This is a genomic window from Thalassolituus sp. ST750PaO-4 (assembly GCF_020320405.1).
Lineage (GTDB): Bacteria > Pseudomonadota > Gammaproteobacteria > Pseudomonadales > Oceanobacteraceae > Venatoribacter > Venatoribacter alkanivorans.
The window spans coordinates 415,600-473,270 of sequence record NZ_JABVCB010000007.1 but is presented as its reverse complement, the minus strand read 5'-3'; the positions used below and the strand labels follow the sequence as shown (position 1 = coordinate 473,270).

Annotated in this window: 40 protein-coding genes, 3 tRNA genes and 2 riboswitches (1 of these 45 running past the window's edge); of the genes, 22 read left to right on the top strand and 21 right to left on the bottom strand. The window is 53.8% G+C overall.

Annotated elements, in window-relative coordinates:
* On the top strand, nucleotides 1–782 hold the final stretch of the coding sequence (locus tag HUF18_RS07955; RefSeq protein WP_225691771.1) for a hybrid sensor histidine kinase/response regulator. The gene continues 1,702 nt to the left of window position 1, outside the view; the window shows 782 of its 2,484 coding nt (coding positions 1,703–2,484); its start codon lies beyond the left edge, outside the window; the stop codon is at nucleotides 780–782.
* Here the strand turns inward: HUF18_RS07955 and HUF18_RS07950 are convergent, their stop codons facing one another.
* Entirely contained in the window at nucleotides 783–1,544 is a 762-nt protein-coding gene (locus HUF18_RS07950; protein ID WP_225691770.1) for a sulfite exporter TauE/SafE family protein, read from the bottom strand.
* 23 nt (nucleotides 1,545–1,567) lie between these two features.
* Here HUF18_RS07950 and HUF18_RS07945 point away from each other — a divergent pair, with 23 nt between their 5' ends.
* A complete protein-coding gene (locus HUF18_RS07945; protein WP_225691769.1) occupies nucleotides 1,568–1,807 on the top strand; it encodes a glutaredoxin family protein in 240 nt (79 codons plus the stop codon).
* A gap of 74 nt (nucleotides 1,808–1,881) precedes the next feature.
* On the opposite strand, the gene HUF18_RS07940 is transcribed toward HUF18_RS07945, so the two are convergent.
* Entirely contained in the window at nucleotides 1,882–2,511 is a 630-nt protein-coding gene (locus HUF18_RS07940) for a riboflavin synthase subunit alpha (RefSeq protein WP_225691768.1), read from the bottom strand.
* 228 nt (nucleotides 2,512–2,739) lie between these two features.
* Between HUF18_RS07940 and HUF18_RS07935 the strand changes: the two genes are divergently transcribed.
* The 4 genes from HUF18_RS07935 (at nucleotide 2,740) to HUF18_RS07920 (ending at nucleotide 9,017) form a co-directional block, all read left to right on the top strand.
* Nucleotides 2,740–3,888 carry a patatin-like phospholipase family protein gene (locus HUF18_RS07935; protein WP_225691767.1) on the top strand — a complete coding sequence of 383 codons (1,149 nt, stop codon included), beginning with the start codon at nucleotides 2,740–2,742 and terminating at the stop codon, nucleotides 3,886–3,888.
* Between the two features lie 2 nt (nucleotides 3,889–3,890).
* Entirely contained in the window at nucleotides 3,891–4,592 is a 702-nt protein-coding gene (gene cobB, locus HUF18_RS07930) for a Sir2 family NAD+-dependent deacetylase (RefSeq protein WP_225691766.1), read from the top strand.
* Nucleotides 4,593–4,842: 250 nt separating this feature from the next.
* Complete coding sequence (locus tag HUF18_RS07925; RefSeq protein ID WP_225691765.1) at nucleotides 4,843–5,946, top strand: efflux RND transporter periplasmic adaptor subunit; 1,104 nt, start codon at nucleotides 4,843–4,845, stop codon at nucleotides 5,944–5,946.
* Nucleotides 5,947–5,948: 2 nt separating this feature from the next.
* Nucleotides 5,949–9,017, top strand: a complete 3,069-nt coding sequence (locus HUF18_RS07920) for an efflux RND transporter permease subunit (protein ID WP_225691764.1) — start codon at nucleotides 5,949–5,951, stop codon at nucleotides 9,015–9,017.
* 73 nt (nucleotides 9,018–9,090) lie between these two features.
* On the opposite strand, the gene HUF18_RS07915 is transcribed toward HUF18_RS07920, so the two are convergent.
* The 3 genes from HUF18_RS07915 to rlmKL form a co-directional block, all read right to left on the bottom strand.
* Entirely contained in the window at nucleotides 9,091–9,396 is a 306-nt protein-coding gene (locus tag HUF18_RS07915; protein WP_225691763.1) for a TfoX/Sxy family protein, read from the bottom strand.
* Between the two features lie 98 nt (nucleotides 9,397–9,494).
* Nucleotides 9,495–10,673 carry an ammonium transporter gene (locus HUF18_RS07910; RefSeq protein ID WP_145469538.1) on the bottom strand — a complete coding sequence of 393 codons (1,179 nt, stop codon included), beginning with the start codon at nucleotides 10,671–10,673 and terminating at the stop codon, nucleotides 9,495–9,497.
* Nucleotides 10,674–10,984: 311 nt separating this feature from the next.
* Nucleotides 10,985–13,132, bottom strand: a complete 2,148-nt coding sequence (rlmKL, locus tag HUF18_RS07905) for a bifunctional 23S rRNA (guanine(2069)-N(7))-methyltransferase RlmK/23S rRNA (guanine(2445)-N(2))-methyltransferase RlmL (protein WP_225691762.1) — start codon at nucleotides 13,130–13,132, stop codon at nucleotides 10,985–10,987.
* A gap of 169 nt (nucleotides 13,133–13,301) precedes the next feature.
* On the opposite strand from rlmKL, the gene rmf reads away from it, so the two are divergent.
* Nucleotides 13,302–13,496, top strand: a complete 195-nt coding sequence (rmf, locus tag HUF18_RS07900) for a ribosome modulation factor (RefSeq protein WP_145469485.1) — start codon at nucleotides 13,302–13,304, stop codon at nucleotides 13,494–13,496.
* A 109-nt stretch (nucleotides 13,497–13,605) separates the two neighbouring features.
* Here rmf and HUF18_RS07895 read toward each other — a convergent pair whose 3' ends face one another.
* The 4 genes from HUF18_RS07895 to HUF18_RS07880 all read right to left on the bottom strand — a co-directional run bounded on the left by HUF18_RS07895 (nucleotide 13,606) and on the right by HUF18_RS07880 (nucleotide 21,001).
* Entirely contained in the window at nucleotides 13,606–14,637 is a 1,032-nt protein-coding gene (locus HUF18_RS07895; RefSeq protein WP_225691761.1) for a quinone-dependent dihydroorotate dehydrogenase, read from the bottom strand.
* A 106-nt stretch (nucleotides 14,638–14,743) separates the two neighbouring features.
* Entirely contained in the window at nucleotides 14,744–14,968 is a 225-nt protein-coding gene (locus HUF18_RS07890) for a DUF2835 domain-containing protein (RefSeq protein ID WP_145469483.1), read from the bottom strand.
* The gene (locus HUF18_RS07885; RefSeq protein ID WP_225691760.1) at nucleotides 14,968–16,023 is read right to left on the bottom strand and encodes a hypothetical protein; all 1,056 of its coding nucleotides are present in this window, start codon (nucleotides 16,021–16,023) and stop codon (nucleotides 14,968–14,970) included. The genes HUF18_RS07890 and HUF18_RS07885 overlap by 1 nt, the downstream gene beginning before the upstream one ends.
* Before the next feature lie 112 nt (nucleotides 16,024–16,135).
* The gene (locus HUF18_RS07880; protein WP_225691759.1) at nucleotides 16,136–21,001 is read right to left on the bottom strand and encodes an NAD-glutamate dehydrogenase; all 4,866 of its coding nucleotides are present in this window, start codon (nucleotides 20,999–21,001) and stop codon (nucleotides 16,136–16,138) included.
* 181 nt (nucleotides 21,002–21,182) lie between these two features.
* Between HUF18_RS07880 and HUF18_RS07875 the strand changes: the two genes are divergently transcribed.
* Genes HUF18_RS07875 through HUF18_RS07850 form a run of 6 tightly spaced genes read left to right on the top strand, consistent with a single transcriptional unit; the run spans nucleotide 21,183 to nucleotide 28,239 of the window.
* Nucleotides 21,183–22,142, top strand: a complete 960-nt coding sequence (locus HUF18_RS07875) for an AAA family ATPase (RefSeq protein ID WP_145469480.1) — start codon at nucleotides 21,183–21,185, stop codon at nucleotides 22,140–22,142.
* Complete coding sequence (locus tag HUF18_RS07870) at nucleotides 22,142–23,092, top strand: DUF58 domain-containing protein (protein WP_225691758.1); 951 nt, start codon at nucleotides 22,142–22,144, stop codon at nucleotides 23,090–23,092. Before HUF18_RS07875 ends, HUF18_RS07870 begins: the two co-directional genes overlap by 1 nt.
* Before the next feature lie 2 nt (nucleotides 23,093–23,094).
* Nucleotides 23,095–23,625, top strand: coding sequence for a DUF4381 domain-containing protein (locus tag HUF18_RS07865; protein WP_225691757.1), 531 nt, complete (start codon nucleotides 23,095–23,097; stop codon nucleotides 23,623–23,625).
* A complete protein-coding gene (locus tag HUF18_RS07860) occupies nucleotides 23,625–24,629 on the top strand; it encodes a vWA domain-containing protein (RefSeq protein ID WP_225691756.1) in 1,005 nt (334 codons plus the stop codon). Before HUF18_RS07865 ends, HUF18_RS07860 begins: the two co-directional genes overlap by 1 nt.
* Entirely contained in the window at nucleotides 24,629–26,488 is a 1,860-nt protein-coding gene (locus HUF18_RS07855; RefSeq protein WP_225691755.1) for a VWA domain-containing protein, read from the top strand. The genes HUF18_RS07860 and HUF18_RS07855 overlap by 1 nt, the downstream gene beginning before the upstream one ends.
* Nucleotides 26,482–28,239 carry a BatD family protein gene (locus HUF18_RS07850; RefSeq protein ID WP_225691754.1) on the top strand — a complete coding sequence of 586 codons (1,758 nt, stop codon included), beginning with the start codon at nucleotides 26,482–26,484 and terminating at the stop codon, nucleotides 28,237–28,239. Before HUF18_RS07855 ends, HUF18_RS07850 begins: the two co-directional genes overlap by 7 nt.
* A 48-nt stretch (nucleotides 28,240–28,287) precedes the next feature.
* Here the strand turns inward: HUF18_RS07850 and HUF18_RS07845 are convergent, their stop codons facing one another.
* The 6 genes from HUF18_RS07845 to HUF18_RS07820 form a co-directional block, all read right to left on the bottom strand.
* Complete coding sequence (locus tag HUF18_RS07845) at nucleotides 28,288–30,069, bottom strand: PAS domain S-box protein (RefSeq protein WP_145469474.1); 1,782 nt, start codon at nucleotides 30,067–30,069, stop codon at nucleotides 28,288–28,290.
* A gap of 137 nt (nucleotides 30,070–30,206) precedes the next feature.
* The gene (locus tag HUF18_RS07840; protein WP_225691753.1) at nucleotides 30,207–30,896 is read right to left on the bottom strand and encodes a transglycosylase SLT domain-containing protein; all 690 of its coding nucleotides are present in this window, start codon (nucleotides 30,894–30,896) and stop codon (nucleotides 30,207–30,209) included.
* 34 nt (nucleotides 30,897–30,930) lie between these two features.
* Nucleotides 30,931–33,036, bottom strand: coding sequence for an NAD-dependent DNA ligase LigA (ligA, locus tag HUF18_RS07835; protein WP_225691752.1), 2,106 nt, complete (start codon nucleotides 33,034–33,036; stop codon nucleotides 30,931–30,933).
* A 1-nt stretch (nucleotide 33,037) separates the two neighbouring features.
* Nucleotides 33,038–34,495, bottom strand: a complete 1,458-nt coding sequence (locus HUF18_RS07830) for a cell division protein ZipA C-terminal FtsZ-binding domain-containing protein (protein WP_225691751.1) — start codon at nucleotides 34,493–34,495, stop codon at nucleotides 33,038–33,040.
* A gap of 228 nt (nucleotides 34,496–34,723) precedes the next feature.
* Complete coding sequence (gene smc, locus HUF18_RS07825) at nucleotides 34,724–38,236, bottom strand: chromosome segregation protein SMC (RefSeq protein ID WP_225691750.1); 3,513 nt, start codon at nucleotides 38,234–38,236, stop codon at nucleotides 34,724–34,726.
* A 2-nt stretch (nucleotides 38,237–38,238) separates the two neighbouring features.
* A complete protein-coding gene (locus HUF18_RS07820) occupies nucleotides 38,239–38,898 on the bottom strand; it encodes a GntR family transcriptional regulator (RefSeq protein WP_145469470.1) in 660 nt (219 codons plus the stop codon).
* Nucleotides 38,899–39,178: 280 nt separating this feature from the next.
* Here HUF18_RS07820 and HUF18_RS07815 point away from each other — a divergent pair, with 280 nt between their 5' ends.
* Nucleotides 39,179–40,300, top strand: a complete 1,122-nt coding sequence (locus HUF18_RS07815; RefSeq protein ID WP_225691749.1) for an alkane 1-monooxygenase — start codon at nucleotides 39,179–39,181, stop codon at nucleotides 40,298–40,300.
* A gap of 27 nt (nucleotides 40,301–40,327) precedes the next feature.
* Here HUF18_RS07815 and HUF18_RS07810 read toward each other — a convergent pair whose 3' ends face one another.
* Nucleotides 40,328–41,185 carry a DMT family transporter gene (locus HUF18_RS07810; protein WP_255605907.1) on the bottom strand — a complete coding sequence of 286 codons (858 nt, stop codon included), beginning with the start codon at nucleotides 41,183–41,185 and terminating at the stop codon, nucleotides 40,328–40,330.
* A gap of 365 nt (nucleotides 41,186–41,550) precedes the next feature.
* Between HUF18_RS07810 and HUF18_RS07805 the strand changes: the two genes are divergently transcribed.
* Together HUF18_RS07805 and HUF18_RS07800 are read left to right on the top strand one after the other, a co-directional pair.
* Nucleotides 41,551–42,393 carry a formate/nitrite transporter family protein gene (locus HUF18_RS07805; RefSeq protein WP_225691748.1) on the top strand — a complete coding sequence of 281 codons (843 nt, stop codon included), beginning with the start codon at nucleotides 41,551–41,553 and terminating at the stop codon, nucleotides 42,391–42,393.
* 109 nt (nucleotides 42,394–42,502) lie between these two features.
* Nucleotides 42,503–44,248, top strand: a complete 1,746-nt coding sequence (locus HUF18_RS07800; RefSeq protein ID WP_225691747.1) for a bifunctional protein-serine/threonine kinase/phosphatase — start codon at nucleotides 42,503–42,505, stop codon at nucleotides 44,246–44,248.
* A gap of 12 nt (nucleotides 44,249–44,260) precedes the next feature.
* On the opposite strand, the gene HUF18_RS07795 is transcribed toward HUF18_RS07800, so the two are convergent.
* From HUF18_RS07795 to fadB, 3 genes are all read right to left on the bottom strand, one after another.
* The gene (locus HUF18_RS07795; protein ID WP_225691746.1) at nucleotides 44,261–44,881 is read right to left on the bottom strand and encodes a trimeric intracellular cation channel family protein; all 621 of its coding nucleotides are present in this window, start codon (nucleotides 44,879–44,881) and stop codon (nucleotides 44,261–44,263) included.
* A 22-nt stretch (nucleotides 44,882–44,903) separates the two neighbouring features.
* Nucleotides 44,904–45,012, bottom strand: a riboswitch (glycine riboswitch).
* Nucleotides 45,013–45,126: riboswitch (glycine riboswitch) on the bottom strand.
* 445 nt (nucleotides 45,127–45,571) lie between these two features.
* Nucleotides 45,572–46,747 (bottom strand): acetyl-CoA C-acyltransferase FadA, encoded by a 1,176-nt coding sequence (gene fadA / locus HUF18_RS07790; protein WP_145469464.1) that lies wholly within the window; start codon nucleotides 46,745–46,747, stop codon nucleotides 45,572–45,574.
* Nucleotides 46,748–46,771: 24 nt separating this feature from the next.
* Complete coding sequence (fadB, locus tag HUF18_RS07785) at nucleotides 46,772–48,919, bottom strand: fatty acid oxidation complex subunit alpha FadB (RefSeq protein ID WP_145469537.1); 2,148 nt, start codon at nucleotides 48,917–48,919, stop codon at nucleotides 46,772–46,774.
* 489 nt (nucleotides 48,920–49,408) lie between these two features.
* Between fadB and HUF18_RS07780 the strand changes: the two genes are divergently transcribed.
* Complete coding sequence (locus HUF18_RS07780; RefSeq protein ID WP_145469463.1) at nucleotides 49,409–50,200, top strand: hypothetical protein; 792 nt, start codon at nucleotides 49,409–49,411, stop codon at nucleotides 50,198–50,200.
* Nucleotides 50,201–50,283: 83 nt separating this feature from the next.
* Here the strand turns inward: HUF18_RS07780 and HUF18_RS07775 are convergent, their stop codons facing one another.
* The gene (locus HUF18_RS07775) at nucleotides 50,284–50,754 is read right to left on the bottom strand and encodes a hypothetical protein (RefSeq protein ID WP_225691745.1); all 471 of its coding nucleotides are present in this window, start codon (nucleotides 50,752–50,754) and stop codon (nucleotides 50,284–50,286) included.
* Nucleotides 50,751–52,655, bottom strand: coding sequence for an ATP-binding cassette domain-containing protein (locus HUF18_RS07770; RefSeq protein ID WP_225691744.1), 1,905 nt, complete (start codon nucleotides 52,653–52,655; stop codon nucleotides 50,751–50,753). Before HUF18_RS07770 ends, HUF18_RS07775 begins: the two co-directional genes overlap by 4 nt.
* Before the next feature lie 223 nt (nucleotides 52,656–52,878).
* Between HUF18_RS07770 and HUF18_RS07765 the strand changes: the two genes are divergently transcribed.
* The 5 genes from HUF18_RS07765 to HUF18_RS07745 all read left to right on the top strand — a co-directional run bounded on the left by HUF18_RS07765 (nucleotide 52,879) and on the right by HUF18_RS07745 (nucleotide 57,650).
* A complete protein-coding gene (locus tag HUF18_RS07765; protein WP_225691743.1) occupies nucleotides 52,879–54,018 on the top strand; it encodes an efflux RND transporter periplasmic adaptor subunit in 1,140 nt (379 codons plus the stop codon).
* Between the two features lie 3 nt (nucleotides 54,019–54,021).
* The gene (locus HUF18_RS07760) at nucleotides 54,022–57,171 is read left to right on the top strand and encodes an efflux RND transporter permease subunit (protein WP_225691742.1); all 3,150 of its coding nucleotides are present in this window, start codon (nucleotides 54,022–54,024) and stop codon (nucleotides 57,169–57,171) included.
* Between the two features lie 149 nt (nucleotides 57,172–57,320).
* Nucleotides 57,321–57,396 (top strand) — tRNA-Val (locus tag HUF18_RS07755).
* Nucleotides 57,397–57,438: 42 nt separating this feature from the next.
* Nucleotides 57,439–57,515, top strand: a tRNA-Asp gene (locus HUF18_RS07750).
* Nucleotides 57,516–57,574: 59 nt separating this feature from the next.
* Nucleotides 57,575–57,650: transfer RNA gene (locus HUF18_RS07745), tRNA-Val, on the top strand.
* Nucleotides 57,651–57,671: the final 21 nt, after the last annotated feature.

Sequence of the window (57,671 nt, the reverse complement as noted above, 5' to 3'; positions counted from 1 at the left end):
GTGTTGAAGTCGGCGTCAGCCAACACGATCAAAACACCAGCCTCGATGTCCATATCAGTGACACCGGTATCGGTATGACCGAAGCCGAGCTGAGCCGCGTACAGGACTATTTCTGTCAGGGAGATGCTTCCGATCAGCGTCGTTTTCAGGGACTGGGCATTGGCCTGTCACTGGTACGAGCCGTTTGTCATTGCATGAAAGGCAGTCTGAATATCAACAGTGCAAAACACCGTGGCACTCAGGTTCACCTGCACCTGCCGGTACAGGCGCTGGGCAGCAGTGAAGTCCGTCTGGTTAAAAACCGGGTAGAAGCCGTTGATACAACGCCTATCGAGAATATCCGCGGCCGTGCTCTGGTTGTTGAAGACAACACCATCAATCAGCGCGTTCTGAATTCAATGTTAAGCCGTCTGCAACTGAAAGTGGATGTTGCTGATAACGGTGAAAAGGCACTGGAGCTGCTGAAAGCCGAGCGTTCCTATCGTTACGATCTGATCTTTATGGATTGCCAGATGCCGGTCATGGATGGTTTTGAAGCAACCCGGATTCTGCGCGCCAGCCACCTCAGCGAGCGCCATTCTCCGGTTATCGCGGTCACAGCCAACGCCATGTCCGGCGATCAGCAACGCTGCCTTGATGCCGGAATGAACGATTACCTGAGTAAGCCCATCAGTCTTGATCAGATCCGTCTGGTTGTGCAGAAATGGTTACCCGCCGATGCTGGCCGGGATGAAACAACAGGGCTGAACACCACAACCAAAGCACAGAAACCCGGCTGCTGATCAGAGCGGGCCAAGCAACAGCTTCAGCCCCACAATCAGGGTGACCAGTTCATAAAGGCGTTTAATGGTCAGGTTACCCGCCTGAATCGACGTATGAGCCCCCAGATATCCGCCCACCAGTGAGCCGGCGACCAGTGCCGGTATCCAGCTCCACTGCACCTCGGCCATGGCACTCATAGTCAGAGCCCCGCTGCCGTTCCAGCCTAACCCGACCGCAACCAGTGTCTGCGCCACCGCGGTTTTGTAATCCAGTCCAAACCAGTACACCAGCCACAGGGTGACAAACAAACCACTGCCGGCCGATAACGCCCCATTGGCAAAACCGATCAGTAACAGCACCAGTGCACCAACCGCAAAACCGGCCTTACTGCGGTTACGCCCGTCTTTATGCAAACCCAGCTGCGGCTTAAACCAGGAGTACAGCGCCAGTGACAGAGTCAGTAAGCCCAGGGCAATCTCAGCCTGACGTGCCGGCACGTCCAGAATAAACAAGGTACCAGCAATCACGCCGGGCACACCAGCCACGACGATCAGCAGCAAAATCCGGCGATCGAGATGATGCTCACGCAAATGACGGGCGGTCGCACCAACGCCCAGCGCAACCGTCGCCACTTTGTGCGTTGCCAGCGCCAGCGGGAATGGCAGCCCCATAAAAATCAGTATTGGCAGCTGAATCAGTCCGGCACCACCACCGGCCAGCGCGGAAAACCAATTCGCTACAATTGCGATCAGAAAAAGTGCGGTTTGTTCGATATAATCCATGCAGAGTTCATCTGGGGAAACTTATGAAATACGCTTTGTACTACTACGACGCCTGTCCATTCTGCCAACGTGTGCTGCGTGCACTGCCCGGCGTAAAGGTCGAGGTCGAAAAACGCAATGTGCTGACCAATCAGGAATTCCGTAAACAACAATATGCGGCAACCGGCCGGACCACCGTGCCCTGCCTGCTGATTTCTGATAACGGCAAAGATACCTGGATGTTCGAATCGGCCGATATTATCCGCTTTTTACAAAGCCGCTGAGTCCACCTCAGCGATCAGCCAAGCCGGCCGCTGACGATAACGACGCGGCCGGTTATTGTCACAGAACCACTCCCTTAACGGGACAACAGAGCACTCATCTGTGGATCAGCCAACAGGCGACGTACGGTTTCCACCACCGCCTGAGTCTGGGCGTCCACCTCCACATTAATGCGGTCACCCACCTGTACCATGCCGAAGGTTGTTACATCACGGGTTTCAGGAATCAGGTGCACACAAAAACGATCGTCTGTTACTTCAGCAATGGTCAGGCTGCAGCCATTCAGCGCGACATAACCTTTATCCAGCAGGAAAGGCGAAAGATGCGCCGGGCGCTCCATCCATACCACCCGGTTATTGGCGGAATCATCAACTGCCAGCACGGTTACCTGATCCATGATATGGCCGGATAGCACGTGGCCACCGATCTCGTCACCAAAGCGCGCTGCCCGCTCAATATTCACCACACTGCCCGGCTGCAGATCCCCCAGGTTGGTGACCTTAAGTGTCTGCCCAATAGCATCAAAACTGACCCGCCCCTGCTCCAGGGTACGCACGGTCAGACAGGTACCATTGATGGCAACGGATGCACCAATTTGCAGCCCGGTCATAAGTTTTTCCGGGAATTCAAAAGTGAATGTGGCAAAATCTTCTTTGCGCTCCAGTCCCGCCACAGGCAATCTGGTTTGCACAATACCGGTGAACATCAGTCTCTCCAGCCAACTCAGAAAAACGCATTATGCACTATACTCGCTGCAGAAGAAGGCATGAAATCACGGAGAGAGCCGGTGATAACACTGCACGGCGGAAAGTCGCACGTCAGAGGCCGGTTTACCGGTGACTCTCGTCGGCAAAGCGTTTTCCGAAAGCTACGCACCAGAAAAACCGGCGCAGACAAATAATTCAGAGACCCCCAGAGACAGCAGGACACGGATTTGGACGTTAAAAAAACAGGATTAATTCTCTCCGGCGGCGGCGCCCGGGCGGCTTATCAGGTGGGCGTGTTAAAAGCGATTCACAAAATTCTGCCTAAAGGTCATTACAACCCCTTCGATATTATTTCCGGTACTTCCGCTGGCGCGATTAATGGCGTCGCCCTGGCAAGCTATGCCGAAAATTATCGCATGGGAATCAAACACCTTGAGCGTATCTGGATGCATTTCAGCTGCGACCAGATCTACCGCACCGACTTCTGGGGAGTATCGGCCTCACTTGCCCGCCTAACCCGCAGCCTGCTGATTGGCCGGGGCTATAAAAACGATACCGTCTCTCTGCTTAATAACCAGCCTCTGCGTGAACTGCTGAACGAAGTCGTGAAGTTCGACAATATTCAGGGGGCTATCGACAGCGGTGCATTGCACGCCATTGCCGTCAACTGCTCGGGCCTGGAAAGCGGCGAGTCCGTGAGTTTTTTTCAGGGCCACTACAGCATCAATAACTGGCAGCGTCAGCGCCGTGTTGGCATCCGCAGCCGCATCACCCTGGATCACCTGATGGCCTCTTCGGCCATTCCGATGATTTTCCCGTCGGTCAAAATTCACCGCGAATATTTTGCCGATGGCGCCGTACGTCAGCTGGCGCCACTCAGCCCGGCGCTGCATCTGGGGGCAGAAAAAATCATGGTGATCGGTGTCAGCGGTATCGCTCACAAACGCAAAGAGCGCCCACAAAGCAGTTCTTATCCATCGCCGGCCAAAATTATGGGGCATATGCTCAATGCCGCCTTCCTTGACAGTATGGAAACCGATGTTGAACGCTTACGTCGCATTAACCGTACCGTCGAAAAAATTCCGGAATCGGTACGGAAAAAGGAAGGCATGGAGCTGAAGGCCATCGAGCTTCTGGAGATTAATCCCAGCCAATCGATTGATGAGATTGCCGGCCAGCACGCAAACGAAATACCACGCGCATTAAAACTTGCCCTTGGCGGCAGTGGTAATGCCAGCCAGAACGGCTCCGGTATTCTCAGTTATCTGCTGTTTTCCCGTGGTTTCTGTAAGAGCCTGATTGACCTTGGCTTTCAGGATGCCTGTGCACGGGAAGACGAAATCCGTGCGTTTTTTGCCGACCACTTCCACGACTGACCATGAAGACATCCGAATTCCAGCGCATCGTTGTTCTGACCGGTGCCGGCATCTCCGCCGAGTCCGGTATCCGCACCTTCCGTGATGCTGACGGACTGTGGGAAAACCACCGTCTGGAGGACGTTGCCACACCCGAAGCCTTTGCCCGCAATCCACAGCTGGTGCAGCGTTTTTATAACGACCGCCGGCGTCAGCTGAGCGAGGTTCAGCCAAACCCTGCTCATCTGGCTCTGGCCGACTTCGAACAGCGCTTTACTGGCGAATTTCTGCTGGTTACTCAAAATGTTGACGATCTGCATGAGCGGGCCGGCAGCCGTAACCTGCGGCATATGCACGGCGAACTGAACAAAGCCCGCTGTCTGCTGAGCGGCAGGATCATCGAACATAAAGGCGATATCAGTGCCGATATTCTCTGTCCCTGCTGCCAGCGGCCTACTCTGCGACCGCATATTGTGTGGTTTGGTGAAATGCCACTGTATATGGATGAGATCTGCGCCACGCTGGAGCAGTGTGACCTGTTTCTGAGTATCGGAACCTCAGGCCATGTTTATCCGGCAGCCGGATTTGTCGACATCGCCCGCCGGGCCGGTGCCCACACCGTAGAGATCAATCTGGAGCCTTCGAATACCGAAGATGCCTTTGCCGAGCACCTGTACGGCCAGGCCGGCCGGACACTCCCCTCTTTCCTGCAGCGGCTGCTGTAGTATCTGCCGGCAATTAATCCTCTTTTTAAAACAAAGAGACCTAAAGGCGCTTATATTTATTGGTAAATAATGAAGATTGTCCTGAATTCAGGATTATCGGTTGCAGATTTCATATCTGCTGACAAAACACAAACTAGCCTAAAATCCTCCCCAAGACTGGCCAAACCGTAATGAAAGGCCATGCTTATCAATAAGATATCCCGGCATTCATTCCGCCCGGCTCCCGCCAGCCCGCTAACAGGAATTGCGCATGATCCATGTATCCCGCCCTTTGTGGCTGCTGCCCGCTGCAGCATTAACACTACTGCTTACCAGTGGCTGCTCTGAGCAACAGGCCAGTGCAACCGCTACCGTGGTTCATCCGGCTAAAGTTTTCCAGATCAGCCCGGCCAGCCAGACAATGCTGCGACGCTTTCCGGCTCAGGTACAGGCCGCCGAACGTGCTGCACTGGCATTCCGGGTCAGTGGTGAACTGCTGACACTGCCGGCTCAGGCCGGTAAAGAAGTGCGTCAGGGAGACGTATTAGCGCGCCTTGACCCGGCCGATTACCAGCTGCGTGTTGATGACCGTAAAGCCCGCTATGAGCTGGCGGAGTCACAGTTTCAGCGGGTGAAAGACCTGTTTGAATTGGGGCAGATTTCCCAGTCACAGTTTGATCAGGCCAAAGCCGAACTGGATATCAGTAAAGCGGCGCTGGCCAGCGCCCGCACAGACCTGTCTTACACCACCTTAAAGGCACCGTTTTCCGGCGTTATTGCTGAAGTCTATGCCGATAATCATCAGCCGGTGGCCGCCGGTAAAACCCTGGTTATGCTGCAAGCCAAGGATCAGCTTGAAGTTCGCTTACAGATTCCGGAAAACCTGATGGCGCATATCGCCAAAAAAGAAAACACCAACTATCAGCCGGATGTTGAGTTTGAGGCCCTGCCAGGCAAGCGTTTCCGCGCCAGCTATAAAGAGCATACGGCTCAGGCTGATCCGGCGACCGGCAGCTTTACCATCACGCTGACCCTGCCCCGTCCGCCTTCGCTGAATTTACTGCCAGGGATGAGTGCCAGCGTGCATGTGGATCTGAGCCAGGTACTGAGCCAGAGCAGCCAGAACCTGATTGTCCCACCCCAGGCAGTCTTTCAGGGCGAACAGCAGGCCGATGGCAGTTCGCAGGCGATGGTGTGGATAGTAACCGCTGATATGACCCTGCAAACACGCGCTGTAAAAATCGGCCAGCTGTCAACCGCAGGGCTGGAAATCACTCAGGGATTACAGCCAGGCGATACCATTCTCGCCGCTGGTGTTCATCAGGCCCATGAAGGGATGCGTATCCGCCCCTGGATTCAGGAACGGGGTCTTTAAGCATGAGTCAGCCACAGAACTCGGCCACCTACTTTATTAAGCACAGCACGACCAGCTGGATGATGCTGGCCATTTTGCTCGTCGGCGGAGCCATCAGCTATTTAGGGCTGGGCCGTCTTGAAGATCCGCAGTTCACCATTAAAGAAGCCATGGTGATTACCTACTACCCCGGCGCCAGCGCGCTACAGGTGGAGGAAGAAGTTACCGCACCACTGGAAAGCGCCATTCAGGCACTGCCCTATATCAAGCATGTTGATTCTATTTCCAAAGCTGGTTTTTCCCAGGTTCATCTGGTGATTAAACCCACCTATAAATCCCATCAGCTGGCGCAGATCTGGGATGAATTACGCCGTAAAGTGCATGATAAAACCCCGTCCCTGCCACCCGGTGCCAATGCTCCGATTGTGATGGATGATTTTGGCGATGTGTACGGTGTGTTGCTGGCATTGTCGGGTAACGATTACAGCTACGAAGAACTGAATGATTATGCCGATTATCTCAAGCGTGAATTATCGACGCTTAATGGCATCGCCAAGGTCACCATATCCGGCACTCAGCAGGAACAGGTATTTATTGATATTTCCCGTGAGCGCATGACCAACCTCGGCATTCCGCTGTCGCGTCTGTATCAGCTATTACAGACGCAGAATACCGTACAGGATGCCGGCCATATCCGTATCGGCGACGAATATATCCGCATTCATCCAACCGGAGAATTCCGCTCCGTTCAGGAACTCGGCGACTTGCTGGTCAGCCAGGCAGGCTCCGATAAACTGATTTATTTACGCGACATTGCCAATATTTCTGAAGGTATTGCCGAAGTTCCTGACCACCTTACAAATTACAACCGTATGCCATCGCTGCGTATTGGTATCGCGTTTAACAGCGGTGTTAACGTTGTTGCTGTCGGAGAACAATTACGGCAGAAAATGGCAGCACTGGATGCCAACCGTCCATTAGGAATTGAACTGCACACACTGTATGACCAACCAGCCGAAGTGGATGCTTCGTCCACCGGCTTCGTACTTAACCTGCTGGCCTCCATCCTGATTGTGATTGTTGTATTGCTGCTGTTTATGGGCATGCGCGCCGGTATTATCATCGGCATTATTCTGTTGCTGACCATTCTGGGTACCTTTATTGCCATGAAGGTCATGGATATTCAGCTGCACCGGATTTCGCTGGGGGCGTTAATTATTGCTCTCGGTATGCTGGTCGATAATGCACTGGTCGTTACCGAAGGCATTATGGTGGGTATTAAAAAAGGCCTGTCACGAACCCGCGCCGCTTACGACATTGTGCAGCAAACCCAGTGGCCACTATTAGGTGCCACTGTAATTGCCGTTACCGCCTTTGCACCTATCGGTTTATCACCGGATTCAACCGGTGAGTTTGTTGGTTCATTATTTTATGTGCTGCTGATTTCCCTGTTGTTCAGCTGGATTACCGCCATTACCCTGACGCCTTTTCTCTGTCATCTGCTGTTTAATAAAGAAGAGCATCCGGATGCGGAAAGCGATCCTTACCACGGTTTTCTGTACGATATTTATCGTACAACCCTGAGCCTGATGTTAGCGCGCCGCGGAGCGACGATGGGCGTGATGCTGGCTGCCATGTTTATTGCGATCTACGGCTACAGTTTTGTAAAACAAAGCTTCTTTCCGCCATCCAACACACCGATGTTCCTGATTGATATCTGGCTGCCCGAAGGCTCCGATATCCGCGCAACACAACAGCAGGCTCTGGCACTGGAAAATTATTTTCAGCAAAAAGAAGAAGTGGAATTTACCTCCTCCACGGTCGGTCAGGGTGAACTGCGTTTTATGCTGACCTACGCACCGGAGCGGCAGTACCGTGCCTATGCTCAGGTTATGGTACGTACTGCCGAGCGGGAACAGATTCCGGCATTAATTGACGATGCCCGTCGCTGGACACAAAAAGAAATGCCGGATGCCTTTGTGAAATTCAAACGCCTGCAAATTGGCCCTGGCAGTGCGGCTAAAATTGAGGCCCGTTTTGCCGGGCCAGACCAGGAACAGCTGCGTATTCTGGCCGAGCAGGCCAAACAGATTATGCGTGCAGACCCTGACACCGATAATATCCGTCACGACTGGCGCGAACGCGAGAAAGTGATTCGCCCGGTATTTAATGAAGAAAATGCCCGCCGCGCCGGTATTTCCAAACAGGATATGGACGATCTGCTGCAGCTCAGTTTTTCCGGGAAAAGTATTGGTATGTACCGTGAAGGCACCACCTTAAAGCCCATTATTATGCGCCCACCTGCGTATGAACGGCTTGATATCGATGGCCTCACCGACCTGCAGATCTGGAGTCCGGTATTCAGCCGTTATATTCCGATCGGTCAGGTGGTTGAGCACTTTGATGTGGTGTTTGAAGATCCGATCATTGCCCGCCGAGATCGCAAGCGTACCATCCGTGTCTTTGCCGATCCGGATCTGGACGCTGACATCACCGCCGATGGTTTATTTAAGCGCCTGAAGCCACAGATCGAAGCCATCCCCCTGCCACCCGACTACGAGCTGAGCTGGGGTGGCGAATATGAATCGTCCAGCGAAGCTAAGCAAAGTCTGTTTGCCTCACTGCCGCTGGGCTATCTGCTGATGTTTATTATTACCGTGCTGCTGTTTAACGAAATGCGCAGTGCGCTGGTAATCTGGGCCTGTGTTCCACTGGCGATTATTGGCGTCAGCGCCGGCATGCTGTTACTGGGCGCTGAATTCGGCTTTATGGCGCTGCTCGGTTTTCTCAGCTTGTCGGGCATGATTATTAAAAACGGAATTGTGCTGGTTGATCAGATCCGGCTCGAACTGAGCGAAGGCCGGGAACCATACGATGCGGTTTTTCATGCCTCGGTCAGCCGTCTGCGGCCGGTAACCATGGCAGCACTGACCACCATCCTTGGCATGTTACCGCTGTTGTTTGATCCGTTCTTCAGCGCTATGGCCGTGGTTATCAGCTTTGGCCTTGGTTTTGCCACTGTACTGACGCTGGGTGTAGTACCGGTGTTGTACGCCATGAGTCATGGCATTAAGGCTCCCGTTAAAAGCTGATGAATCAACCGACATAAAAAAACCTCCGTATGGAGGTTTTTTTATGGGTACTACACCGTGAGATACGATGGAATCACTCACTGTCAGCCTGAAACATACGCTCCATTTCAGAGATTCCTTCTAATTCCATCAATAACTGTTCCCGCTCACTCTGAGCAACCGCCAGCCAGCTGCGGTTACTCAGGCCACCGACGAGAGCATAAAGAAAATTCAGACTGGGCTTGGCCCGCCCCTCAGCGGCAGCCAACTGCTGTAAGCGGTAAAAAGCCATCACCGCGCCACAGCTACGTAATTGCTCAACATCGGTGATACCAACCAGTGCCAGTGACTGCTCACTTTTTTCACCCAGGCCGGGTAAATCCCTGATGCGTTCTGCCATATCAACCTCTCTGACTCCGGAGTCTGCCGGTATTTAAACAAAAAAGCCGCAGATTTCCCTGCGGCTTTTTTGTTGTGAGAAGCAATGAAAAGAAGTGATCAGTCTTCGCTGGTCGATACAATTTTGTGGATCGACAGGTCAGCACCATTAAACTCTTCTTCTTCATCCAGACGGATGCCGGAGATGGCTTTAACAATACCGTAGACCACAAAACCGCCAATCATTGCCACCAGAATACCGGCAACCGTTCCCAGCAGCTGTGACATAAAGCTTACGCCACCCAGACCACCAAGCGCTTCTGCACCGAAAATACCGGCGGCAATACCGCCCCAGGCACCGCACAGACCATGCAGTGGCCATACACCCAATACGTCATCGAATTTAGGGAATTTATTCTGCGCCAGGGTGAATACGAAGACGAACAACGCACCGGCAACACCACCAACAATCAATGCACCAATCGGATGCATCAGGTCAGAACCGGCACACACCGCCACCAGACCCGCCAGCGGACCGTTGTGAATAAAGCCCGGGTCTTTTTTGCCGACAATCATGGCAACCACAGTACCGCCAACCATCGCCATCAGGCTGTTAACCGCTACCAGACCGGAAATTCCATCCAGAGTCTGGGCAGACATCACGTTAAAGCCGAACCAGCCCACAGCCAGAATCCACGCACCCAGGGCCAGGAACGGAATATTGGACGGTGCAAAAGCCACCACACGGCCATCACGGTAGCGGCCACGACGGGAACCCAGCAACACAACCGCGGCAAAGGCTATCCAGCCACCGACGGCGTGAACCACCACGGAGCCGGCAAAGTCGTGAAACGGAGCACCAAAGCTGTTTTCCAGCCAGCCCTGGAAGCCGTAGTTACCGTTCCAGATCATGCCTTCAAAGAACGGATATACGAAAGCTACCGTCAGGGCAGAAGCAATCAGAATCGGGTAGAACTTTGCACGTTCGGCAATACCACCGGACACAATGGCCGGAATCGCCGCAGCAAAGGTCAGCAGGAAGAAGAACTTCACCAGGTCGTAACCATTATTCGCTACCAGTTCGCTGGCGCCGCTGAAGAAGTTCGCCCCATAGGCAATCTGATAACCGATGAAAAAGTACGCCAGTGTCGACACACCAAAGTCGGTGATGATTTTTACCAGAGCATTGACCTGGTTTTTATGGCGCACGGTACCGACTTCCAGAAAGGCGAAGCCGGCGTGCATTGCCAGTACCATAATGGCACCGAGCAGAATAAACATGGTGTTGGCGCTTTGCATCAAAGTCTCAACGGCGCTGTTGATGCTGTTAACGTCAATAGTTTCCACGTTGTGTCCTCACTTTAATTCGCTGGGTTCTTGCTGATAAAAACGGCTCACTCAGATCAGTTGATCAACAACCGGAGTTGTGATGCTTCATGAGAGTGCCGGCTGGAAAAATGGACACCAGAGTGGTGCGCAACAATCCAATAAGTCAGGGTTTTAGCAGGTTCCGTACCAACTTTGTCAGGATTGCCTGACAAAGCCGGAACAAAGTGTGAGGATTGCGCACGCATTCAGCACTCACGCGCCCTGAATGCGTGCATACAACGTCAGGCAGGATATGTTATGTGGAAACAATGGTGAATATTCGGACGACGCCCGTAATCAAACGGCACCGATTTTGCGCTCACATCTTTTATTGTGAACTCTTTTAGTGCATCCATATCCAGATCAAAGCGTCGCAGGTTATTGGAGAAAATCAGCAGTCCACCCGGATTCAGACAGCGCATGGCCTGTTCAACCAACATCACATGATCGCGCTGAATATCCAGCACCCCTTCCATCCGCTTGGAATTAGAAAACGTCGGCGGGTCCATAAAGATCAGGTCATAGCGCTCATTACAATCACGCAGCCACTGTATACAGTCGGCCTGAATAAATTCGTGCTGTTCCGGTTTGATACCATTCAGCAGGAAGTTCTCTTTGCCCCAGTTAAGGTAGGTGCGTGACATATCAACGCTGGTGCAATGCGCTCCGGCCACCGCCGCGTGCACACTGGCCGTGGCGGTATAACAGAACAGATTCAGGAAGCGCTTGCCAGAAGCAAGCCCGGCAATCTGCAGGCGGGTCGGACGGTGATCGAGGAACAGACCGGTATCGAGGTAATCTTTCAGATTCACCAGCACCTGCACATTACCTTCACGTACAGGCATAAAACGCTGTTCGGTGTTCTGCTTTTCGTACTGGCGCTTGCCGGCCTGACGTTCACGGCGCTTGAGGACGATCTGCTGCGCCGGAATACCGGTCACCTCAGGCAGAACGGCCAGCACATCCAGCAGACGGCGTTCTGCTTTGGCTTCGTCGATGGACTTCGGCGGCACATATTCCTGCACATGCAGCCAGTCGCCATACAGATCAACCGCCACTGCGTATTCCGGCAGATCGGCATCGTACAGGCGATAACATTCAACATTTTCGCGCCTGGCCCACTTCTGCAGTGGTTTCATATTCTTTTTCAGACGGTTGGCAAAGGCTTCAACCGGACCACGGATCATACTGCCCTGTGGCTGTGCTGAGCGCTCGTCGGCAGCACCGAATACCAGCAGGCGGGTCGCTATCTGCCCGTTCATCAGGCGGTATTGCTTATCCAGCGGACGACGGATGCTCTTGGCCAGATCGGTATTACCGGTAAACACCGCCAGCTGCCATTGCGGCAGGCGCATGGTGGCATCGTGGAATTGCTGATACAGCGGCGCCAGCTGTGGCAACTCACTCAGGCGCTCACCATAAGGCGGGTTACAGACCACCAGACCGCCCTCTTCAATCACTTCGTTCTGCACCCGCAGCTGCTCAACCGCACGGCGTTCCAGGTGAATCTTACCGGCCAGCGGAGAGCGGCTCAGGTTCTGATGGGCGGCCGCCAGCTGATCGGCATCAATATCAAAACCGTAGAGGCGGCTGTGCATGGCGTTAAGCCCCGCGGTACGGCGCAGACGCGCCTGCTCAACCTCGGCCAGCCACAGTGACCGGGTATGGCCCAGCCAGCCTTCAAAGCCCCACTTCTGGCGGTTCAGACCCGGTGCGATGTCGGCGGCCATCATCCCCGCTTCAATCAGCAGGGTGCCGGAACCACACATTGGGTCAATAAGATGCTTACCTTCTGCCGCCAGTGCAGGCCAGCCGGCACGGATCAGAACCGCAGCCGCCAGGTTTTCTTTTAATGGCGCCTTACCAGGCTGCAGACGGTAACCACGACGGTGCAGACTGTCGCCACTGAAGTTGTAATACAGATTAAGTTTGCCTTTGCGCAGCTGCGCTTCAATACGGACATCGCCGTCTTTATCCACCGACGGGCGGGCGCCGGTGTCCTCACGGAAGCGGTCAACAATGGCGTCTTTGATCTTTTGCGCGCCAAACTGCGTATTGTTGAGGTAATCAGTACGGCCGTGAAAATCGATGCGGAAGGTCGCTCCCACCGCAAAAATGGCTGGCCATTCGACAGAACGGGCCGCTTCGTACATTTCGTCGACATTGTCTACCTGACTTTCATTCAAAGGCAGCAGCAGGCGGCTCGCCAGACGGCTCCATAAACAAAAGCGATAGGCCAGCGTCAGGTCGCCGCGCCAGATCACACCAAGGTGTGTTTCACGTTCAACTTCACCGCCCAAGTGCCTGATTTCATCCGCCAACAGGGATTCGATACCTTTCGGACAAGCCGCCAGCCAGGTCATGGTTGTTGCTGTTGTTTCATTTTGCATGATGAGAAAACCCGTTTCGTCAAATAGCCTGTGGCTGTAAGAATAGTGACGCTTAGAAGTAATAAATAATTAACATTCCTCACCAGCCTGAGGTACAACAGGGGTTCGGTCAGTGATTCAACCAGTTGTTCTGGCCGTCGAGCAAATAACTTTAGCGAGGAAGCTTTCTATGAAAAAACAGAAACGCGACATGCAGGAAAGAGCTTTTGCACGTGGTTATCGCGCTGGCGTTGAGCGCCGTTCAAAAGATCTTGCACCCATAGGACCACAACGAGACTCCTGGCTTGCAGGTTGGCGTTCCGGTCGTGCCGACCACTGGGATGGTTACACCGGCGTTTCTGGCATTCATAAAATGGCCGTATGACGTTCTCCAGGGCTTAATGCCCGTTGTGCACGCTTCCTCTTCAGGGAAGCAAAGCCCTGCTACAAGCAGGGCTTTTTTTTGCTTAAACGCCGTACCTGCCCGGGCAAACTCAGCCCTGTGTACGTAAATCGGCCAGTGCATCCACCGCTTCGCGGATCAGCTCCGGCCCACGATAAATAAAACCAGAGTAAATCTGCACCAGCGACGCACCGGCTTTGACCTTTTCTGCAGCACCTTCACCGTCGAGAATGCCGCCCACACCAATCACCGGCAGTTTACCGGCCAGCGCCTGACACAGGTGCTCAACGGTCTCGGTTGCCAGATCTTCCAGTGGCGCGCCACTCAGGCCACCGGCTTCATTACCGTAACGCAGACCCTGCACACCTTCACGCGACAGTGTGGTATTGGTGGCGATCACACCATCGATGCCGCTGTTAACAAAGGTTTCAGCCACCAGCGCCACGTCGTCTTCTTCCATATCCGGTGCAATTTTGACGAACACCGGCTTGTAACCGAATTCTTTGGCCAGCTCCAGCTGACGGGCTTTAATCGGCTCCAGCAGCTGTTTCAGCGAATCGCCGAACTGCAGGGTACGCAGCCCCGGAGTATTCGGCGAGGAAATATTCACGGTGATATAGGTCGCATGCTGATACACCTTATCGAGGCAGATCAGGTAGTCAGAAGTCGCGTCTTCGACGGCTGTATCGAAGTTTTTACCGATATTAATCCCCAGCACACCACGGTATTTTGCCGCTTTTACCCGCTCAACCAGATGATCAACGCCTTTGTTGTTGAAGCCCATACGGTTGATGATGGCCTGACGTTCAGGAATACGGAACAGGCGCGGCTTAGGATTACCCGGCTGCGGACGCGGAGTGACGGTACCGATTTCGATAAAACCAAAACCCAGACGGGCAAAAGCATCGATATAATCGCCGTTTTTATCCAGACCCGCGGCTAAACCGACCGGATTAGGGAATTCAATACCGGCAACGGTAGTTGGCAAAGATGCAACCTGAGGCGCCAGAAACTGCAAGAGTCCAAGGCGTTCGCTGGCCCCCATCATATCCAGTCCCAGTTCGTGGGAGGTTTCACCATTCAGACGAAACATCAGAGCGCGACTCAGAGCATACCAATCCATAACAGACCTCAGTTGACAAAGCGGGTGGCAAAACGGCCGGCATTATATGCCAGTCCGTCCGCGCTGTAGACGACTGAGCGCAAAAAAACGCGCTATACCGTGAAAGTCAGGCTCCCAGGCGCACAATACGCTGAAACTTGCCCTGATCATCGAATTCAATGGCAAAACGGCCATAGATACCTTCATGCTGCACAACCTGCTGCAGCACGCTGGCAGGAAAACGGACATTCCGTCCGTCCAGCGCCCGTGCCACGACCTGTTTTACCTGGCCGCGATAAAAGCGCTGATATTCCTGAGCGGAGATGGCCAGATCCAGTACGATGCGCTGCATTATGGCTCCTGTCGCTGATTATCGTGGAAAGAGTCTGCCAATGGCGGCTGTGGCTGCTGCCGCCAAAGATCAAGCTGCAGGCGTAATTCCCGGATACGCTCTACCACGCCCTGTGGCAGACGGACTTCCTGCATAAAGGCACGTTGCGCCAGAATCACTTCCGGCTGCAGATAATCAGGCAATACCTGCAAACCGGCATGGTTCAGCACCCGATCCTGCCAGCGGCCATATTTATTTTGCGGTAACGATTGCGGGGTACAAAGCGGCTGATAATGCAGTACCTGCTCAAGCATGCTGAGGTTACGGAAAGCGGAGCAATTAACGCTTTCATTCCAGGCTGTGTCGATATAACCGCTGAAATGAAATGTATCAACCAGTCTCCAGCGCTGCTGTTCACAGCGGATATAAGGCGTAACCTCACGCCCGGATAACGGGTCAGGATGCTGCGCCAGAATACGGTTCCAGAAACGCAGGCCATTCAGATTGGCCGCCAGATCAGCAAAGGAAAACACCCCCGTGGTCTGAGCGCCAAAGTACAGAGATTCTGACCACTCGCCAAACAGCATGCCCTCTTCAACCGAATCCTGCAGCCGGTCGGTAACTTCAAAATAGCTGTAGCCTTCGGTAAAAAAGTGGCCAAGTTTATCGCTGCCAATTTCCACATCGCCAACACGGATAACGGCGGCAACGCGTTCACTCAGCACCAGTGATGGGGATTGCTGCCAGATAAAATTACGGTATACCGAATCGCGGAAAGCTACACGGCGCCGGCTGATCTGCGGGTGTTCTTCGGCAAAAGTTTCAAGCTGGCCAATCACCGGCCGCGCCAGCTCCCAGCTCAGCGCGTCGTACAGACGCTCTTCTTCACAGACAGGATACTGCAACGCCGGACGGGAACGCAGCTGGGGTGGTTTGGTCACCGGCCGGTTGGCCATAGTTACGGCGAGTTGCAGGCGGCGGTTAACCTCAGCTTCAAGCAAGGGGGCTGCATCAGACAGCAGAACAGCAGAATGCCCGCTGAACTGGTCAACCTCAGCCGCCTGCAGAGGCAGCACTGAAAAAACGCTGCTAACAAAAAAAACAAAGCGCAGATAACGGACGCCTGACAACAGTTTCACCATAACCTGAAAATAACTGCAGAATCATAAAGCTTTCTGCCGCCACTCACTACTCACACTCAGGTACAGCTTCCTCACCGTCAATACAGGGGCGCTGGTGACGGCTGGCCTGTGCCAGGTCCAGCAACTCCCGCAGCGCAACCGATAACATGGTAAATTCCAGCGAATCAGCAGCTTTCAGCTCATTCAGCATGTTCGCCCAGCGAGCGACCAGAGAGGCATACTCCTCTTCCCATTGAGCAATCGATTCAGCAAGGGTTATACCATCTTCCTGTGTCCCGAGAATGCCAACGGTCAACGCTCTCTGCTGCCAGTCAAGATCGTCGCGCAGCGTTTCCCGTGCCAGTGCTTCCCAATGGCTGTTCGATGGCAACGCATTCACCTGCTGAATAAACCAGTTCAGGGATAAATGCTCGCCCATTTCAAAATAAGCTTCAGCAACCTGGCGGATATCGCGCCCGGTTTGAGCGGCGGCTTCAATAATACCCAGCGCCGAATACAGGTTTGCAGCTCCGGCGGTTAAGGCAGCCAGCGTTTCCGGCACTCCGGCTTCAACGCGACGGTTATATACTTCCTGCCAGCGCTCCAGCGCAGAACCTTTAAGTGTACGGCCTAACTCAGCCGCAATGCTCTGCACGGCCGGTTGAAAACGCGCAACCTCTGCACCAATATCAATTTTTGCACGGCGATTACGTAAAAACCAACGGCTGGCCCGACGTACCAGACGCATCAGGTCCGCCATCATATCTTCCTGTTCTTCAGTGCTGATGTGGTAATCCAGAGCAGTAATCGCCTGCCAGTGTTCAGGCAAAGCAAATATATCGCGGGCGGTAATATAAGAACGGGCAATATCACTCATACTGGCCCCGGTCGAGTCATGCAAACGGTTAACGAAAGTAATGCCCATATAATTGACCATATCGTTGGCCAGTTGCGTGGCAATAATTTCCCGGCGCAGGCGGTGATGACTCAGAGGCTCCGCAAAACGATCGCAGAAGGCCTGCGGAAATGCGGTATGTAAAATACTGGCGACGTATTCATCATCATGAATATCCGGATGATTAAGCTGCTCTTTAAGATCCGCTTTAGTATACGAAATCAGAACTGCCAATTCCGGACGGGTCAGCCCCTGGCTGGCCGCGCGACGCTCCATAAGGACATCTTCGTTAGGCAGAAATTCAAGTGCCCGGTTGAGTTTGCCGTGGGTTTCGTACTCCCGCATCAGACGCACATACTCATCCAGCCGGACTTTACAATCACGGTGTGCCAGCGCAATTGCCTGAGTCTGACGATAGTTATTATTCAGCACCAGACGGGCGACATCATCAGTCTGCTGCATAAATATTTCGTTACGTTGTTTGCGCGTCAGATCACCACTGTCGAGTACTTCATTCAGCATAATCTTGATATTCACTTCGTGGTCGGAGCAATCCACACCACCAGCGTTATCAATAAAATCGGTGTATGAGGCACCACCTTTAAGGCCATATTCCACCCGACCAAGCTGAGTCATGCCCAGATTGCCACCCTCACCGATCACTTTAGCCCGTACTTCCTTGCCGTTAATACGCAAACCATCATTGGTTTTATCCCCGACATGGGAGTGACGTTCTGCAGACGATTTAATGTAAGTTCCGATACCACCATTCCAGATCAGATCGACCGGTGCGCGCAGCAGCGCTTTGATTAAATCGTTCGGCGGCAGACGATCTTCCACAATGCCAAAACGCTGCTTCATTTCCAGAGACACGGGTACGCTTTTCGCTGAGCGTAAAAAGATACCGCCACCTTTGGAAATCAGCTCCTTGTTGTAATCTTCCCAACTGGAACGTGGCAGCTCAAATAAGCGTTTACGTTCAACAAAGCTGCGAGCAGAATCCGGATTCGGATCGATAAAGATATGCATGTGATTAAACGCCGCCACAAGACAAATATGCTCAGAAAGCAGCATGCCATTACCAAACACATCACCGGCCATATCACCGATACCAACCACGCTGAAATCCGTTTCCTGAATATTAATACTCTGCTCACGGAAGTGACGCTGTACCGAAACCCAGGCGCCGCGGGCTGTAATACCCATTTTTTTATGGTCGTAACCAATGGAGCCACCGGAGGCGAAAGCATCGCCCATCCAGAAACCACGGGTTACTGCAATTTCATTGGCAATATCGGAAAAGGTTGCCGTGCCTTTATCGGCAGCCACCACCAGATAGGGATCATCATCATCGTGACGAACCACATTATCCGGCGGTACAACCTGACCTTCGACCAGATTATCGGTAACATCCAGTAAGGCACTGATAAAGGTCTGATAGCTGGCAATACCTTCAGCCATAAAGGCATCACGTCCGCCCTCTTTCGGCAGGCATTTGGCAATAAAACCACCTTTGGCACCGACAGGGACAATCACCGCGTTTTTAACCTGCTGTGCTTTAACCAGCCCCAGCACTTCAGTGCGGAAATCATCACTGCGGTCTGACCAGCGCAACCCACCACGGGCAACCCGGCCACCACGCAGGTGCACACCTTCCACACGGGGTGAATAAACAAAAATTTCAAACATAGGCCGCGGCAACGGCATATCGCTGATCGCCGCCGGGTTCACTTTTAACGCCAGATAAGATTTACTTTTTCCCTGTTCATCCTGCTGGAAAAAATTGGTGCGCAGTGTCGCTTTGATCAGTTCTATATAGCGGCGGATAGTACGGTCTTCGTTCAGCTGATCCACACCTTCGAGAGCATCAATCAGCTGCTGTTCACACTGGTTAACCTCTTCGTCGCGCTGCTCGGGGGTGCATTCTTTAAGGCCAAAACGCAGATGAAACAGATGAACCAGTCTGGCGCTGATATCAATGTAGCGACACAGAGTCTCAGCGATGTAGCTCTCCGAGATGCCAAAACGGATTTGCTTCATATAGCGGGCGTATGCGCGCAGGATAGAAATATCCTTCCAGCTTAATTGCCCGCCCAGTACCAGCCTGTTAAAGCCGTCATTCTCGGCCTGCCCTTCCCAGACAGCACGGAAAGAATCCTGAAACAGACTTTTAACCGCAGCAATATTGATACTGTCAGACAGGGTATAGCGCAGCAGAAAATTATGAATCCAGATACGCTGTCCATCGGCGCAGATAATCTCGTAAGGATGCTCTCCCATCACACGCAAACCCAGGTTCTCCAGTACCGGAATAACATCCGACAGTGGCAGAATAGTATCGCGGTTAAACAGTTTAAAACGCAGTTCGTTATCACCCTCTTCCAGTTCACGATAAAAACTCATCGCCAACTGGCCCGCTTTCTGCCCGCACAAATGCTCCATATGCTGAACATCCACTACGGCCGTACGGGCGGTAAAGTTTTCACGGTAACCTGCAGGAAAAGCATCGCGATAGCGGTGAAACTGATGATTTCCGCGTTCCTCCCCGGCCTGTTCTATCAGGGCATCGTGCAGATCATCCTGCCATGAACGGGCAACCTGACAGATTTTTTTCGCCACCGCCTGCTCATCAAAAACCACAGGGTTATCAGGATTCAGTCGCAGTGTGTACTGAGTACGCGCCAGAATGGATTCAGAAAAGTAGGTATTAAATTCAATATCCAGCGGTGAAAATTCCGCCGCCAACACCCCTTCGATACGCTGGCGCAGTTCAGTGTTATAAATATCACGTGGTACATAGGCCAGACAGGATATAAATTTACTGTAAGAATCTTTGCGCAGATACACCCGGGTCTGACGACGTTCCTGAATATTCAGAATGCTTAATGCTGTACGATGTAATTGCTCTGCCGTTGACTGGAATAATTCATCACGCGGATACACCTCCAGAATACGGTTCAGCTCTTTACCACTGTGACTGGCCGGATTGAAATCAGCCATTTTCCGCACATCGTTGAGCTTTTCCCGTACCAGTGGAATATTGTTTGGCGTTTCGATATACACAATGGAGGTATAAAGCCCCATAAAGCGGATGCCGCCGGTGACTTCGCCGTCTTTATTAAAGAACTTAACCACCACATAATCCGGATACGCCGGACGATGAACCCGGCTGCGGCTACCGGATTTCATAAAACTTACGACCTGCTGATTGGTGATAAAATCGCGCACTTCATCTTCAAGGTCGCGCAACAATAAGCGGTTACGGCTCGCCTTATTGTAATTAAAAAGGCCCAGATCCTGCTCACTGTCACGTACAACATACTGCTCTTTACCTTCATTCTCGATATGGAAAACATCACAGGCCAGAAAGGTAAAGTGGTTATGAATCAGCCAGCGCAAAAACTCCTGTGCTTCTTTGTAATGTGCAGCGCGGTCTTTATGGTGTGGTTTGTTCAGGCGGGTAATGGTGGCTTCGGCTTTTTCAATAATCGCTGGAAAATCATTAACGCAGGCGGTGACTTCAGCAATCACATCCAACAGTTGTCCGGTCAGCGACTGCAGCAAATCGGTATCAGAGTGGTGGTCAAATTCAATATAAATAATCGCTTCTGCTGTTGATGCTTTTTCCTCTTTATACCAGTCATTTTCCGTTTTCAGTTGGTGCTTTTTATCACGCTGAGCATGCAATACGCAGTAATGAATCGAATGCAGTGATAACTGCCGCGCATTAAGCTGCATACGTACCGAATCGACCAGAAAAGGCATATCATCGCAAACGATCTCAACCACCGTATGAATCGATTGCCAGCCATGATTCTCATAGTCGGGGTTAAACACACGGACCTTAGGCTGATGCGGTTTACGTTGCTGAATAAACTGCCAGCAGGACAGCGTCGCGCCATACACATCCTCCACTGAACGGGCCATCAATTCATCGGCCGGTGCACCAGAAAAATACAGATCTGCAAAGCGTTGCAGGACCGCGGCCTGCTCGCTATGGTTACGTTCCTTAATAATGGTGTGCAAAGCAGTCAGCATAGTGTTATCCGTATTGAGCCCTGATAACTCCTAAGCTTAGATCATTTCGCCACCAGCGCGGTCTCCGTACCGGGGTAAGCAGCACAGTGAACTTTCGCTGCCGCAACCAATCAGAGCCATTGACCAAATGCTTTGAGTCTCTAAAATCCGAATTAAATCAACGCTCTGGGATAAAAAGAAGATGACTGAACAACAGGGTTTTGCACGCTTGAAAGAAGCACTGCAACAACAGATTATTGGCCAGCCCCATCTTGTTGAACGCTTGTTAATTTGTTTATTAAGTGATGGTCATTTACTGGTTGAAGGGGCTCCCGGCCTGGCAAAAACCAAAGCCATCAACGCGCTAGCCGACCGTATAGAGGGGGATTTTAAACGTATTCAGTTCACCCCTGACCTGCTGCCGGGCGACATTACCGGTACCGAAATTTACCGCCCGCAACAGCAGACCTTCGATTTTCAGGCCGGGCCGATTTTCCATAACCTGATTCTGGCCGACGAAATTAACCGTGCACCGGCCAAAGTGCAGAGCGCTCTGCTCGAAGCCATGGCCGAACGTCAGGTGACCGTCGGCGGTGTTACCCGCCCGCTGTCATCACTGTTTATGGTGATGGCCACCCAGAACCCAATTGAGCAGGAAGGCACCTACCCGCTGCCGGAAGCCCAGCTCGACCGTTTTGTCATGCACGTGGTGATTGATTATCCAGACAGCGAAGCCGAGCAGAAAATCCTGCGTCTGGCACGTGGTGAAGCCATGCAGCAACAAAACCGCGACGACACTAAACTGTCGCAGGAGATGGTGTTCTCCGCCCGCCAGCAGGTACTGAATCTGCACATGAGCGATGCCGTTGAGCAGTATCTGGTACAGCTGGTGATGGCCAGCCGCCGCCCGGAGCCTTACGGCAAAGACCTCGCCAGCTGGATTGAATACGGCGCCAGTCCGCGTGGCACCATCGCCCTCGACCGCTGCGCCCGCGCCCACGCCTGGCTGAACGGACGTGATTACGTCAGCCCGGATGATGTACAGGCCGTCGCCCACGATGTACTGCGCCACCGTCTGCTGCTCAGCTTTGAAGCCGAAGCCTCAGGCATGACGGTCAATAAAGTGATTAACGAACTGCTGCAACGGGTACCGGTTGTCTGATGCGCCAGGACGGACATTTCTCTGCAGGGGCCGAAATTCTGCCGGCCAATCTGGTGCAGCTGCGCACGCTGGCGCGCCAGCTACCGCTGCATAAACAGAAAAAAGTGCTGAACGATCTCGCCGGCAGCCATGCTTCTGCCATCCGCGGCCGCGGTTTGGATTACGCCGAAGTGCGTGAATATCAGGCCGGTGACGATATCCGCGCGATGGACTGGCGGGTAACCGCGCGCACCGGCGATGCACACATCAAAGTCTTCCGTGAAGAAAAAGAACGGCCGGTATTATTGGTCTGTGATCTGCGTGCCGCGATGCGCTTTGGCAGCCGCCGCGCACTGAAGCAGGTGCTGGCCGCCGACCTCACCGCGTTATTTGCCTGGGCTGCTCTGGAACACGGTGACCGTATCGGTGCCCTGCTGTTTAACGACGAGCTGGAAACCGATCTGCGGCCCAAAACCGGCCGCAAGCAGGTGCTGCAGTTGCTGAATGAACTGACCACGATGGCGCCATCAGCCAGTGCCGATCCGCAACAGCGTATGCAGCAGATCTGCCGTCACCTGCGCCGCATTGCCCGTCCCGGCAGCGCCATTTATTTTATCAGTGACTGGACCGGCTTTGATGCCGACTGCGAGCAGCAGCTGCACTCGGTGACCCGCCATTGCGATCTGGTTGCTGTTCATATTTCCGATCCGCTGGAAGCCGAACTGCCGCCGCCGGGCCTTTACAGCCTCAGCGATGGCCAGCAACGTTTGTCCCTAGACAGCACCACCAGCCGTCAGCGCGAGGAATATCAGCAGGCATTCAGCCTGCGCATGAACAACCTGCAACAGCAACTGCAGCGTCTTAAAGTGCCGCTGATTGCCCTGAGCACCAGCAATGCCGATCCGCTTCCGGCCCTGCGTCAGGGACTCGGACTCGGTATGCTCAGCCGCGTACGGGTGGAGGAAAGCTGACCATGCAAGCGCAGAACGATACCCTGCAAATATACGATATTCATCTGCCCGACCCGGTCAGTGCCTGGCCGCCGGCCCCCGGCTGGTGGCTGCTGCTCATCGTTATTCTGCTGGCCACGGTTGCCGCCTTTTTTGTCTGGCGCAAACTCCGGCAGCGCTGGCAGCGACGCAGCGATTGCCTGCAGCAATTGCAGAACCTGCGCTCGCATTTCGATAAAACCGATGCTCAGGCCTGCGCCCAGATTAACGAAATTCTGAAACTCTATTGCCAGCAGTATTTTCCTCAGACGGTCGCCCTGCACGGTCAGGTCTGGGTGGATTTTCTTAATCAGAAGGGTCCGGTGCCATTATTCAATAATCAAAGTGCACGGGCTTTGGCAGAAGCACCTTATGCACCGCCACGCGCCGACTGGCGCCAGCATTATGGTGAGCTGGATGACCTGCTTGCCCTGGCACAACGCTGGCTGAAAAGCGCCCGCACAGACCAGGAAAAAACAGTCCGCCAGTCACTCGCAAAAACGGAGGCCAATTAATGGAATTTCACTGGCCCTGGGCGTTTTTTCTGTTGCCACTGCCGTGGATTATCCGCGCTTTCTTACCGCCATTAAAAGTTGAGCAGGCGGCGCTTAAAGTTCCGTCGCTCAGCCCCTGGCGTCTGCAGAACAGCAAAGGGGGCGAACGTCAGACACAACAGAATCTGAGTGGCTGGTTACTGCCACTGGCATTATGGATTGCGCTGATCGGCGCCTTATCCCGCCCTTACCACAGCGGAGAAATAGTGCAGATGCCGGTGTCCGGCCGCGACCTGATGCTGGCGGTGGATATTTCCCAGAGTATGGAAATTGAAGACATGCGCCTGAATAACAAACCCGCCAACCGTCTCGCGGTAGTTAAGCAGGTGGTCAGCAACTTTATTGAACAGCGCAGCGGCGACCGCATGGGGCTGATTCTGTTTGGCAGCAATGCCTACCTGCAGGCGCCGCTGACCTTTGATGCCCGTACCGTCAGCACCTTTCTGAACGAAGCGCAGATCGGCCTGGCCGGTAAAAAAACTGCCATCGGCGACGCTATCGGTTTAACCATTAAACGTCTGCAGGACAATCCGGAACAAAGCCGGGTGATGATTCTGCTCACCGACGGCGCCAATACTGCCGGCGAAATTGAGCCGCTGAAAGCCGCCGAGCTGGCTGCCAGCAATGGCGTAAAAATTTACACCATCGGCCTCGGGGCCGATGTGATGGAGGTATCCAGCTTCTTCGGCACCCGTAAGGTCAACCCGTCACGGGATCTGGACGAAAATGCCCTGCGGGAAATTGCCCGCCAGACCGGCGGGGCTTTTTTCCGCGCCCGTGATACCGAAGAGCTGCAAAAGATTTATCAGTTTATTGATGATCTGGAACCCACCGAAAAAGACCCGGAAATTTATCGTCCGCAGCAGAGTCTGTACCACTGGCCGCTGGCCATTGCCTTTGTCATCAGTCTGCTGATTGCCCTGCAACAACGCTTTAACCGGATGCCCGGCGGAGGTCGCCACTGATGGAATGGCTCAGTCAGTTTCATTTTTTACGGCCGCTGTGGCTGCTCGCCGCACTGCCTGCCCTGCTGGCTTTTTCATTGCTGTTGCAGCGCGCCTTAAGTGCCGGTCAGTGGGCCAGCGTGATTGATGCTCATCTGCAGCCTTATATGCTGGAGCAACAACTCAGCAACCGCCGCAAAGCAGGTTTATGGTGGCTGCTCGCCGGCTGGCTGATCGCCTGTATTGCGCTGGCCGGTCCGAGCTTTGAAAAACTGCCGCAACCTTTGCAAAAAAATCAGGATGCACTGGTTATTATGCTCGACATGTCAGCATCCATGGGCGCCCAGGATCTGAAACCCTCACGTGCGGTACGCGCCATTCAGAAAGTCACTGATATCGTCCGCAGCCGCGCCGACGGCCTGACCGCACTGGTCGCCTATGCCGGCGACGCCCATACCGTGACGCCTTTAACCGATGACCGCGACACCATCGAAAATCTGCTGCCGTCGTTATCCCCGTTTATTATGCCGAGCCCCGGCAGCCGTCCGGATAAAGCCATCAGCCTGGCGCAGCAGCTGGTCAGCGATGCCGGTATCCAGCAGGCCCGCCTGCTGTTACTGACCGACGGTATTATCAGCAAAGATATTGAACGAATCCGCAACAGCCTCGACAGCCAGCGCTTTCAGCTTAAGGTACTCGCCATTGGCACCGCCGAAGGTGCGCCGGTGCCAATGCCCGGCGCCGGTTTTCTGCGTGACGGCAGCGGTACAATCGTACTGCCACAGCTGGATCTGGGGCCGATCCGCGATCTCAGCCGTGAGCTGAATATTCCCTGGCAGGCACTGAGTATTAACGACAGCGACTGGCAAAGCCTGTTACCCGAACAGCCGCAAAGCTTTGACCCGCAGGAAACCGACAGCGGCTTTGCCCGTTTTGATCAGTGGCACGACGCCGGCTACTGGCTGATCTTTGCCTTGCTGCCCGTTGCTCTGCTGCTGTTCCGCCGTGGCGTACTGTTCAGCCTGCTGTTACTGCCGCTGTGCTGGCCCGACAACAGCTATGCGCTGGAGTGGAAAGATTTATGGCAAACCCCGGACCAGCAAGGCTCAGAACTGTTTGAACAGGACCCGGCTGCTGCCGCACAGGCCTTCGAAGATCCCGCCTGGCGTGGCAGCGCCGCTTACCGTGCCGGCGATTATGAAAGCGCCGCCAAAGCCTTTGCCGAAGGCCCGCAAACCGCCATCAGCCATTACAACCGTGGTAATGCCCTGCTGCAGGCCGGAAAGCCGGATGAAGCCATTGCCGCCTACGATGAAGCCCTGAAGCTGAACCCGGAAATGAAAGAAGCTGCGGCCAACCGTGAGACCGCCGAAAAACTCAAACAGCGACAAGAACAACAAAAAGAGCAGCAGCAGGATGGTCAGCAGCAGGACGGTCAGCAGCAGGATGGTCAGCAGCAGGACGGTCAGCAGCAGGACGGTCAGCAGCAGGACGGTCAGCAGCAAGACGGCCAGCTACAGAACGCTCAGCAAGACGATGCCTTTGCCCGTCAGCAGGCTGATAAGCTGGCCGAACAGCAGCAGGATGAATCAGCCTCTCAGGCGGCACAGAATCAGGAGCCTGAGACTGACGAAGAGAAACAGGGCATAGCAGCCGCTGAAGAAGATCAGGAAGAGCCGCAGGAAGAATCCGCGCAACAACTGCGCCGCCAGTCTGACCAACCGGAAACAGAAATCAACGGCCTCAGCCGTGAAGAACAGGCCGCCATGCAACAATGGCTGAACCGGGTCCCGGACAATCCCGGCAACCTGTTACAGCGCAAATTTTTATACCAGTACCGGCAACAGGCCGATCAGGAAAGTGAGGATGTTTTATGGTGATGCGTGATCTGCTGTTTAACCGCATTCACTGGCTGCTGGGGTTGCTGCTAGCGTTGCTGCTGGCCACCACTCAGGTGCAGGCTGCTACCTTCAGTGCCAGCGTTGACCGCAAAGAAGTCGCCGAGCGCGATACCTTTAATCTGATGCTGCGCTACAGCGAACAGGTGGGTTTTGGCTCACCGGATCTGACCCCGCTGCAGCAGGACTTTCAGGTGCTGAATCAGCAGCGCTCCAACCAGTTCCGCTCCGTCAACGGCAAGACCGAGTCCTTTACCGAGTGGACCCTGACGCTCACGCCCAAACGCAACGGTAAACTGACCATTCCCCCGATCCGTTTTGAAAATCAGCAGACGCAACCTATTACCATCAACGTGCGCGAGCTGTCAGCGGATGTAAAAGCGCAGATCGCCAAAGAATTTTTCTTCGATACCGAGATCAGCCAGCAGGACAACTATTACGTTCAGGGGCAGATTCTTTACACCGAAAAGCTGTATTACAGCGTCAGCCATGAAGACGCCACCCTGTCGGAATTTAAAGTAACCGATGCTCTGGTACAGCCGCTGGGGGATGTGCGCCAGTATACGACCGTTGTTGATGGCCAGCGTCTGGGCGTGTACGAACGGCGCTTTGCGATTTTCCCCGAAGAAAGCGGCGAGCTGGTGATTCCCGGCCAGCGCTTCAGCGCCCGCATCAGCAATCCTTACGACCGCTGGAGCCGTGGCCGTCAGGGCTCTGCGGTCAGCAAGCCGATTACCCTGCAGGTTAAACCCATTCCGCAGGATTATCCGCAGGCGCCGTGGATTCCGGCTGAAAACCTGAGCATCAGCGAAACCTTCAGCACACCGCCACAGCAATGGGTGGCCGGCGAACCGGTTACCCGTACCCTGATCCTGACCGCCAAAGGTCTGCCCGGCAGTCAGCTACCGGCCATTGCCCTGCCGGTGGTTGATAATCTGCGCTACTACCCGGATCAGACTCAGCAAAATGAACAAAGCAGCGACGACGGCCTGACCGGCACCTCGGAACAATCCATCGCCCTGGTACCGGGCAGCAGCGGCCGTATTTTGCTGCCGGAAATCCGCATCCCCTGGTGGAACACCAGAAGCGGTACTCTGGAATATGCCGTATTACCGGCCCACAGCATTCAGGTTAAGCCAGCCAAAGGGGCTGTGGCATCATCACAAACAGCCGAGCCTGTAACAAACAACAGCGACGCAGATGCCATGGAGCAGCCTGGCGACAGTGCTGGTACCAGCACCACCAACAACGGCAGCGCCGGCGAGCTGTTCTTCTGGCAACTTGCTGTGGCTGTTTTGGTGCTGAGTAATGGGCTGTTTTTACTGCTGTGGTGGCATGCACGACGCACGGCACTGACCCGGCCAGCCGTGCCAGACAGCACGCAACAGGATCATCCGCAAAAAACGCTGAAGCAGCACTGGCAGGCATTGAGTAAGGCCTGTCAGCAGGGAGATGCCGCAGCCATACGCTGCCACCTGCTGGCCTGGGTTAATGCCGGCGGATTAAACAGCAAAGATTTAAGCATCCGCCTGCCACTGGCCAGCCTCAGTCAGCTGGCCGGATTACTGCCGGAGCCCAGATTGCAGGCTGCACTGGCGGAACTTGATGCCCGGCTCTATTCGCCACAGCAGAATTCCGCCTACAACGGCCAGAACCTGCTGGCGTTATTAAAAGAGCAGCAACGTCAGAGTGGCAAAACAGAGACACAAGGCGCCGTGCTTTATCCACACTGAAGTAACGGGTGATTACAGAAACAGGCCGGGTTATTCAGTACGGTGCGGCTATTCGCCCGGAAACTGATCCGGCCCGGCGCCAGGAGAGGCAGGCAACTTATTCGCCCCGGCATGGGCTGACTTATCCAGATACATCGCCTGATCAGCAACTTCAATCCAGCTGCTGGCATCGGCAACATCAGGATACCCCACATAAGCCAGGCCAATACTGAAATGTACCGGAAACTCTCCGGTCGGGGTCTGATGACGCAGCACGTTATTGCGCAGATTCCGCAATGCCAGCGAGGCATCGCGAACATTGCTCTGCGGCAATACCACCACAAACTCATCTCCGGCATAGCGCGCCAGAATATCAGTGGCGCGGATATGCTGACGGATATGCTCAGCCAGCGCCTGTAATGCCTCGTCACCGGCAATATGACCGAAGGTATCGTTAATCTGTTTAAAGTCGTTCAGGTCGATAAACAGCAGCGAGCACGGTGTCTGATAGCGGCGATACAGTTCCAGCTGATGTTCCAGCTCTTCATACAGTGCCTGACGGTTCAGACAACCGGTCAGCGGGTCGGTACGGATTAACAGATTAAGCCGTTCGGTCGCCTGATGTGCCTGCTCCAGGGCATGAGCCATATCCGCTTTGGCTTTAACCTGATCGCTGATGTCCGTTGCCAGACCAATCAGATACTCCAGTTTACCACTGCTGTTCAGCACCCCTGTCCCGGTGTCGAAGATATAACGCAGGCCCCGCTCCGGATGCTCGACCCGATATTCGATTTCCCAGCGCCCTTGCCGGTGGCGTTCTATTTCCGCGCGCACCCGCGCCCGGTCATCTTCGTAAATCCCCTGCAGAAAACTGTGCGCATCATCGTACAGGCTGGCACAACTGCGTCCCCAAACCCGCTCATAAGCCGGGTTAACAAACAGCATCTGCTCTATTCCCGGCGTCGACATCCACACCACCGACTGAATGGTTTCAGCAATGGTGCGGAATTTAACCTCAGACTGCTGCAGCAATAACTCAGACTGCTTGCGGTCACTGATGTCTTCGATCACGGAAATAAAATAATCGGGGAAATTCTGCTCATCGCGAATCAGGGTCACCGTAAGGTTCGCCCAGAAATAGCGACCATCTTCATGGCGGTAGCGTTTCTCAATACTGTAAGAGCTATGACTGCTGCTCAGCAGGTCATTCACTTTGCTGACATCCAGTTCAAGATCATCCGGATGAGTAATGTCCTGAAAACAATGTTCCAGTAATTCTTCACTGCTGTAGCCCAGCAGATCGCACAGGCGGCGGTTCACTCTTAAAAAGCGTCCCCCAAGGCTGACACAACAGATCCCCACGGCAGAATGCTCAAACAGTTCGTCATACGCCTTGTGCTGTTCGCGCAGCTTACGCTCAGAAATCCACAGCGTACTGGTATCCAGAATGGTCGCGATTGCCATCTGCTCGCCGTCGTAATCCACCAGTGCCAGATGAATTTCCGCATTGATTTTCTGCCCCTGAGCATCGTTGATCCAGATACGGTTATTCATCCGCCGTTCGCCGATGGAGGAGAAAAACAAAGCAATCAGATGCTGATGCTGGCTGCGGATATCTTCAGGTACCAGAATATCCACCGGCTGCCCGACCATCAGTCCGGGGCTGTAACTCAGCAGATGGTGCGCAGCCCGGTTGGCCATACGGATGATGCCTCTGGAATCAACCAGAAGCACCGGATCCGGACTCAGCTCAAACAGGGGGTCGGTAGGTAAAACGCGAAAACGCCGGTGCTGCAACACAATGGCGATAATGATAACAACGGCCAGCAACAGCCATGGAAGTACTTCCATGCATACTCCGATACAGAAAACCTATCCTGCCAGGAAAATGCGTACAACCTTACCGCATGGCAACAGTCCGCTCCGGGACTGTCTTTAAGACTAGCAGGAAAGCGTCAGAGCGCCGTCTTTAACAAGCTTTTTATCAATCAGCCACGCTCAGGTCTGCCCTGAGCTGATTGTCCTAAATGAATAACCGGGCGACGATTGATGGTTTCCTGTCCAAACAGCGTGCGCCAGAACCAGTTACTGTCGAGATCTTCCTGACAGCGCACCAGCTGCTGCTGATACTGTTTTGCCCGGCGCTCGACCTTTCTCGCCACCTGCATCAGCCAGGGCTTTTTCTTATAGGTACCACGCAGGTAACCGCCGGCCCCGTCGTGATAGGCCAGATACAGACTGTAAGCATCATGCGGGCGAATGCCGGTGCGTTTAATGGTACGGGTGTTGTACCAGCCGATAAAATCGACCGCATCTTCAAAGTCATCACGGTCTGCGCCCCAGTTATTGGTGAGACGCATATACTCTTCCCAGGTCGGGTCGAGTGCCTGAGCATAGCCATAGGCCGTCGACGGGCGCGGGCCGGGAATGATCCACAGATACCACTTACGCGGCGGACGGTTATCGTCGATAAACTTCGATTCCTGGTGAATAAACGCCATGGTCACCGACTCCGGTATCCCGTACTTTTTCTTCACCGCCTTAGAAGCGTTATACCAGTCGTAATATTCGTCATAGATTTCGCAGACGTTATTAATATTTTTCGGCTGCGGGGTGGAGCAACCAGCCAGTACCAGCAATACAGCCAGAAGTGAAAAGCGGATACCTGTAAGGGTCATGCCTGTTCCTTATTTTCTGCTCCACAACCCCGCTTCAGGGCTGCATACCGTGTTCATTCAGCAGGGCCAGAAATGCATTCTCATCCAGCACCTCAACATTCAGCGCCTGCGCTTTGGTGAGTTTTGAGCCTGCTTTTTCACCGGCAACCAGAAAATCGGTTTTTGCCGACACACTGCCGGCCACTTTCACACCCAGCTGTTCCAGTAAGGCTTTGGCATCATCACGGCTCATACCACTCTGGGCCAGAGTGCCGGTAATAACGGCGGTTTTACCGCTTAATGGTAAATCGGCACTCTGTTGCGGCTCTTTTTCTTCCCAGTGCACACCGACACGCTGCAACTGTTCAATGACCGTGCGGTTATGCTCTTCAGCAAAGAAATTATGCACATGGGCAGCAACCACGGTACCGACATCAGCAACCTCCAGCAAAGCCTCTGCATCGGCATCCATAATGCGCTGCAGAAAACCAAAATGTGAGGCCAGATTATTGGCCGTAACGGTGCCCACTTCGCGGATACCCAGTGCGTATAAAAAACGCCCCAGCGTGGTTTGCTTCGCCGTATTCAGCGCGTCCAGAATATTCTGTGCCGACTTTTCTGCCATACGTTCAAGGCCCGCCAGCTGCTCCAGGGTTAAATGAAATAAATCATCCACGGAGTCAATTAATCCGGCATCCACCAGCTGATCAATTAATTTATCGCCCAGACCTTCAATATCCAGTGCCTTACGTGAAGCAAAATGTTTAATCGCTTCTTTGCGCTGCGCTGAACACACAAGCCCGCCGGTACAACGGGCAACGGCCTCACCTTCGACTTTTTCGATCAGCGAATCACACACCGGACAATTAGCCGGAATCTGAATATCTCGGGCATCGGCCGGACGTTTTTCAGCAACCACAGAGACAATTTGCGGAATCACATCACCGGCGCGGCGGATAATCACGGTATCGCCGATTTTTACGCCCAGACGGGCAATTTCATCCATATTGTGCAGCGTGGCATTGGAGACGGTGACACCGGCAACATGTACCGGTTTTAACCGCGCCACCGGTGTTACCGCACCGGTGCGGCCAACCTGAAAATCGACACCCAGCAGCTCGGTCATTTCTTCTACCGCCGGGAATTTATAGGCAATGGCCCAGCGCGGCGCGCGGGCAACAAAACCCAGCTGTTCCTGCAGCGCCAGGTCATCGACCTTAAAAACCGTGCCATCAATTTCATACGCCAGACGGTGACGCTTTTCTCCCAGTTGCTCAAAAAAAGCCTGGGCTTCCGCCACGCCATTCACGACCTGCATTTCTTCATTAATGCGGATACCCCAGCGTTTTATTCTTTGCAGAATAGCGCTGTGCGTTGCCGGTAAAACCGCATCATCACTGACCACACCAATGCTGTAGGCACAGAACTCCAGCGGACGTTTTGCCGTAATATTCGGGTCGAGCTGACGCAGGGAACCGGCGGCGGCATTACGCGGATTAGCAAAGACTTTTTCATCGTTAGCGCGGGCTTTATCGTTATAGGCTTCAAAGCCCGCCTTCGGCATATACACTTCGCCACGCACTTCCAGGCGCGCAGGAAAATCATCGCCCTGTAAACGCAGAGGAACATTTTTAATGGTGCGCACATTCTGGGTGATGTCTTCGCCGGTCTGACCATCACCACGGGTAGCAGCACGCACCAGCAAACCCTGCTCGTACAGGATGCTGACGGCCAGACCATCGAGTTTAGGTTCACAGGCCAGAGCAATACTGTCGCTGGTTTTTAAACGTTCCTGCAGACGCTGGTAAAAGGCAGAAAATTCTTCGGCATTCATTGCGTTATCCAGGGATAACATCGGCCGCTCATGGGTAACGCTGACAAATTGGCTGAGGGGTGTTGCACCGACACGCTGGGTCGGGGAATCTGCGCTGATTAATTGCGGATGCTCAGCTTCCAGCTGCTGTAATTCGCGCAATAAACGGTCGTATTCAGCATCCGGAATACTGGGTTCATCCAGCACATAGTAGCGGTGATTATGCAGATTGATTTCGCTGCGCAGCTGCTCAATACGCTGGTTAACACCGGAGGGCACAATGGCGCTGTCAGAAGAAGCAGAGGAGCCCGTTGGCTCCTCTGAAAAAAGATCATTTTGTGTATTCATATTATTTAGCTTGTTTTTTCAGGGCCAGACGCTGACGCCGTTCAAAATCCATAATCTGCTGGCGGTCGTGTTCCATGGTCTGCGGGGTTAATGCACTGCGGGCACCATCGTACACATCGGCACGTAATTTACGCGCAACGACCAGGGCCATTTCCGACATGGCTTCATAGGCTTCCAGCGGCTTTTTCGCCCCCGGCAGGCTCATAAAGAAGCTCAGGCCACGGAAATGCTGCTGCGCCATGGCGGCCGGGACAAAAATGCCCGGTTCATAACTCTGTGCCACCGAGAACTGAATACAGCCTTCACCATCAGCCTGCTCAAAACGGTGAAAAATATCTTTTTCGCCAAAGCGCAGATCGCAACTGTTAAACAGAAACAGAACATCTTTGCCGGAAAAACCAGCCGGATCACGGGCAATGGCGTGAATTTCCAGCACCAGCTCCGGAATACCGCGGCTGGCCAGAGATTCGGCATTGGCACCGGCAAAATTCACCGGCTGCAGTGGCAGCTCTGATGGCAGTTTTTCAACTTCCTGCTCAAGGTGCGGATCGTCAATATGCTCAGGGTCTTCAAGCTCTGGCAGATTGTCTTCCTGCGTGTCAGACGCTTTTGCAACGACCGGGGCAGCGCTCACTTCCGTTTCATCGGGCTGCGGGGTATCTGCTACAGAACCATTTGCCACCGGTTCCACATCCACGCTGTCATCTTCGATCTGCGGCTTAATATCGTCATCGCCCAGCTCTTCGACATCCAGCAACACCGGAAACTGCTCATCCAGATTGACCGGACGGGCTTTGGGAATCAGTGGTGATGGCGGAATATCCAGATCTTCGACCGGATGTTCGCTTCTGGCCTGAGCCGCGCTGGCATGAATTTTCTGGTTATGGCCCAGCTGCACGCCGGCATACTCCGGGCTTTTTTCAGCCGTCATATGTTCTGCATTTTCTGCAGGGTTATATTCTTCAGAGCCTTCAGCAACGGTATTGTCTTCAGCATCAGGATGTTCAGGCTGAGACTCAGCCACCGGCGGTTTGGCAACCGGTTTAACAACCACGGCTGATTTCACCACGCGCGCAGGCCCCAGGTCGTCTTCCCAGGGAATAACCGGCTCTTCTTCGGTCGAGAAATTGCCTTCCAGCTCGGTAAATACCGGCTCCTGTGCAGGCTGGCGCGGACGCTCCTGCTCTGCGGCACGCTGCTGCGCCGGACGAAAACCGAGCAGTGCATCATCCTCATCAGCATCCTGCACGGTGCTCTGACCGGCCGCTTTATTAACAACACGAACACCACCGGGCAACTCCGGGTTATGGCCGTCGTCCGGAAAGCGGAAATCACTGCTGACATCCAGACGCAGAGCTTCAGCACGCGCACGGCGCATGCGGCGGAAGCCATCAATTAATATTGCCACCATCACTAACAATCCGATCAGGATCAGGACGGTTCGCCAACTCCATTCCATAGTTGCCTCAGACTTTCATTCACTGTTTTGCCGCTCCGGAAAAGCGCTCGATGGGACATCAGAACGGCAGGGTTTATTTGGGTTCAAAGTGTTACACAACGATTCACGCGAAAACAGACCCCGGACGGCGCTTTTGGCCTCTTTTTTGCCGTCCACGATTCTGGGGTCTGACTTTCTGCCACAGACCAGCCAAATAGCCGGGAGAGACGATTCGCCAGCCGGATAACCTCAGGCGTCGATCATTTCCGCAGCCTCTTCCACATCCACCGACACCAGACGGGAAACCCCCGGCTCGTGCATGGTGACGCCCATCAACTGAGACGCCATCTCCATGGCAATTTTGTTGTGGGTGATATAAATAAACTGCACCTTCTCCGACATAGCTTTTACCAGACGCGCATAGCGACCAACGTTGGCATCATCAAGCGGTGCATCCACCTCATCCAGCATACAGAACGGTGCCGGATTCAGCTGGAAGATGGAAAACACCAGCGCGATGGCGGTCAGTGCTTTTTCGCCACCGGACAGCAGATGAATGGTGCTGTTTTTCTTACCCGGCGGGCGCGCCATGATCGCCACCCCGGTGGTCAGCAGATCTTCGTCGGTCAGCTCCAGACAGGCGTGGCCGCCACCAAAGACTTTCGGGAACAGCTCGGCCAGGCCGGCGTTCATCTTGTCGAAAGTTTCCTGGAAGCGGGTGCGGGTTTCACGGTCGATTTTCTGAATCGCGCCTTCAAGCGTGTTCAGGGCTTTTTCCAGATCTTCGTTCTGCGCATCCAGATACACCTTACGCTCGGACTGAATACGGTATTCATCAATCGCCGCGAGGTTAATGGCACCGAGACGCTGGATACGCTCGGCGATACGCGCCAGCTCTTCCTGCCAGCGTTCGGCATCCGCCTCTTCCGGCATATTGTCGAGCACGTCTTTTAACGTGAGCTTTTCTTCCTGCAGGTTTTCCACCAGCGCCTGACGACGGATATCCAGCGCCTGACATTCCATGCGCACTTTTTCCAGTTCGTTACGCACATCCAGCGCTTTCTTTTCAGCATCGGCGCGGGCCTGTTCCAGCTCACGCAGGCGGGCATCCACCGCTTCAAGCGCATGACGAGCAGCCGACATAATCTGCTCGGCGTTCAGGCGACGCTCCAGCAGTTCTTCCATTTCCGCTTTCAGTTCGTCGAGATCGGCGCTGTGATCGCGGTTCTGGTTATCCAGAATCTGTTGCTTACGTTCGCGCAGGCGCTGCATCTGTGCGGCCAGGCGTTCGATCGCCTGCTGTAAGCCCTGCTCACGGCTCTTCAGGGTCTGCACTTTCAGCTGCAGCTGATGGGCCTTGTCCTGATGCTGACGCGACTCCATGCGCGCCCGCTCCAGCAGTTGCTGTACGCGGTTGCGCTCGGCCTGCAGACGTTCACGCTCATCGGTATCATCGTCGATGGCGCTCATCGCTTCCTGCCAGGTCAGACGCAACTCTTCCAGAGCTTCGCGCTCCAGCGCCTGTAACTGTCTGGCTTCGCTGATATCCTGATTCAGTTTGTCGCTGCGCAGGGCAAACTGCTCGGCACGCGCCTGTTTGCCGGACAACTGGGATTTCAGGGTGATCAGCTTCTGGCTGACCTGCTGCTGTTCACGCTGAGCAGTTTCACGCTGCTGTTCCAGTGAGCGCAGCTTAAGCTGGTCAGCATCCAGATCGGCATCCCACTCTTCGACCTGAATATCCAGTTCTTCAATCTGATCTTCCAGAACCTCAAGTTCCTGCTGGCGGGCCAGTACGCCGCCCTCACCGTCAGCGGCGCGGGCAACACGCAACCAGTTAGGGCCAAGCCAGATACCATCGGCGGTAATAATGGATTCATGGGCGGCCAGATTGCCGCGCGCTGCCAGCGCAGAGGCCAGATCATCGGCCACTTTAACCCCGGCCAGCAGGCCGCTGACGTCCTGACGGCTCTGCACTTTGGCCGCCAGCGTACCGGCAGCACCCGTGTTAACCGCAGCGGCACCCTGCCCTTGCTGCCATAAACTGAGGTGTCCTTCTTTAAAACTGCCGAGCCAGTGCTGTGCCGGATCAAGCTGATCGATCATCACCGCCTGCAGGTAATCGCCCAATACGGTTTCAACCGCCCGCTCCCAGCCGCTTTCAACCTGCAGCTGTTCTGCAAGACGCGGCTTGCGCGCCAGCTGATGGCTTTCCAGCCAGTGGCTGACGGCTTCTGAGCCCTGCCCTAAGGCGGCTTTCTGCAAAGCATCGAGGGTGGCTTTGCGGTTCAGCATCTGCTGTAACTGCGCCTTGCCTTCATCCAGCTGACGGCGTTGCTGCTCCAGCTGTTCACGACCGGCGGTTACCTGCTCCTGCAGACTGTCGAGGCGTTCCTGCTGGCTGTCGGCGGCCAGTTCCTGTTCGCTGACTTCTTCGGCCAGTAGCTGAATTTCTTCCAGCTCCGGGTTGTCTTTCAGCTGCTGCAGTTCCTCTTCCAGACGACGAATCTGCTGGTCGAGACGGGTAAGCTGCTGCTCACTGTTCTGAATGCGGGTCTGTGCCACTTCTGCCTGACGGGTTGGCTCACTGGCGCGCTGGGTAAAGCTGTCCCAGGCGTCCTGCCAGCGGCTCTGGGCTTCTTCGGCCTCCAGCAGCATGGCGGCGGATTCTTCTTCACCGGCCAGCAGCATTTCCAGCTCCGGCTCCAGCAGCATCAGTTCTTCACCGACGGCTTCGCGCGCCAGCTGATCTTCTTCCAGCGATTTTTCAGTTTCAAGGATGGCCTTTTCGGCTTCGGCCATATCCTGATCAAGCTGCAGCGCCATCTGCGCCTGATGCTCGAGCTTCTGCTCATGGCGGGCAATGTGAGCACCTACTTCGTAGTATTTGCTCTGCGCGCTGTTAAACAGATCGCCTTTCTCCTGATGCTCCAGACGCAGGCCTTCGATTTCGGCATCGGCGGCACGCTGTTCAGCCATATGGGCTTCGAACTGGGTCTGATGCTCGGCGATTTTCAGCTCGCGAACGCGGTAATCGGCATCCAGCGCCTGCCACTTCAGGGCCTGCAACTGTGCCTTTTTCTCGCGTTCCTGGGTTTTTAATTCTTTGTATTTTTCTGCCGCCTGGGCCTGACGCTGCAGATGGGATAACTGCCGCTCCAGTTCCTGACGGATATCCTGCAGGCGCTCGAGGTTTTCATGGGTGCGGCGCATGCGGTTTTCGGTTTCGCGGCGGCGCTCTTTGTATTTGGAAATACCGGCCGCTTCTTCCACATACACCCGCAGCTCTTCCGGTTTGGCTTCGATCAGGCGCGAGATCATGCCCTGCTCGATAATGGCGTAGGAGCGCGGACCAAGGCCGGTGCCGAGGAAGATATCGGTAATGTCTTTACGGCGGCATTTGGTTCCGTTCAGGAAATAGGTCGACTGACCATCGCGGGTCACCTGACGACGCAGACTGACTTCGGCATAACCGGCATATTCACCACGCAGGGTGCCGTCACTGTTATCGAATATCAGATCGACACTGGCTTTACTGACCGGTTTTCGCTCGGACGAACCGTTAAAAATAACGTCGGTCATGGCATCGCCACGCAGGTATTTGGCTGAGCTTTCGCCCATTACCCAGCGCACCGCATCGATGGTGTTGGATTTACCGCAACCGTTGGGGCCAACGATGCCGGTCATATTGGTACTGAACGGCACGGTGGTCGGGTCAACAAAGGATTTAAAGCCGGCCAGTTTGATGGCTTTCAAGCGCATGTTCAGGCCTCCTCAGCCATCGCTGCCAGTACCAGTTCGCGCTGGTGCTGGCCATAGTTCTGTAGTAATCCCGGCAGGGCACGCAGGTTGCGTTTTAACACGGCATCCATCAAACCGGCAAAAAAGCGCGCGGCATACTCCGTTTCCTGCGGCGAGCGGCGGATCGCCAGCGCATAGGTGCGATGCAGCGCCGGCTGCAGATCTTCCAGCACTTCCGCCAGATACTGATTACCGGCGATAGCAAATGCCATGCGCATAAGGACAAAACCGGATTCAACAAAGGCGACTTTGTCTTCGCTTTGCTGCAGTTCCTGAATAATCTGCACTTGCGCCAGCAACGGCCGGATATTGTTATCAGTCCAGTTTTCCGCAACCCGCTGTGCCAGCATCGTCAGCAGGTCGATGTACAGATCGTACAGGCTGTTAACGCCCTGTTCGGTCAGTGTGGTCACCACGGCACCACGGCGCGGCAGAATATCAATCAGATGGCGGCTTTCGAGTATCAGCAGGGCTTCACGCACCGAGCCACGGCTGACTTCCAGCTCACTGACCACGCGGGTTTCCTGAATACGCTCACCGGATGTCAGCTGCCCCTGAATAATGCGTTGCGCCAGATAGCGGGCAATCTGTTCGGAAAGGCTTTCAGGCGCAGAAAAACTCATCGGGGTCTGTTCCATACTGATAAAAAAACCGGCGGCGATATTAGCACAGAATGCTGCACAACCGGGCTATGCCATAGCGTCTGCAGCGCATTCCTGCGTCCGGTGATGCCCATCCTGCCAACATTAACAACGGATCACCCGAAATGACGCAATTGCCTGTACCACCAACTCCCGCTCCGCTGCAGGCTGACCGCAAATGACCAGAGAATAAGACGGATATCACCGCAAGATTGTCCGACAATCCTACAAATAATAACAACAACCCCATGAGGAGATGTCGATGTCTGAACAAGCACCAGGCTCACGTATGCTGACGTTTAAAAAATACGCCTACCTGCTGGTCGTGGTTCCGCCATTGCTGCTGCCACTGTCGCAATGGCTGTGGCAAAACATTGGTTACGCCAACCTGCTCGCCTTCTTTCCGTTGCTGTTTGTTTACGGCATTGTCCCCATCCTTGACCACATTATTGGCCAGGACCCGGTGAATCCGGATGAAACACGGGAAGTGCCGAAGCTGTCGGAAGAGCGTTTTTACCGCCTGCTGACGCTGCTGTGCCTGCCGATGCAGCTGGCGGTTCTGTTTTATGCCGGACACGTTTTTGTAAGCGCAGAGCTGAACTGGGTCGGACAACTCGGCTGGTTACTTTCTCTCGGCACCGTGGGCGCCATTGTCGCCATTAATGTCGGTCATGAACTGATTCATAAAGACCCCAGACTTGAGCAATGGGCCGGTGGTCTGTTACTGGCCTGCGTTTCTTATGGTGGCTTTAAGGTTGAGCACGTACGCGGCCATCATGTGCATGTTTCAACACCGGCCGATGCTTCTTCTTCACGCTACGGTCAGAGCCTGTATCAGTTTTTGCCCCATGCTTATCTGCACAACTTTCTCAATGCCTGGAAACTGGAAGCCAAACGTCTGCGTCATAAAGGCCACTTGCCGTTCAGCTGGCGTAATGAACTGATCTGGTGGTATGGCTTCAGCCTTTTACTGGCAGCGGTATGTGGAGCTCTATGGGGCTGGATGGGGGTGTTTTTCTTTGCTGCCCAGAGCTTCTTTGCCTTCAGCCTGCTGGAAGTGATCAACTACGTTGAACACTACGGCCTGCACCGCCGCAAGCTGGACAATGGCCGTTACGAGCGTCCGGATATCGAACACTCCTGGAACAGCAACTACCTGCTCACCAATCTGTTCCTGTTCCAGCTGCAGCGTCATTCCGATCACCACGCGTATCCGAAGCGTCGCTATCAGGTACTGCGCCATCACGATGTCAGCCCACAGCTGCCCAGTGGTTACGCCACCATGGTGGTGCTGGCCCTGATTCCGCCACTGTGGTTTAAGGTAATGAACCCCCGCGTTGAAGGTTACTACAAAGGTGAAGAGCATCAGCTGCAAGGCAGCTGACAGACAGCCCCTGAACAGGACACCGGCTCAGTACAACGCCAGACCCGCCGTGGCAACAATGATCAGCAGCATCAGCAGCAGTTGCCACGGCTTTACTTTCTCACCGAACAACCACACGCCCCAGCAGGCCGCACCGATAATGCCGACGCCACGCTTAACGGTTTCAACAATGCCCGGATGAATCTCCGTTACCGCCAGCCACTGGCCGCTGACCGCCAGCACAAACACCAGTAAAGCCAGCGCCATTAATCCCCATGGGCCGGAATAACGCGGCACAGACAAACGATCACGGCGGCGTAATGAATCAACGCTATAGGCCAGCAATAACACCAGGCACATACCGGCACTCTGAATCAGGCCGTGAAAAAAGACCGTGGCCGATGTCAGTGCCATCTTGTCAAAGACAATGCCCGTTCCCCAGCACAGAGCGACGACCAGCATCAGCCCCAAACCCGCACCGGCTTCTTTTGGCCTGAGCAATAAATTCCAGCCCGAATGCAGCAGAAAAATCGCCAGCACAATGCTCAGCATCGCCAGCAACTGCACCCCGCTTAACCGCTCCCCCAGCAAACCCGCGCTGAGCACTGCTGCCACAACCGGCGTAAACGACAGCACCGGCACCAGCAAGGCAATACGGCCGACGCTGAGTGCTTTGATATAGCAGACACTGGCCAGTGCTGATACCAGCAACGACACCGGCCCCGGAAGCCAGTAACCCGCCTCCGGCAGTGACGCCCCCTGAGACAACCACAACAACAGATAAAGCGGAGTAACGCCGGCACTGAGCCAGATAGCCAGAGTCAGCGGCTGTGCATGAGCCGTCAGTTTTTTGCGCGCCAGATCGAACAGCGACCAGGCCAGCGCAGATAACAACATAAACGACATAGCAGTCCCGGTGATGATAAATAAAGCCATCTTACGTGTTCACCGGACCGACGTCAGCGACCTGCTGAAAATGAATCAGGACGATGCACTCTGTTTTTTTATTGCGCAAAAAGGGGGCAACTGAAAAAGATAACAACCCGGATGTACGATAAAAACCCGGATAAATGCCAGCGGGCAGCAAAAAAATAAAACTGGCACGTCTTCTGCTGAACATATTGCATTCCACATCAACGGCGATATGGAACACAACCTGAATTTCCGGATAACGGCGTCCACTCCGCTTGCATACTGCAGGTGGATGGGACGCCGTTTTTTATTTCCGGACAGCTGTTGAGCAATTTCTTAAACGTTAATGAGGTAATGCTATGTCTTATCTGATGCCTGCCGAGTTTGCCACCAAAATGGTAGATGCCGGTGAAGCAAAAATTTATATGTCGACCCGCGATACACTGGTACGCGCTTTTATGGCCGGTGCCATTCTCGCTCTTGCAGCGGTTTTTGCTGTCAGCGTTGCCGTTGCAACCGGTTCACATCTGATTGGTTCCATTCTGTTTCCCGTTGGTTTCTGCATGCTTTATCTGATGGGCTTTGATCTGCTCACCGGTGTATTTATGCTGACGCCGCTGGCCTGGCTGGATCGTCGTCCCGGTGTTACCTGGGGGCAGATTCTGCGTAACTGGGGACTGGTTTTTCTCGGTAATTTTGGCGGCGCGTTAACCGTTGCTTTCCTGATGTCATTTATTTTCACCTACGGCTACAACACCGACGGTGGTGCTATTGCTGAAAAAGTTGCTCATATCGGTGAAGCCCGTACTCTGGGTTACGCTCAATACGGTGCAGCCGGCTGGTTTACCATTTTTATCCGCGGCATGCTGTGTAACTGGATGGTTTCTATGGGTGTTGTCGGCGCCATGATTTCCACCAATGTCAGCGGTAAAGTAATCGCCATGTGGATGCCGATTATGCTGTTCTTTTTTATGGGTTTTGAACATTCCGTCGTTAATATGTTTCTGTTTCCGTTCGGCCTGATTATGGGCGGTGAATTCTCGGTAATGGATTATTTTATCTGGAATGAAATTCCAACCGCATTGGGTAATCTGGTGGGTGGGCTGGCCTTTACCGGTTTAACCCTGTACGCCACCCACGTTCGTACTGCCAAAAAACGTGCGCTGATGTCAGCACAGACCCAGGCTCAGCCACAGATGTAAATTCTGGGCTTTATAAAGCTCAGGTCATAAACACCAGCCATAAACCCTGGCCATAAACCCTGGTAATGCTTGCCGGGGTTTTATGGCTGACAGTCTGCAGCGATGATTTATGCCCTCTCTCCGTATTCAGCTTGGCCAGTATTCCTGCGCAGGACGCAAAGCCGTTAATCAGGATTTTCACGGCGCCTGTCTTGCCGATACCCTGCAGAAAGAACGCAAGGGTATTGCCATTGCTCTGGCCGATGGTATCAGCAGCAGTAATGTCAGCCAGATTGCCAGCGCCGCTGCCGTTAAAAGTTTTCTTGAAGATTATTACTGCACCCCTGATGTATGGAGTGTGCGTAAATCAGCGCAGCGGGTTATTCAGGCCAGTAATTCCTGGCTTTACAGTCAGACGCGGCGCAGTCAGTACGCCTGGGAGCGGGATAAAGGCTATATCTGTACTTTTTCGGCGCTGATTCTGAAATCCACTCAGGCGCATATTTTTCATTGCGGTGACTGCCGCGTTTATCATCTGCAGGGACACTCGCTGGAGCAATTAACCCAGGATCACCGGGTACAGATTTCTGCCGAACAAAGCTATTTAGCCCGCGCGCTGGGCATGGATCAGCAGCTGGACATTGATTACCACAACATGCCACTGACTGCCGGCGATGTTTTTATTCTCGCCACCGATGGCCTGTATGAGTTTGTCAGCCACGGACAAATCACAGAAGCCATTGCACAGGCACTGAGAATTAACAGCGACAACAGTCTCGAACTCTGTGCACAGCAACTCGCTGAACTGGCATTGAACCAGGGCAGCGACGACAATATCAGCATTCAGCTGGTATATATTACCTCACTGCCCGATACCAACATTAATGAATGGCAGCAGCAATTACAGCAGCTGACGTTACCACCGGTACTGGATGAAGGCGCAGAATTCGATGGTTTTACCCTGCTGCGCCGTTTGCATATCAGTAGCCGCAGTCATGTGTATCTGGCCCGCGATCAGGACAGTGGTGAAAAAGTCGTTTTAAAATTTCCGGCCTCAGATATTCAGGCCGACAGCGCCAGCCTTGAACGTTTTCTGCTGGAAGACTGGATTGCCCGGCGCATCGACAGTCCCTGCGTATTGGCAGCGGCACAGAACAACCGGCCAAAGCAGTATTTATACAACGCCACGGAATGGATTGAAGGCCAGACACTGCGCCAGTGGATGCTGGATAACCCGCGGCCCGGTTTAATTAAAGTACGGGATATCGTCGCCCAGATAGCAAAAGGCTTAAGAGCTTTTCACCGGCTGGAAATGCTGCATCAGGATTTAAAGCCCGACAATATTATGATTGATGCTAACGGTTGCATAAAAATCATTGATTTTGGTGCCGTGCAGGTCGCCGGTCTGGCAGAAACGCATCAGTCTCCGGCGGAAAATCCTTTTCCGGGCACCGTGCAATATATGGCGCCGGAGTATTTCTGCGACGGTTATACCGGCACGCATTCCGACCTGTTTTCTCTCGCCGTCATCACCTATCAGATGCTCAGCGGCGGCGAACTGCCTTACGGTTTAAACGTCGCGAAAGCGCGGACGGTGCATGCGCAGCGACGCCTGCAATACCGCCCGCTGGCCATACCTGGCCGTAACATACCGCCGTGGATCGACACCGCTCTGGCAAAAGCATTGCAGCCTCTGCCACATAAACGCAGTGCGGAGTTATCTGAATTTATTTTTAATCTGAACCAGCCCGCTGAGGATTATTTGCGTCAGCAGAAGCCACCGTTAATGGAACGCGATCCTCTGCTGTTCTGGCAATCAACCACCGCCATACTGCTGCTGACGGTGGTCTGGCTGAGCTGGAAACTGCTGCAATAGCCCGCAATTATTTCAGTTCTGCCAGCGCTCAGGGGCATAGGAAAATACCGGTAACGACCAGCGCCAGCGAATAGCTGCCAGACGCATGGCCAGACCAACGGAAAAAGCCGCCAGCATGGTGACGCTTTCATTCACACCAAAATGCAGCAAGGTTAAATACAGCAGCGCGACCAGTAAAGAAACGCTGGCGTATAACTCGTGGCACAACACCTGTGGGGTCTGATTACAGAGAATATCGCGCAGAATACCACCAAAAATACCGGTAATAATGCCCGCCATAACCACCACCGGCAGACTGTAATCCAGCTTCAGCGCAACATTGCAGCCGATAATGGTAAAGGCCACTAAGCCCATGGCATCAAGAATTAAAAACAAACGCTGTAAACGATGCATAAAACGCGCAACCACCATGGTCAGCAAACCGGCGGATACCGTGAGATAAATATAAGGGGGATGCTGAGTCCAGGTAACCGGGAAATTACCCAGCAGGACATCACGCACAGTGCCACCACCCAGCGCCGTTAAAAAGGCGATTAAGGCAACACCAAACATATCCATATTACGACGACCGGCGGCGAGCGCTCCGGACATGGCTTCAGCGGTAATAGCAATTAAATAGACAGTGGTCAGCACACAGAACTCCTGCGTAACCTGTGCCCCTCCCCCTGTCCTGTGTACCTGAGAGTTTAACCGTACGGAATGGTCCGCCGGCTTGCTCCTTCGGTGGACTGCATCAGGTGCAGCCTCTCTCCAGATGGCCTATCAATGAACCCGCAGTCCGGTAGCCTGAGCGTTTATGGGAGTTTGCGCCTTCGGCGGGTGTACGGCTGAATGCCAGCTTAGTGACAAATAACACACCACTCTCCTGCGGGGCCGCCATTGTAGACAATCGGGCCACAGAACACCAGACGCTGAACGAATGATCAGTTTTATATCCCCGCCAGCCTGAATCGCAGACATAAAAAAACCGGCCGAAGCCGGTTTTTTGTATCTGGAAAGCAATGCTTTCTGGGCGTTGCGAGCGACGGTCAGCCGCGGCGGAAGCTTCTGAGAAAGCGCAATGTAGATGTCCTACCTGAGGCAGATTTTTGCTCCTGCAAAATCTGCATTTCCGCCATCCATGGCGGTCATATTCCGAAACCCTGCAGGCACAAAAAAACCGGCCGAAGCCGGTTTTTTTGTATCTGGAAAGCAATGCTTTCTGGGCGTTGCGAGCGACGGTCAGCCGCGGCGGAAGTTTCTGAGAAAGCGCAATGTAGATGTCCTACCTGAGCATTTCGAAGAAACTTCCAACAAAGGCTGGCCGAGCGCAGCAGACCAGAATTACATACGCTCCCAAACGGTCGCGATACCCTGGCCTAAACCAATACACATGGTAGACACGCCGTACTTACCACCTTCCTGCTCAAGCACGTTGATCAGAGTGGTAGAGATACGCGCACCGGAACAACCCAGTGGGTGACCCAGAGCGATGGCACCGCCATGAATATTTACACGGCTGTCAGCGATTTCGGTCAGTTTCAGATCCTTGATGCAAGGCAGAGACTGAGCACCGAAAGCTTCGTTCAGCTCCCAGTAATCGATATCGGTAACGTCCAGACCAGCGCGCTTCAGTGCTTTCTTGGTCGCAGGAACCGGGCCGTAACCCATGATCGCTGCATCAACACCGGCAACCGCCATACCAATGATACGGGCACGTGGCTTGAGGCCCAGTTCCATTGCTTTCTCGTAGCTCATCAGCAGCATGGCTGATGCACCATCGGTGATCTGAGAAGAAGTACCGGCAGTGACGGTACCGCTCTTAGGATCGAAAGCAGGACGCAGGTTGCCCAGGCTTTCAACAGTGGTTTCCGGACGAATAGTTTCGTCTTCGGTTACCAGAATCTGTTTGCCTTCGGCATCGTGGCCGTACATCGGAACGATTTCGTTCTTGAACTTGCCTTCCAGGGTCGCTTTGTGAGCCAGACGGTGAGAACGCGCGGCGAACTCATCCTGCTGCTGACGGGTAATACCGTGCATTTTGCCCAGCATTTCCGCAGTCAGACCCATCATGTTGGATGCTTTAGCGAAGTGCTTTGAAGACTCAGGGTTGTGGTCAAAACCGTGCTGCATGTTCACGTGACCCATGTGTTCAACACCACCAACAACGAATACATCGCCGTTACCGGTCTGAATAGCCTGAGCCGCAGTGTGGATAGCAGACATTGCAGAACCACACAGACGGTTAACAGTCTGAGCACCCGCTTCTTTAGGCACAACAGTCAGCAGACCGATCTGACGTGCAACGTTGAAGCCCTGTTCCAGAGTCTGGTTTACACAGCCCCAGATAACGTCTTCAACCAGAGCAGGATTTACGCCCGGGTTACGTTCGAACAATGCGTTGATCAGATTTGCAGAAATGGTTTCCGCACGTACGTTGCGGAATACGCCACCTTTGGAACGACCCATAGGTGAGCGCACTGCATCAACAACAACAACGTCTTTTGGATTGTAAGACATGGTTTAAATCTCCTAGTGCGCCTATTAACCGAAGTAGCTTTCGCCGTTCGCAGCCATTTCACGCATACGAGCGGTTGGTTTGTACAGATTGCCCAGGTCGGCGTACTTGTCGCACAGAGCAACAAACTCAGCCATACCAACGGAATCCATGTAACGGCACGCACCACCACGGAATGGAGGGAAACCAATACCGAAGATCAGACCCATATCGGCTTCTGCCGGAGTATCAACGATACCTTCTTCCAGACAGCGGGCGATCTCAATGCACATTGGGATCATGCAGCGCGCGATGATGTCTTCAGCTTCGAAGTCTTTCGCTTCAGCAACCACTGGCTTGATCAGATCGTAAGTGGTCTGATCAACAACTTTCTTCGGCTTGCCTTTCTTATCGGTTTCGTAAACGTAGAAACCTTTACCGTTCTTCTGGCCGTAACGTTCGTTTTCGAACATCACTTCCATAGAGGTTTTGAAGTCAGCCTTCATACGATCCGGGAAGCCTTCCGCCATTACTTCGTTGGCGTGAACACCGGTATCGATACCAACAACGTCCAGCAGGTATGCAGGACCCATTGGGAAACCGAATTTCTCCATTACTTTGTCGACTTTCTGGAAGTCAGCACCGTCGCGGACCAGACCAGCGAAACCAGCGAAGTAAGGGAACAGTACACGGTTAACCAGGAAGCCCGGGCAATCGTTTACAACGATCGGGGTTTTACCCATTTTCTTCGCGTAAGCAACCACAGTGGCCACAGCTTCAGGAGAAGTCTTGGCACCACGGATAACTTCAACCAGTGGCATCATGTGCACAGGGTTAAAGAAGTGCATACCCAGGAAGTTTTCAGGACGCTTCAGGTCAGCAGCCAGCAGGTCGATAGAAATGGTAGAAGTGTTAGACGTGATGATCGCATCTTCGCGAACTTTGTCTTCCAGCTCAGCCAGAACCATTTTCTTGACTTTAGGGTTTTCAACAACCGCTTCAACCACAGTGTCGACATCGCCGAATTCTGCATAAGACAGAGTAGGACGGATGCGGTTCAGGGTTTCACCCATCTGCAGAGGCTTCATTTTCTTACGCTCTACGCGCTTGGCCAGCAGCTTGTTCGCTTCGTTCAGGCCCAGCTCGATACCCGCTTCATTGATGTCTTTCATCATGATCGGGGTGCCTTTCAGCGCAGACTGGAAGGCAATACCGCCACCCATGATACCAGCGCCCAGCACAGCAGCTTTATTGGTTGGCTTAGCAGCCTTGTCGAATTCTTTTGCTTTCTTCTTCAGCAGCTGGTCGTTCATGAACAGACCGATCAGAGCGTTGCTTTCAGAAGTTTTTGCCAGTTGTGCAAAGCCTTTGGCTTCCACTTCCAGTGCTTTATCACGACCCATGTTGGCCGCTTTCTGCATGGATTTGATGGCAACGATTGGCGCTGGGTACTGACCTTTGGTCTGACCAGCAACGAAACCTTTAGCGGTTTCGAAAACCATCATCTGTTCCATCGTGTTCAGCTTCAGCTTGGAAGTTTTTTCTTCACGACGGGCCTGCCAGTTGATTTCGCCAGCAATGGCGGCTTTCAGCATGGCAACAGACTGTTCTTTCAGTTTGTCAGCAGCAACAACGGCATCAACTGCGCCGTCTTTCAGTGCTTTCTCAGGCTTGTTCTCAGCGCCCATGCAGATCCATTCGATCGCATTGTCAGCACCGATAACACGTGGCAGACGGACAGTACCGCCAAAACCAGGCATCAGACCCAGTTTAACTTCTGGCAGACCGATCTTGGCCTTGTCAGACATAACGCGCAGGTCGGTAGACAGACACATTTCGAAGCCGCCACCCAGAGCGATGCCATTAATAGCAGTCAGGGTAGGAACGGACAGATCTTCGATAGCACAGAAGATTTTGTTGGCTTCGAGGCCCCAGGCCACGATTTCTTCTTCGCTTTGCTTGAAGGCTTCACCGAATTCGGTGATATCCGCGCCGACGATAAATACGTCTTTACCAGATGTAACTAAAACGCCTTTAACGTCGCTGTTGCCTTGAATCGCTTCAACTGCTGCCTTCAGGTCTTCCAAAGTAACGCGGTTAAACTTGTTAACAGAGTCGCCTTGCAGATCGAATTTCAATTCGGCGATGCCGTCTTCGATCAAATTTACCGTGATGGCTTTACCTTCGTAAATCATCAACTGATCTCCACATGGTGGTTAGCTATTGACTGATCTGCCCGGAGGCGAATCAGCATTCTGCCTGTTGGTGAAACAACGCCCGCTGATGTTCATAAAACGAACAATTCATACGAGCGTTTGAATCTGAGTGGCACACATTCGGGGAAAGCGGTTGGAAAGTCAATAGAGAAGCAGGAATTGACGGGCATGCTGCTTATTTTCTGCACAAACCACGATCCTGAACGGCGCTATTTTAGCAGGTAAAGGGTCATTCGTGTTGAAAGACGATCACCTGACAGGTGGAAGTTATTCTGCCGGGCAGGAACCCGGTCACGGGTACGAGACCACAGACAACCACCGCTCTATCCTGGCGCATTAAGCTACTTTTTGTTCATTTTTGTTACAGTTTGTAATGTCCTATAGGGATAAAATGGCCTATCTCATACACTCCTTACGGAAAGGATGTAATTCTTTCACGACAACTATCTAAAACAAAAAGAAGAAAACATGATGCGTCTAGCCTTCAACACCGCACGACTGGTGGTTCTGTTGTTACTGAGCCAGGCCGCACTCGCGACCCCACAGCAATTACTGACCGATTTACAACATATGCGCCTTGCCGCAACCAACGCCGTCACCAACTTTTATATGTTTTCTGGTTTGGATGCCGACAGTAAATACGAGCGCCGTATTGATCAGAGCATGAAGAAATTCAATGACAGCCTGACCAGTGCCCGCCAGCTGGCTTCCATCAACGGCATGGGCGACAGTGTTGCCAGCATTGATGCCGACTGGAAGAAGCTGTCTGAGCTGATGATGATTAACCGCAACGACATGCTGAAGCAGGGCTATCCCAACGTCCGTCTGGTCGATGAAATGGGCCGTAAGAGCATGGAAATTGTGAATAAGGCATCGGATGCCTACAGCAAGCTGGAACAAAGCAGTGGCATTAAGCCCAGCCCAATCGTGCAGAAAGCCCGCGATCTTGCCTTACTGATGGAAGAAATTACCTCTCAGTATGCCGCCCGCGGTACGACCAACCTGGGCCAGGTATTTATGGGCAACTACTCCCGCACCCTGACCGAAATGGCCGAAGATTTTCAGCAACAGCTGACCGAGCTGGAAGGCATGATCAAATCACAGAAGACCGAAGTGCTGATGGGCAGTGTTAAAAGCAAATGGCGCTTTATGGAAGAGCGCATCAAGAATTACAACGAGAACACCGTACCGTTTCTGGTTGTAAGCTATAACGACCGTATCATTGAGCATCTGGAAGAGCTGGAGTCGATGTTCCAGTAAACGTTGCCTATAGCGGCTACACGCCATATAAAAAGCCCGCTCAGTGCGGGCTTTTTATTGTGCCGAATCGCTTAAAAAAGCGCTTAAAAAAACGCTTCCATAAAATGCTGATAGGCTGCTGCACTGGCCGTTTTGTTTTCAGCCGCCATCAGCGTCACGCGGTTGTCGTATACCTCCAGCATCAGCAGGTTATCCTGCAGCTGTGGCAACATACGGCTGATCAGTTCAGCATCAGCCGCACTGCCATGGTTATGCCAGCTCAGCCCTTCGGGCAAGCCTTCATTGTCCCAGCCCACCTGACCCACAACACGGAATTTAAGATCCCCGCCCTGCTGCTTACCGCGCCGTAACAGCGTATAGCTGGTACCGGGGATGTCATCACGGATACCGGTTTTGGCTGCGTCCGGTTTAAAGGTAAAGCTGCGTACCTGTAAACCACTGCGGATGGCTTCAAAACGCAAGGCCGCCAGACGGGTATCGCGCGGGCTGGGTTTCAGCCAGATGATGGAGCCAAACAGAGACAGCGCTACGGCCACCACAATCAGCCAGATCATAAGGTCATTTCCTCCAGCTCCAGCCAGCGTTCTTCCAGAGCTTCGAGCGCTGCTTCGGCATCTGCCAGCTGGGCCAGCACGGCCTGCACCTGTGCAGCGTCACCACTATAAAAATTGGCATCAGCAGTCTGAGCGGCCAACGCATCACGCTTTGCTTCCGCTGCGGCAATCTGTTCAGGCAGCAGATCCAGTTCGCGTTGCAGTTTGTACGACAGCTTTTTCTTTGGCTCTGCCGGCGCGATAGCTGAGGCCGGCTCATCTTTTTTAACGGCTTTTTCACTGGCGCCAGCTGGTGCGCTGCTGGCCTGTGTGGCGCGGGCTTTCATCCGTTCCTGCCAGTCGGAGTAACCACCAACCTGCTCGTCGATCACGCCGTTTTCACCGAACACCCACAACTGCGTAACCACGTTATCGATAAAGGCCCGGTCGTGGCTGACCAGCAGCAACGTGGCCTTATATTCCATCAGACGCTCTTCCAGTAATTCCAGGGTTTCCACGTCCAGATCGTTGGTCGGCTCATCCATCACCAGCAGGTTGCAGGGTTTCAGGAATAACTTGGCCAACAGCACACGGTTACGCTCCCCACCGGACAAAGCTTTAACCGGCGTACGTGCCCGCGCCGGGGCAAACAGAAAGTCGCCCAGGTAGCCAATGATATGACGGCTTTGGCCATTCACTTCGACCTGATCCTTACCATCGGCGACGTTATCGGCAATGGATTTTTCTTCGTCCAGCTGATGGCGGGCCTGATCAAAATAAGCAACTTCAAGTCTGGTACCACATTTAATGGTGCCGGACTGCGGCTCAAGCTTGCCCAGCAATAATTTCAGCAGCGTACTCTTACCCACGCCGTTGGGGCCAATCAGACCAATACGGTCACCGCGCATCACTGTGGTGGAGAAATCGTTCACCTGCATCACGTCTTTCCAGGCGTAGGTCAGATGTTCGATTTCAAATACCTGCTTACCGGAAGATTCCGCAGCATTCATGCTGATATTGGCACTGCCCTGCACTTCACGGCGGGCCTTGCGCTCTTTGCGCATTTCTTTTAACCGCTCAACCCGGCCTTCATTACGGGTACGACGCGCTTTAACGCCCTGGCGAATCCACTTTTCTTCTTCGCTCAGGCGCTTATCGAATAAGGCGTTCTGGGTGGCTTCGTCTTCCAGGCGTTTCTCGCGGTATTCAACAAAGCTCAGGTAGTCGCCCTGCCACTGATACAGGTGGCCACGATCAAGTTCAACAATACGGGTCGCCAGATTCTGTACAAAAGCCCGGTCGTGACTGATAAAGACCAGTGCGCCGTTGAACTGCTTCAGCTGCTCTTCCAGCCATTCGATGGTGGCCACGTCCATATGGTTGGTTGGCTCGTCGAGGATCAGCAGATCCGGCTCGACAACTAAAGCCCGGGCCAGCATCACCCGGCGCTGCCAACCACCAGACAGTTCAGAAAACATCGACTCGCCGGGCAGATTCAGCTTCTGGATAATGGCTTCCACTTTCTGCTGCCAGCGCCAGCCATCGGCGGCTTCGATACGGGTTTGCAGCTGCTCCAGTTTTTTCAGGTCAGCATCCGCGCCTTTAGCGCTTTCATCATGGTACTGGGCTATTGCCAGACCAACATCCCCCAGCCCTTCGGCAATTACATCGTAGACCGGCGTATGGGTGCTCTGCGGCAGTTCCTGCTGCAGTGCACTGACACGCAGCAGATCGCGATATTCCACCCGGCCATCATCCGGCTGTACCTGACGGTTAAGAATTTTCAGCAGCGTCGATTTACCTTCGCCATTGCGGCCAACCACACACAGACGCTCGCCGCTCTGAATATCAAGATCGACCTTATCGAGCAGAACGTGATCGCCAAACGCCAGCTCAGCCTGTTTCAAACGCACTAATACCATGGAGCCTTAACCTTACCGCCGGAGAAAAGGCCGACAGTATACAGAGGAAGCGCCATCACCGCGCGGCCAGAACCCGGTCCAATGGAAAAGCAACGTTTGTCCCAGATAAAAGACAGTCTGTTTTAAATGGATTTGCAAAAAAGGCTATTGCATCTGCTATCGGCAACCGTTAAACAGCTCCGTTGCCCTTTGTGCATTTCGTTCTCATAACCGGTACATAATAATGACAATACATCTGAATCAGGGACATATTGCCGCTCTGATCATCGCCCTGGCTTTTTTCATCTGGATGGGAGCCGGCTCCTTGTCCGACGACGCCCCATTTGAAAACCCACGCCCACTGGTGATGGACAGTGGCCTGACACGGGTTCAGGTTGAGCGGATGAAAGGTGAGCTGGTTAATCGCGACATCACTATTTCTGCTCATACGGCTGCCAACCGCCGGGTTGAACTGAAATCAGAAATCCGCGGCAAAGTGATTGCTATCCATAAAGACAAAGGTGCCGCTGTTAAAGAAGGTGAGCTGCTGCTGGAACTGGATGCCCGCGACTGGCCGGCACGGGTAAAACAGGCGGAAGCCAATCTGCAACAACGCCAGCTGGAAGCCCGCAGCGCCCGCCAGCTGAGTGAACGCGGCCTGGCCAACGAATCACAGCTGGCACAGGCTGCCACTGCGCTGGCCAATGCCGAAGCTGAGCTCACCAACGCCCGTATTCAGCTCAATGCCACCAAAATCCGCGCCCCTTTTACCGGTATTGTTGACCAGCGCATGGTTGAGATCGGCGATTTCGTCAAAGACAGCTCTCCTTTGCTGACCGTGCTCGATTTCACTCCATTTCTGGTAAAAGGCCAGGTGTCCGAACGCGACGCCGCCGACATTAATATCGGTGACGCCGGTTTTGCTGAGCTGATCAATGGCGACCGCGTCGATGGCCGTGTCCGATTTATCGCGGCCGAAGCCGATGCCAAAACCCGCACTTTCCCGCTGGAGCTGGAAATCAGTAATCCGGGCGGCAGTATGACCAGCGGCCTGACCGCCAAGCTGCATATTCCGCAACCAGCGACCTACGCCTACTTTATCTCTCCGGCATTGCTGATTCTGGACGATGAAGGCCAGTTGGGGCTGAAAGGTATTGATGAGCAAAACCGCGTGGTATTCCGCGGCGTTAACCTTTTAAAAGCCGATAACAAAGGCATCTGGGTTTACGGTCTGGGCTCTGAGGCCAACATCATCACCGTTGGTCAGGGCTTTGTGGAATACGGTCAGCAGGTTGAGCCCGTCTATATGCAAGACACCGAAATCAGTGCCCAGCCGGAAGCGCCCAAAGACGACGCTGACGCCACTGCCTTAAGTGCGGGGTAAGGTATGAATTCGCTGATTGATGCATCCCTGCAGCGTTCACGCACGGTACTGATGCTGTTTTGCCTGATTGCGTTGGTGGGTATTGCCACGCTGATCACGATTCCGAAAGAAAGTAACCCGGATATCACTGTTCCTTTTGTTTATGTATCGGTGGTGCACGATGGTATCGCACCGGAAGACGCCGACGCCCTGATTTACAAGCCGCTGGAAAAGGAGCTGCGCTCCCTCGACGGGCTGAAAGAAATGGTGTCTACCGCCACCAGTGGTCATCTGTCGATCACGCTGGAGTTTTACACCGACGTAAATATTGATCAGGCCCTACTCGATGTCCGCCAGAAAGTGGATGACGCCAAAGGTGAGTTGCCCACCGACAGCAAAGAACCCAAGGTAAAAGAAATCAACGTCGCCCTGTTTCCGGTGATGGTGGTGACCCTGTCCGGCGAAGTGAATGAATCGGCGCTCTATGCCGTGGCCGAAGATCTGCAGGACCGTCTCGAAGCCCTGCCCGGCGTACTCGAAGCCACGATTCAGGGTAAGCGTGACGAAATCGCCGAGATCATCGTCGACCCGGCGCGCATGGATAACTACAACCTGTCGTTTAACGATCTGGCCCGGCTGGTTGGCAATAACAACCAGCTGGTCGCCAGCGAGGATCTGGACACCGGCGCCGGACGTTTTGGCGTCAAGGTGCCCGGCCTGATTGAAAATATTCCCGACATTCTCAAACTACCGGTCAAAGCCGATGGCGACACCGTGGTGCTGTTTCAGGATATTGCGGTGGGCCGTCTGGCTTACAAAGACCGTAAAAATGCTGCCCGCGTGAATGGTAAGCCCGCCGTCACGCTGGAGATCAAAAAGCGCATCGGCTCCAACATCATCGACACCCTTGATCAGGTAAAAGGCATCATTAATGAAGTGAAGCCCTACTGGCCGGCCGGTATTGATGTGGGTGTAACCCAGGACGAGTCGGTACAGATCAAAGACATGCTCAACGATCTGTTCAATAACGTTCTGGTAGCAACATTACTGGTGATGATTCTGGTGCTCGGCAGTCTGGGTCTGCGCAGTTCGCTGATGGTCGGCATGGCCATTCCCGGTGCTTTTCTGATGGCGCTGATTGTGCTCAGCATGATGGGCTACACCCTGAATATGGTGGTGTTGTTCTCGCTGATTCTGTCCGTCGGCATGCTGGTTGACGGCGCCATCGTTGTGACCGAGTTTGCCGACCGGCGCCTGGCCGAAGGCGCGACCAAACTGCAGGCTTACAGCGAAGCGGCCAAGCGCATGGCCTGGCCAATTATCGCCTCGACAGCCACGACCCTGGCAGTCTTTCTGCCGCTGCTGTTCTGGCCCGGCACCACCGGCGAATTTATGAAATTCCTGCCGCTCACCCTGCTTTACACCCTGAGTGCTTCGCTGATTATGGCGTTGATTGTAGTGCCGACCATTGGCGCTGTTATGGGAAAGGATGGTCATCATAACAACGGTGCCCTGAGCGCCATCGAAGCCGCCGAACAAGGCCGCTTCGACGAGCTGAAAGGCTTTACCGGTGGTTATATTCGCCTGCTGTCGAAAGCTCTGAAGCACCCGCTGCAGGTGCTGGGTATGGCGATTGCGGCTCTGATTGGCTCTTTTGTGCTGTATGGCTCACTGGGACACGGCGTCGAGTTTTTCCCCGATGTGGATGCCGATATCGGCCTGGTCGATGTCCGTGCGCGCGGCAACCTGTCGCTGCTTGAGCGTGAAGAACTGGTACAGCAGGTGGAAAAACGCATTTTCGATATGGCCGAAATTCAATCGCTGTATACCGCCACCTTTGTCAAAGCGCCTTCGGATTCCGCTGCCGATGTGATTGGCCGCATTCAGATCGAACTGGTGAACTGGGAGCATCGCCGCTCCGCCAACCAGATTCTGGCCGACATTGAACACCGCACCGCCGATATTGCCGGCATCATTATTGAAACGCAGAAAAAAGAAGGTGGCCCGGCTGCCGGCGCCGATATCCAGCTGCAGTTTACCGCCGCCAGCAATGAAGCCATGGTGCCTCTGCTGGAAGAAGTAAAAGCCATCTTTAATGCAGACCCGGAACTGAAAGACGTGCGCGACGACCGGCCACTGGAAGGCATTGAATGGCAACTGCAGATTGACCGCGAAGAGGCCACCCGCTACGGCACGGATATAGCCAGCACCGGCGCCATGATCCGCATGATTACCGGCGGCCAGAAAGTCGGCACCTTCCAGCCGGATTTCAGTGATGACGAAGTTGAGATTCTGCTGCGCTATCCGCTGCAGACCCGCAGCATTGATCAGTTTGAAGCCTTTAATATCAGCACGCCTTATGGCCTGGTGCCGGTCAGCAACTTTATGCAGCGTAACGCCGTGCCGAAATCGGGCGATATTGTGCGTATTGATGGTAAGCGCCGCTATCGCTTAACCGCCAACGTCACCGAAGGCGTGAACGCAACGGAAAAGATCCAGCAGCTCAGTGAAAAAATCAAAGACCTCGACTGGCGTGGTGCCGGTGTCGAGCCCCGCTTCCGTGGCGACTTTGAGCAAATGGGCGAAACCGGTGCCTTCCTCGGCAAGGCCTTCGGAATTGCCCTGTTCCTGATGGCTACCATTCTGGTGACTCAGTTCAACAGCTTCTATCAGGCCGGTCTGATTATGAGTGCCATCATTCTGTCCATTGTCGGTGTACTGATTGGTCTGATGATCCGCGGTGAGCCATTTGGCATTGTGATGAGCGGCGTCGGTGTAATTGCCCTGGCCGGTATTGTGGTGAACAACAATATCGTTCTGATCGACACCTACAACGTGCTTATACGTCAGGGACTCGACCCGGTTGATGCCGCTCTGCGTACCGGTGCCCAGCGCCTGCGTCCGGTATTACTGACGGCGGTTACCACCGTTATTGGTCTGCTGCCGATGGTGATGCAGTGGAATATCGACCTGCTCAACCAGCACTTTACGGTAGGCGCGCCGTCGTCACAGTGGTGGACGCAGCTGTCGACGGCCATTGCCGGTGGCCTGACCTTTGCCACGGTACTGACGCTGATTCTGACGCCCTGTTTACTGGTTCTGGGGGAAAAACGTCATCTGCAGGCACGGCAAATGCCTGTCATCAGTGAAAGCAGTACTCAACCCTCAGCCTGATCAGGCTTTATACAATCGGCTGGTGTCTTTCCGGACACCGGCCGATTTTTTGAAGAATTTCCGCAAGTTACTGAAAAAAATCAAAAAAATCTCAGAAATAGCGTTGACATAAAGATCCGCGTGAGTAGAATGCCCACTCACTTTGCAGGGGGTGATTAGCTCAGCTGGGAGAGCATCTGCCTTACAAGCAGAGGGTCGGCGGTTCGATCCCGTCATCACCCACCAAGCTGCACAAGTGAATGATCCGTAAGGGTCGTATGAAAATATGGACTGGTAGTTCAGTTGGTTAGAATACCGGCCTGTCACGCCGGGGGTCGCGGGTTCGAGTCCCGTCCAGTCCGCCATTTCATTACCCTGACAGGTAATGATTGCAGTTAAGTGACAAAATTTAGTGACACATTTTGGGTGATTAGCTCAGCTGGGAGAGCATCTGCCTTACAAGCAGAGGGTCGGCGGTTCGATCCCGTCATCACCCACCATCATTCCTCTGGAATGATACA

Coding starts and splice junctions, on each gene's coding strand:
- fadA (WP_145469464.1), bottom strand. CDS start 46,747: ATGTCTTACAATCCAAAAGACGTTGTTGTTGTTGATGCAGTGCGCTCA.
- cobB (WP_225691766.1), top strand. CDS start 3,891: ATGAAGACATCCGAATTCCAGCGCATCGTTGTTCTGACCGGTGCCGGC.
- HUF18_RS07910 (WP_145469538.1), bottom strand. CDS start 10,673: ATGCAAAGCGCCAACACCATGTTTATTCTGCTCGGTGCCATTATGGTA.
- HUF18_RS07760 (WP_225691742.1), top strand. CDS start 54,022: ATGAATTCGCTGATTGATGCATCCCTGCAGCGTTCACGCACGGTACTG.
- HUF18_RS07880 (WP_225691759.1), bottom strand. CDS start 21,001: ATGCTGACTGCTTTGCACACCATTATTAAGGAACGTAACCATAGCGAG.
- HUF18_RS07870 (WP_225691758.1), top strand. CDS start 22,142: ATGCGCCAGGACGGACATTTCTCTGCAGGGGCCGAAATTCTGCCGGCC.
- ligA (WP_225691752.1), bottom strand. CDS start 33,036: ATGAATACACAAAATGATCTTTTTTCAGAGGAGCCAACGGGCTCCTCT.
- HUF18_RS07925 (WP_225691765.1), top strand. CDS start 4,843: ATGATCCATGTATCCCGCCCTTTGTGGCTGCTGCCCGCTGCAGCATTA.
- HUF18_RS07945 (WP_225691769.1), top strand. CDS start 1,568: ATGAAATACGCTTTGTACTACTACGACGCCTGTCCATTCTGCCAACGT.
- HUF18_RS07845 (WP_145469474.1), bottom strand. CDS start 30,069: ATGGAAGTACTTCCATGGCTGTTGCTGGCCGTTGTTATCATTATCGCC.
- HUF18_RS07815 (WP_225691749.1), top strand. CDS start 39,179: ATGTCTGAACAAGCACCAGGCTCACGTATGCTGACGTTTAAAAAATAC.
- HUF18_RS07890 (WP_145469483.1), bottom strand. CDS start 14,968: ATGCAGCGCATCGTACTGGATCTGGCCATCTCCGCTCAGGAATATCAG.
- rlmKL (WP_225691762.1), bottom strand. CDS start 13,132: ATGCAAAATGAAACAACAGCAACAACCATGACCTGGCTGGCGGCTTGT.
- HUF18_RS07915 (WP_225691763.1), bottom strand. CDS start 9,396: ATGGCAGAACGCATCAGGGATTTACCCGGCCTGGGTGAAAAAAGTGAG.
- HUF18_RS07765 (WP_225691743.1), top strand. CDS start 52,879: ATGACAATACATCTGAATCAGGGACATATTGCCGCTCTGATCATCGCC.
- HUF18_RS07950 (WP_225691770.1), bottom strand. CDS start 1,544: ATGGATTATATCGAACAAACCGCACTTTTTCTGATCGCAATTGTAGCG.
- HUF18_RS07895 (WP_225691761.1), bottom strand. CDS start 14,637: ATGGATTGGTATGCTCTGAGTCGCGCTCTGATGTTTCGTCTGAATGGT.
- rmf (WP_145469485.1), top strand. CDS start 13,302: ATGAAAAAACAGAAACGCGACATGCAGGAAAGAGCTTTTGCACGTGGT.
- HUF18_RS07800 (WP_225691747.1), top strand. CDS start 42,503: ATGCCCTCTCTCCGTATTCAGCTTGGCCAGTATTCCTGCGCAGGACGC.
- HUF18_RS07920 (WP_225691764.1), top strand. CDS start 5,949: ATGAGTCAGCCACAGAACTCGGCCACCTACTTTATTAAGCACAGCACG.
- HUF18_RS07860 (WP_225691756.1), top strand. CDS start 23,625: ATGGAATTTCACTGGCCCTGGGCGTTTTTTCTGTTGCCACTGCCGTGG.
- HUF18_RS07875 (WP_145469480.1), top strand. CDS start 21,183: ATGACTGAACAACAGGGTTTTGCACGCTTGAAAGAAGCACTGCAACAA.
- HUF18_RS07830 (WP_225691751.1), bottom strand. CDS start 34,495: ATGGAATGGAGTTGGCGAACCGTCCTGATCCTGATCGGATTGTTAGTG.
- HUF18_RS07940 (WP_225691768.1), bottom strand. CDS start 2,511: ATGTTCACCGGTATTGTGCAAACCAGATTGCCTGTGGCGGGACTGGAG.
- HUF18_RS07855 (WP_225691755.1), top strand. CDS start 24,629: ATGGAATGGCTCAGTCAGTTTCATTTTTTACGGCCGCTGTGGCTGCTC.
- HUF18_RS07820 (WP_145469470.1), bottom strand. CDS start 38,898: ATGAGTTTTTCTGCGCCTGAAAGCCTTTCCGAACAGATTGCCCGCTAT.
- HUF18_RS07810 (WP_255605907.1), bottom strand. CDS start 41,185: ATGTCGTTTATGTTGTTATCTGCGCTGGCCTGGTCGCTGTTCGATCTG.
- HUF18_RS07805 (WP_225691748.1), top strand. CDS start 41,551: ATGTCTTATCTGATGCCTGCCGAGTTTGCCACCAAAATGGTAGATGCC.
- HUF18_RS07850 (WP_225691754.1), top strand. CDS start 26,482: ATGGTGATGCGTGATCTGCTGTTTAACCGCATTCACTGGCTGCTGGGG.
- smc (WP_225691750.1), bottom strand. CDS start 38,236: ATGCGCTTGAAAGCCATCAAACTGGCCGGCTTTAAATCCTTTGTTGAC.
- HUF18_RS07770 (WP_225691744.1), bottom strand. CDS start 52,655: ATGGTATTAGTGCGTTTGAAACAGGCTGAGCTGGCGTTTGGCGATCAC.
- HUF18_RS07865 (WP_225691757.1), top strand. CDS start 23,095: ATGCAAGCGCAGAACGATACCCTGCAAATATACGATATTCATCTGCCC.
- HUF18_RS07775 (WP_225691745.1), bottom strand. CDS start 50,754: ATGATCTGGCTGATTGTGGTGGCCGTAGCGCTGTCTCTGTTTGGCTCC.
- HUF18_RS07780 (WP_145469463.1), top strand. CDS start 49,409: ATGATGCGTCTAGCCTTCAACACCGCACGACTGGTGGTTCTGTTGTTA.
- HUF18_RS07840 (WP_225691753.1), bottom strand. CDS start 30,896: ATGACCCTTACAGGTATCCGCTTTTCACTTCTGGCTGTATTGCTGGTA.
- fadB (WP_145469537.1), bottom strand. CDS start 48,919: ATGATTTACGAAGGTAAAGCCATCACGGTAAATTTGATCGAAGACGGC.